The sequence below is a fragment of the Pseudarthrobacter raffinosi genome, assembly GCF_023913735.1.
In the GTDB taxonomy this organism is placed as follows: Bacteria; Actinomycetota; Actinomycetes; order Actinomycetales; family Micrococcaceae; genus Arthrobacter; species Arthrobacter raffinosi.
In genome coordinates this window covers 56,289-104,373 of record NZ_JAMXBH010000017.1, presented here as the reverse complement: position 1 = coordinate 104,373, position 48,085 = coordinate 56,289, and the positions used below count along the sequence as shown (strand labels likewise).

Sequence of the window (48,085 nt, the reverse complement as noted above, 5' to 3'; positions counted from 1 at the left end):
GGCGGACCACATCCTCGCCTGGGACAAGGGCGGAACCACCGGCGTATCGAATTTGGGTCAACCCTGCCCTAAACATCACCGCATGAGACACACCAGCGCCTGGCGGCCCACACCAGCCACAAAGAACGAACCACCCGGCTGGATCTCGCCCACTGGCCGGCACTACAAGAGTGAACACCAGGACTGGGAACCACCACACTGGCCAAAAGGACTGAAACCGGAGCTGACATCAAACGGGCGCGCGCCCTACTCCGCCCCGTGTGATGCCCCCGGCTGCCAGCCGGACATTGTGCACCTCGGGATATCCCTCGGTGAGGGCCGATTGGAACGGTTCCTCCACGCCCGCGCCTGAGCGCCTGACTGGCTGCCCGACACACAGACAAGACGGACAGACAGACAGCACCACGCAGAATCCACCCGGCGGTCGACTCTGCGGCGGCACTGTCAGGTCTGCGGCGGCACTGCCAGGCGCGGAGGAGCCGTTGCTAGGCCTCTTCGACCAGCAGGCCCTTGGCCTTGAGTACCTCGGTGAGGTTGCACAGCTCGATGGTGGTGCCGCCGGCCTTGTACAGGCCGATAAGTTCGCGCTCGGCGTCGTCCCGTTCCTGGGAGAGCCGGATGACATCTTCCACTTCGTCCTTGCGCACCACAACCACGCCGTCGGCGTCGCCGCGCAGGATGTCACCGGGGTAGATGATCTCGTCGCCAAAAACCACAGGGTGGTTGATGGGGCCGATGGTTTCCTTGACCGTTCCCTTGATGCTGACGCTGCCGGAGAACACCGGCAGACCCAGTTCGATCAGGTCCTGGGTGTCCCGGACCCCTGAGTCGGTCACCATGGCGGCAAGACCCTTGGCCTTCATGGCGTTGCCCAGGACGTCGCCAAACGTCCCGGCCTCTTCGAACTCGCCCGCGGCAACCAGGACAACGTCGCCCGGCTCCGCATAATGGATGGCAACCTGCAGCATCAGGTTGTCGCGGGGTGCGCAGCGGACCGTTGTGGCGGGTCCACAGAAGGACATGCTGCGGTCAATCGGCTTGATCTTCGAACTGAGCGCACCCTTCCTGCCCTGGGCTTCGTGGATGGTCGCAGAGGAGAACTTGGACAGCCTGAGGACGGCGTCCGCCGTCGGCCTGTCAACGTTTGTCTTGACGTGGATCATGTTGTGTCCTTCGGTTTGGGGATTGATCAGCTGAGGGCCTGGACTGCTTTGTCGATGGCGGCGGCAGCCTCTTCGATGACGGCCAGGCTGGTTGCATACGAGATCCGGAAGTAGGGCCCGAGCCCATAGGCGGAGCCCGGAATGGCAGCGACGGATGCGTGGTCGAGGAGGTAGAGCACAAAGTCCTGGTCATCTCGGATGACGCTGCCGTCCGGCGTCGTCTTCCCAAGTACCCCGCCGCAGTTCACGTACGCGTAGAAGGCCCCCTCCGGCGTCGAGCATGACAGCCCGGAGATCGCGTTCAAGCCTGCGACGGCGGCGTCCCGGCGGCTACGGTACACCTCGCCGCTGGTGCGGATGAAGGACTGGTCTCCCGTGAGGGCGGCCGCGGCCGCCGCCTGGCTGACCGACGACGGGCACGAGGAAATCTGTGACTGCAGCTTGTTGATGGCCCCGATCAGGCCGGCCGGACCCGCGCCGTAGCCGAGCCTCCAGCCCGTCATCGCGTACGCCTTGGAGACGCCGTTGATTACCAGGACGCGGTCCTTCAGTTCGGGAGCCGCTTCCACGAGGCCTGTCAGCTTGCCTGCACCGAAGTAGATCTGGTCATAAATTTCGTCGGTCAGGACAAAGACGTGGGGAAAGCCGGCCAGGACGTCCGTGAGCGCGCGCAGTTCGGTGCGTGAGTAGACGGCCCCTGTGGGGTTGGAGGGTGTGTTCAGGATCAGCCACTTGGTCCGGTCGGTGATGGCAGCGCGCAGGGCGTCGGGGGTGAGCTTGAACCCCGAGTCCTCGCCGCAGGGGACGATCACGGGCCGGCCGTCGTTGGCCAGGACCATGTCCGGATAGGAGACCCAGTAGGGGGCGGGAATGATGACCTCGTCGCCGTCGTCCAGGGAGGCCATAAACGCGGTGAAGATGACCTGCTTGGCCCCGCCGCCGATGGTTATTTCGTTGGCGGAGTAGTGCAGGCCGGTGTTCAGCTCCAGGGTCTGCAGGATGGCCTTCTGCAGTGCGGGCGTCCCGGTCACGGAGGTGTATTTGGTTTCGCCGTCGGCGATTGCCTGCACGGCGGCGGCCTTGATGTGTTCCGGCGTATCGAAGTCCGGCTCCCCCACGGTGAGGTCAAGAATGCTGCGGCCCTCTGCTTTGAGCTCCCGGACGCGGGCGGCAGCGGCCACGCTTGGAGACGATTTGATGCGTGAAACACGCGATGCAGGCACGAATTCAGACATGTTCTCTTCCAATGGTTCATCAGTGAGGGGACTTGTGTCATTCGAGCCTATGGACTGCAGGCGGCTGTGGATAAGACGTATTCTGCGTGGACAGATAAGGAAGCCTTATGGCCCCGACCCCACACGATTCACTTATTGCCGCACCGGATTTAGGTATTTCCCGGGAGCCGCGGACACGCCTAGCGTTGTGCGTACTGTTCAAGGGAGAGGAACCGATGGCCCGCCATCAACCAGCAACGGCAAGGGACGGCGGGGCACTCCGGAGCCCGGTGCGATCCCCAGCCCGGGGAGGCTACCGCTATCGAGGCGAGCAACGCCGGCAAGCGGCGGATCAGCAACGGGCAGAGCTCAGCCGGCTGCTCACGGACAAGCAGGGCGCCATCCGCTTCCGGTCGAGCCGGATCCGGGCTCTCGGGGCAAGCCTCAACCAATTTGTGGCGCAGGCCATCCGGGACGGTACTCCCGTCGCGGACCTGGCCCGGATCACCCACCTGTCCGCCCTGGCGGTGCGGCGGACCGGCCGCGCCTTCGACGACCTGCAGCCGATAGGACTCGCGGCGGCCGAGCACCTCAGCGCGATCACACGATTGCTCCGGGAACTGACCGCCTTGGAGGACTCGAAGGCAGCAGTCGAAATGGAGCGCCTGCACCTGCTTGCCGAGGCCAGCAGGCAGCAGATTCTGGACGAATTCGAGCTGGCATCCCTGACGGGGCTCAGGCCTGAACAGATCAAGAAAATGACCCGCGGTGTCGCGGCGCAGCCCCGAAGGAATTTCGCGGACCACCTCGCAACCGGCTAACCGGCTGACCGGCTAGCTGGCGGTGATCACAAGGGCAACGCTGTGTCCGCCGAAGCCAAAAGCGTTCACCAGGCCGGCGGGGGCCGAGCCGGGCGCCAGCGTGTGGGCATTTTCAGTGACGATGTTCAGGTTCACTTCGGGGTCCAGCGCTTCGACGTTCGCGGTTCCGGGGAGCTGTCCGGTCTGCAGGGCCTGGACCACCACAACCGCCGCGAGCGCACCGGCGCCGCCCAGGAGGTGGCCGGTGTGGCCTTTGGTGGAGGTCACGGGCACGTCGGCACCGAAAATGGCGTTGATGGCCTGGGCTTCAAGCCGGTCCCCTACCGGGGTGGAGGTGGCGTGCGCATGGACGAAGCCGATCTCCGAAGCCTGCATTCCGGCCGACTCCAGGGCCTTCTGCATGACCCGCCGCTGCATGGCCGGGTCCGCGGCCACGATGTCGTTGGCGTCGGAGGTTACCGCCCCGCCGGCCACTGCGCCGAGGATGGCGGCGCCGCGCGCCAGGGCGTGGGCTTCACTCTCAAGCACCACAATGCCGGCGCCTTCCGCGAGGACAAAGCCGTCGCGGCCGCCGTCGAACGGGCGCGACGCGAGATGGGGTTCGCCGTTGCGCGTGGAGAGTGCCCGGATCTGGGAGAAACCGGTGATCACCAGGTCGTTGACGGAGGCGTCCACGCCGCCGGCAATCACGACGTCGGCCGCGCCGGAGCGGATCATTTCGGCGCCTTGGACAATTGCTTCCGCGCCGGACGCGCAGGCGCTGACCGGGGTCCGGGCTCCGCCGCGGGCGCCGAGGTCAATGGAGACCCAGGCCGCGGGGCCGTTGACCATAAGCCGGGTGAGGGTGTGCGGCGAGACCCGGCGCGGGCCGCCGCTGGCGAGCGCACGGTCCTGTTCTAGAATGGAGCCCAGGCCGCCATAGGCGGAGCCGATCACCACGGCGAACCGTTCGGGGTCGACGTCGGGCGCCCCGGCCTGCTGCCAGGCTTCCCGGGCAGCCACCAGCGCCAGTTGCCCGCACCGGTCCATGCGCTTCAGCTCGCGCGTGGTGAGGTGCTCCGAGAGATCCGCGGTGACCTGTCCGGCGATGCGCACGGGCAGTTGTTCCGCCCAGTCCTCGTCCAGTGCGGCGATGCCGGACTGTCCCGCCAGCAGGCCGGTCCAGGTTTCCGCCACGGAGGAGCCGAGCGGGTTGATGGTGCCGGCGCCGGTGATCAGCGCGCGGGGTTGGTCTGCAGGCATTGGTCGCTACTTTGCTGGGTTGTGGGTGCCGATGGGCACGAGGGTCAGATCGGGGTGGTTCTTCTCGATCCGGCGCAGGGCCCAGACGTCGTTGAACAAGGCGAGGTATTCGCCGTCGGACCTCAACAGCACCTCGGCGCCGGGCACGTTGGCCAGCGCGGGCATGGCGTCCGCCGTCGAAATCCTGGCGATGGAGTACGGCAGGCGTTCGAGCCGCATGGGGGCGCTGAAGTCATGCGCCATGCGGTCCTCCACCACCTCGAACTGCATGGGGCCGACGGCGGCAAGCACCGGCGCCTGGTCGCCGCGGACGTCGGAGCGGAGCACCTGGATGACGCCCTCGTGCTCGAGCTGCTCGATGCCGCGGCGGAACTGCTTGAACTTGCTGGGGTCCTTGGACCGGGCCACCTGGAAGTGTTCCGGGGCGAACAGCGGGATGGCCGGGTACTCCACGGCGCCTTCGAGGAAGAGGCTGTCGCCCACGCGAAGTGTGGAGGCGTTGACCAGGCCCACGACGTCGCCGGGGTAGGCCTCGTCGATGACCTCGCGTTCGCGGCCGAACACCTGCTGGGCGTACTTGGTGGCGAAGGACTTTCCGGTGCGGGTCTGCGTGACCACCATGCCGCGCTCAAAGATGCCGGAGCAGACGCGGATGAAGGCGACGTGGTCGCGGTGGGCCTTGTTCATGCCGGCTTGGACCTTGAAGACAAAGCCGGAGAAGGATGATTCAACCGGGCGCGGGCTGCCCTCAACGTCGGGCCGGGGTGCGGCGTGCGGCGCGAAATCGACCAGGGCGTCGAGCAGTTCCTTCACGCCGAAGTTCAGGGCGGCGGAGCTGAACAGGATGGGGGTGGCGGTGCCCGCATGGAAGGCTTCGACGTCGAATTCGAGGTTGGACTCGATGACCAGGCCGGCCTCGTCCACGGCGTCGGTCCAGTTGCTGCCCTGCGTCTCGGCGGCCTCTTCGGGCGTGAAGTACTCGGTCAGCGCGATGTTGGCGCCGGAATTGTTGCGCTGGAAGCGGGCGAAGCGGTCCTGGCGGAGGTCCCAGACACCGCGGAAGTCACCGGAGATGCCCACGGCCCAGGTCAGCGGCATGGGCTGCAGGCCGGTGCGCTCGGTGAGCTCGTCCATCAGCGCCAGCGCGTCCAGGCCGGGCCGGTCCCACTTGTTGATCACGGTGATGATGGGCAGGTTGCGCTGCTTGCAGACCTCAAACAGCTTCATGGTCTGCGTTTCCAGGCCCTTGGCGGCGTCCACGAGCATCACTGCGCAGTCGACGGCGGCCAGGACGCGGTAGGTGTCCTCGGAGAAGTCCGCGTGGCCGGGGGTGTCCAGCAGGTTGATGACGGTGTCCCGGTAGGAGAACTGCAGGGCGGCGGAGCTGATGGAGATGCCGCGGTCCTTCTCCATCTGCATCCAGTCCGAGACCGTTTCCTTGCGGTTGGCCTTCCCGCTGGAGGCCCCGGCGGTGCCGATCACCTTCGCGTGCAGCGCCAGTGCCTCGGTGAGGGTGGACTTGCCGGCGTCGGGGTGCGAAATGACAGCAAAGGTCCGACGCCGGGCCGCCTGTTTGTGAATCTCGTTGACCCGGGCGGGGCTAAGGACATCTTGGGACACGGTGCTACTTTCGCTGCGGTGGGGTTACCCCAAGGCGCTCGGCAGGCCTCAAGGGGAAGCATGGCTCTGTGACAGCCAAGTTCCAAGTTTATCGCAGCGGCGGGCCCGCACCGAAGGTGGCAGCCTATCGCCCCGGAAACCAGCACTTCAGACTGCGGACAAGCGCAGAAAACGAGAAGCCATAACAATGGATAAGTGAATAAGCATTGGTAAACTCGATCCATGTCCACGTTTGAGGAGAGGTCGTCCTGGCCACCGCTTGGCTATGAGGAACGGCTCTGGCACAGCGTCCAGGACGAGTATGGCTCACGAACGCAGAAGCGTCTGGCCGCGGGTCCGTACTTGGCGGCGGTGCCCGCATTCATCGCCGACCAGTCGATCTCGCTCGATAGCGAGCTGCACGCGCTGACTGAAGAGGCCGCGAGCGAGCTGGCCCGCTTCGATGCGGAAGTAGGTCAAATCGCGGCACCATTCGCGTCCATTTTCCTGCGCACCGAGAGCGCCTCCAGCTCGGAAATCGAGAACCTCACGAGCGGCGCACGGCAGATCGCCTTGGCGGAGCTCGGTGAGCACGCCTCGAAGAATGCGCAGCTCATCTTCGGCAACGTCCGAGCCATGCAAGCAGCTCTTTCGCTGTCCGAGTCCATCGACGGCCACGCCATCCTGGAAATGCATCGCGCACTGCTCGAGCAAAGCAATCCCGAAATCGTCGGCCATTGGCGCTACCAGCAGGTCTGGATCGGTGGCGGGGGCCTCGGACCGCACACCGCACAGTTTGTCCCTCCCCATCAGGATCGGGTCCCCGCGCTCATGGACGACCTCTGCACCTTCGCCAATCGCGCCGACCTTCCCGTGCTTGTTCACACCGCGATCGCTCACGCCCAATTCGAGACAATCCACCCGTTCCCCGATGGCAACGGAAGGGTCGGTCGCGCTCTCATCCAGTCGATGCTGCGCGGCGGACAGCTCACTCGAAACGTTGCCGTTCCTGTCTCCGCAGGTTTGCTCCACAACACCAGCCATTACTTTGATTCCCTGAGTGCGTACCGGTCCGGAGACATCGCCCCGATTGTTCGTTCACTCGCCGAGGCATCCTTCGCGGCGGTGCACAACGGCCGTATCCTCATCAACGACCTGGAAATCGTGCAAGTCGAATGGCGAGGGCGCATCAGCGCAAGACGAGACTCGGCAGCCCACCGGCTCGTAGACGTTCTCCTTCGCCAACCCGTGATTGGCGCAGCCGCAGCCGCAGCTCAGCTTGGCATATCGGCTGTCAACGCTCAGGTCGCCATCGACCGCCTCGTTGACGCCAACATTCTGACCCAAATCACAGACGGAAGACGAAACCGAATTTGGCTTGCGAAGGACGTCGTTCAGATCCTTGACGATTTCGCCGCCCGAGCAAAGCGGCGCCGATAGTCTGACGGTGAACGGACACACTCAGAGCGGACCGAGCGCTGCCCGATTTGGCGTCCAGCTCCTGCCCGCAACGGAACCCTCTACGGGACATCGATGAAGATATGGCTAGCGAGTGGTCCTATTGAGTGGCCACGAGCTCTATTTCGAAGCCGTCTGAATTCTCGAGGTAGGCGGCGTAATGCCCGCTGCCTCCTGCATGTGGATACTTCTCCCGGAACAACTGCGTCCAGCCGTACTCAGCACCGTCGTTAGCCAGCGTGTCCACACGTAGCCGGCTAGCCACTATGAATGCCAGATGATTCAAACCAGGCGCTGTTCGTTGATGATGCAGGCCACTCAAGTCCGGCGATTCTTCTAGAACTATGTAAGTAGGGCCTTTCAGCCAACTGATTCCCTGGGGCCAAGTCTGGTAGGTCGCGTACCCCAAGGCAGACAAGATCCAGCCCCACTCAATCGTGGCCCTAGTAAGATCCGGCACCCACAGTTCGATATGGTGCAAGGCACCTTCTGACTCGTCATTCACCGTGCGAGTCTTTCACGCTGATTTGTCTGAGGCTCTCAGTTTATGGGGCGCACCATTCAATCGCGGGCGCCCACGTCGGAGTCCCGCTTGGGGAGCCTTCGCCGGGACAGGATGTAGCGGCGTTCCAGCCGGCCCGCCGAGTTGCGGACCTTGGTCTCGGACGTCGGAATCCAACCGGCACTTTCGTAGGAGGAGATTGCTCTCTTGTTGTCGGCGATAACCCAGAGCTCCATAGGAGTCTGTGCCTCAACCGAGTGGTGTCGGAGGTGGTCAAGGAGTTGCCGCGCATGACCCTTGCCCCAAGCTTCCGGGTCAACTGCGAGGTAGAGCACTTCCAAGACATCCACATGAGGGACGACGATCGAGAACGCCATCGCGCGATCGCCTATGCGCATCATCAGTAGTAACGCCCCGTCCAAGGCAAGCGCCGATTTAATACCTGGCAGCTTGTCGTCGAGCGGTGGAATGACGGGGAGCTGATCCCGCAGAGCGGTAGCACGAGCCCAGATTCCGGCCGCGTCCCGGGTGGGGCACTTCCCTGCTCCGCACGAACGTCTGGAAGTCGTGATGAGTTCATCCGTCGATCGTGCGGCCCAGGGCGAACTCGCGTTGTTCCGGATCCTCCAACGCCAGCCGTCACAGCGAGAGCGGCCGATAACGGCGCAGTTACGCCGGTTCTTCGGGGGACGCAGCGGCAACAAGGTCCGATACGCGCGTCTGCTCGTCGACGCATTGCCGGCCGGACATGCGCCTCCGCCGCTCGACCGCCTCGTTTCATCATTCTGATGTGACCACCCCGTCCGGCGGGCTGTTTCGGTGAAACGCCACAAAATGCTTATCAGACAGCCGCCGTCGTACGCGTTCCCGAGGCACTTCGCGGCACCCACTAAAGGGGCACTTTGGGGCTTGTCCGTGCGGTTGTTGCCGCTTCTTACCTCTATCATTGAGCTTGCGGGAAACTGAGTACTTTTGATCCTGCCGGCTGAGTGTAAAAAACCGGCGTACCTGCGGGCGGCAGTCTGCACCTTTGAAGGGAACACCTATGGCTCGGAGCCCCGAAGAATCGCTCAAGGCGACTCTGGGCAGAGTGGCTCCAGGCACGCCGTTGCGCGATGGGCTGGAACGCATCCTCCGGGGGCGGACCGGTGCGCTGATTGTGCTGGGCTCGGACCGGACCATCGATTCCATCTGCTCCGGCGGTTTCGACATCGGCATCGACTTCTCCCCCACAAGGCTCCGTGAACTGGCCAAGATGGACGGCGCCATCATCTGCGACAAGGACGCCGGCAACATTCTGCGCGCCGCGGTCCAGCTGGTCCCGGACTCAAGCATCGAAACCCAGGAATCCGGCACCCGGCACCGCACGGCGGAGCGTGTGGCCATCCAGACCGGCGTTCCCGTGATTTCCGTCAGCCAGTCCATGCAGATCATCGCCCTGTACGTGAACGGGCTCCGGCACGTGCTGGAGGGATCCGAAAAAGTCCTGGCCCGCGCCAACCAGGCCCTCGCCACGCTGGAACGGTACCGTTCGCGGCTGGACCAGGTGACCAGTTCCCTGTCCGCCCTGGAGATCGAGGCCATGGTGACCGTCCGCGACGTCGCGGTCACCCTGCAGCGCCAGGAAATGGTCCGCCGGATCTCCGAGGAAATCTCGCAGTACGTCCTGGAACTTGGCGAGGACGGGCGCCTGCTTTCCCTCCAGCTCGATGAGCTGACAGTGGGCCGCGGTCCCGGCAGCGACGTCATCATCCGCGACTACGCCGGACCGGACGCGTCCGCGGAGGACATCGAACGGGCCGTCAGCGCGCTGGTGAACCTCGGCCCCACGGAGCTGATCGACCTGGGCAAGATCTCCGGGATCGTGGGTTTTGCCGGCGGCGAGGCCAACCTCGACGCCGTGGTTCAGCCCCGCGGTTACCGGCTGCTGTCCGGCCTCAAGGCAGTCCCCAAGGCTGTTGCCGACCGCCTGGTGGACCACTTCGGCGGCCTGCAGTTCCTGATGGCGGCCACCATCGACGACCTCATGACCGTTGACGGCATCGGCGACCAGCGCGCCCGGACCGTCCGCGAAGGCCTGAGCCGCATGGCCGAAGCCAGCCTGCTGGACCGCTTCCTCTAGATTCCCCGCCGGCGTGGGCCCAAGGTAGGGCGGATCAGCTGAGCTGGAACACTGCCTTGGGGCTGGCCCTCGAGCCGAGCTTGGCCGTGAAGATGTAGTACGCCCCGCCGGCCCCTGGCCTGGCCTCGATGGGGCTGCAGCCTTCCAGCGTGCGGTTCCGGCTCCACGGGAAGTTCGCCGTTTCGCTGGCGCCCGGGGCAATCGTCTTTACGAGGTCTTCGCTTTTGGCCTGGCAGTCCTTGGACGAGAAGATCCTGTCCGCGCCGCTGGTCACCAGGAACTCCATCTGGGACGTTCCGATGTTCACCTCGCACGGCATGGTTCCGCCGTTGGTCACCTTCAGGGTAAGCAGCGGGTTCTCCTCGGGGCCATAGGCGGCTTTGTCGGTCGAAGCGGAAACCGTCACCAGGTTTTGGTTGCAGGAAGGCGTGGGTGTGGGAGTGGGTTCGCTGCCCGCAGTTTCCGACGGCGATGCGCCGGGGGCGGGGGCCGTTTCAGTGGCGCCGTCGGTCGAGGATGCCTGCTCGGTGCCGCTGAAGGCGCCGGCCACCGCAAAGCCACCGAACGTGAGCGCCACCGCCATCAGCAGGGCGGTTCCCACAAAAAGCCGACGACGGCGGTAGACAGCTGCGCTCGGCTGCCGGGTAGCGCCGGACCCGCCCCGGGAACCGGATGCGGATGCCGTCTTGCGCGGTGATGAATTGCCTTGCCTGCCCATCCTTCTAGGCTAGAGAACCCACCGGATTCTGCCGTCCCACCACGCCGGTCCCCCGGCCAACGCTAGGTCACAGTTGTCCGCGGCATCTTCGCGCGGGCGCCCGGGAATCCACTACAGTGTTGGGATCGACGCTACAACCCTTTCCCCAGCCATGCCCGCGGACGGCGCCCCCGCTACGGCCCCGTTCGGCACCGATGACCTCCGCCCCGGCCAGCTCGCGGCACTGCACGGCAGGATCACCGGCTGGTTCGCTGAGACGGCGAGGGACTTGCCGTGGCGCGAACGCCACTGCTCACCGTGGGGAGTCCTGGTCAGCGAGATCATGCTGCAGCAGACCCCAGTGGTGCGGGTGCTGCCTGTCTGGCGGGAATGGCTCAAGCGCTGGCCCACCCCCGCCGCCCTCGCCGGCGAGCCTGCAGGGGAAGCCGTACGCTCCTGGGGCAGGCTCGGCTACCCCCGCCGGGCACTCCGCCTGCAAGCAGCCGCCGCTGCCATCGTCCGCGACCACGGCGGCAAGGTCCCCGGCAACTACACGGAGCTGCTGGCCCTGCCCGGGGTGGGCAGCTACACGGCCGCGGCCGTTGCCGCCTTTGCCTTCGGACTCCGGGAGACTGTGGTGGACACGAACATCCGGCGTGTGCACGCGCGCCTGGTATCCGGCGTCGCGCTCCCCTCGCCATCGCTGAACGCTGCGGAGATGCGGCTCGCGGCGGAACTGCTGCCGGACGACGTCGGGACCTCCGTGCACTGGAATGCTGCGGTAATGGAACTGGGGGCGCTGGTCTGCACGGCGCGGGCGCCCAAGTGCGCGGACTGCCCGGTGCGGGACTCCTGTGCGTGGCTGGCAGCCGGCGAGCCGCCGCCGTCGTACGTTCCCAAAGGTCAGGCGTGGCACGGAACTGACCGGCAGGTCCGGGGTGCCGTGATGGCTGTGCTCCGGCGTGCGGACGCACCCGTGCCGGCGGAAATGTTCCAGCGGGAGCCTGCTGACCTGGGCTTCGCCGCGGACGGAATCGGCGTGCCCCTGTCCGCACTGCACCGCCTGAACTCCGCGCCGGAACAGCTCGAACGTGCCATTGCCGGCCTCCTTGGCGACGGGCTGGCCGAGCTGCACCAGGGCGGTTACCGGCTGCCAGCCTGAGGCCCCTTTAAGGTGGCCCGCGCCCGGATGGCATACTTTCTGGTGACTCAAACCGGGGGAAATTCATGAGAATCGTGTTGTACGTCATCTGGGCACTGTTTGTTGCGGGCGTTATTTTTGCGCTGGTCCGTTCGCTGCGGAAGACCAAGCGGCAGGAAAAACTGATCGCCGGCTGGCCAAAGGTCCAGGCGACCGTCACCGGCAACGTCGCGGGCTGGACACATGGCGGAGGCGGCTCAACGCGGAGCCGGCGCTTCTACCCCACGTACCAGTTCGCCGACCCCAACGGGACCCTGTATGCCGGCGAATCCGAGGTCTCGTACGCCAACCGGCAGGCACCGGGATCGCCCCTGGCAGTGGCCTACAACCCGGCGAATCCCAACCAGTCGTTCCAGGTGGCGTCCGAATCGAAAATGGTGATCGGGTGCCTGATGCCGGTCTTCGCATTTTTCGCCCTGCTGCTTTTCTGGGTCGCCGGCGCTTTCCCGGTGGGCTGAACCGTGGAGTCCCTGAAACTGCTGTTCATCGTGCTGCCCGGGCTTTTCGTTGCCGCAGGCCAGATCCTGATGGGGCTGTCCCTGGCCGCGTCCTTCCGCCGGAAACGTTCCATGGCGGGGTGGCAGGAGGCTTCGGCCACCGTCACGGGAAACCTGCACGGCACGGACGGACCCGCGAGCAACGGCCGGAACCGGTTTGCGCCGTCGTACGAATTCGCGGACGCCGGGGGCAAACGCTGGCTGGGGCAGGCCGATATCTACAGCCAGGACCAGGCGATCATCGGCACGCACATACCCGTGGTCTACAACCCGGCAAATCCCGCCGAATCCACGCTGCCGGTCTTCGCTGTTGCCAAAGGCCGGCTGGCCACAGGTCTCATTATGGTGATCTTTGGGGCCACAGCCATAACAATGTTTGCATCACTTTCCTGGTAGCAATGCGGGCCTCCGGCTCCGGATTTACGCTGAAGTATGGGCAAGCCCGGGGTACTTCTGGCACTGATGACGACGGCGGTTCTCACCTCCGGCTGCCACTACTACTACCCCGTGCCGGAGCCGTGCCCTGCCATCGCCCAGGCCACTGCCGTCTCCGTTACCGTGGCGCGGGAGTACGTGGCGCACATGGGATCGTTGCGCCTGAAGGCCTGCCAGGACGGCGTCTGCAAGGAAGCCCCCGTCGAGCTGTTTCACGGAACGGCATCCATCGACCAAGGCTGCACACCGGACGGCGTCTGCTCTGCCACGGCTTCCCCGGACGGGACCATGATCGGGATGCTGATGCTGGAGTCCCTCACGGAGGCACCGATGGCGCTGACTGCCACGGGTACTTCTCCGGGCGGATCGGCCCTCCCTGCGCGCACCCTGGATTTCCGGCCCCGCGGGGCCTATCCCTACGGTGAGCATTGCGGGAGGTTCGTCACGGCTTCGGTGATTCTCGACGCCGAGGGACTGCGACAAGCCGTTTGACGGCCCTCGCTGGCGACAAATAAGCCCCGCCAAACCCTGCCCTTGACTTCCACTCAGGACACTTCTACGGTCTGTATTACCAGCATCGGCAACGTTGGATTTAGCACAGGTTCCCCGCCGGGAAGGGGTAAGGATGCCACTTTCAGATAGGGAGCGGAAACAGCTCGAGGAGCTGGAATCTGGCCTGGCCGCAGAGGATCCGAGGCTCGCCGAGGAACTCTCGACCGGCTCCGTGGGCCTCAGGTTTGGGCGCCGTATCTACCTCGGTGCCATCGCATGCCTGTTCGGGCTGGTGTTGCTTATTGTCGGGGTCAGCACGCAGATCATCGCGGTCGGCGTCGGCGGCTTCCTGCTGATGGGAGCCGGCACGTACCTGCTCGTGGACAAGCGGTCCTTTAGTCTGGGCCGAAGCAGCCAGGTCAAATAGACAACTCAGGCCATGGCCTACGGCTCGCCGAAGCCTGCCTGCACCAAGCCGCCGACGTAGTTCAGGGCACGCTCGGCATCGGGGCCCCAAGCCTCGATATGGAGCAAGGATCCCTTGGCTGCCGCCAGGGTCATCAGGGATGTCATTGACGCGCCATCCACCCCGTTGACCGTGACTTCGGCGTTGAGGGACGCCAGACCGCCCGCGATCTTGGCGGCCGGACGGGCGTGCATGCCGGCCTCATTCACCAGTTCGAAGTCGCCGGTGAAGTCCGGCCCTGAACCGGTGACGGACCCTTCAGCCACGGTGCTTTCGGCGAGCACCCGCGAAGCAGCCGCCACCTCCGGTCCCAATCCGTACACGGCTTCGGCGGCACGTTTGACTGCCTTCACGTCGGCGCCGCCCTGTGCGGCCACGGCGGCAGCCACGAGGCCTTCCACCAGGGGCGCGTCCGCCAGGAGCACGCCGGCCGGCTCCTCCACGAGCTCCAGCGCCGATTCCGCCGTCATCACTGCAGATCCGAGGTCCGTCAGGACCACCACACCATCGCCGCCGGCCGCCTTGTCCAGGGCAGACATGACTTTCTCCAGGCTCGTTCCGATCCTGCCGTCGGCGGTGCCCCCGGCGGCGAGGATGACGACGTCGGGCGCCATCTGGGCGGCGAGCTCCACGGCGCCGTCGGCAATTTTCTCGCTATGGGACACCACCACCAGGCGCACCGTCACGCTGCGGCCCCAACGGCGGCCCGCAGAATGAGGGCGCTGGAGGCGGCGCCCGGATCGCGGTGCCCCGCGCTCCGCTCCCCCAGATAACTGGCGCGGCCCTTGCGGGCGACCAGGGGCTCGGTGGCCACGGCGCCAGCCTCAGCCGCCTCAGCGGCTGCGACCAGCACTCCAAGGACGGTGCCTGCGCCGTCCGCCGCAGCGGCCTGCGCTGCCTCCGCGGCGGGGGTCCAGGCATCCACCATGGTCTTGTCGCCGGACTCGGCCTTGCCCCTGGCCACGATCCCATCGCGGGCAGCCACAAGCGCGTCGGCGAGCCGCCCCGGATCAATCTCGGCGGCATCGCCCAAAGCAGTGGAAGCGCGCAGGAACGCGGTTCCGTACAAGGGACCTGCGGCGCCGCCCACCTTGGACATCAGGGTCATGGCAGTCAGCTTCAGGGCCGCGCCGGGCGTCTCAGGCTGCGCTTCAGCCAGTTTCTCCAGCACCGCCTGGAACCCGCGGTCCATGTTCTCGCCGTGGTCCGAGTCCCCGATCGCACGGTCAAGTTCGATGAGCCACACCCGGTTTTCCGCCATGGCCTGGGCGCAGAGAGTCAGCCATCTGACGGCCCATTTCACGTCCAGCACCACGGTTACACGCCCCAACGCAGGGCTGCGGTGTGCACCGGAGCGTCCCACAGGTGCGTCAGTTCATCGTCGAGCCGGAGCACCGAGATGGAGCAGCCCTGCATTTCCAGGGACGTGATGTAGTTCCCTACCAGCGAGCGTTCGACGGCGGCTCCACGTTCTGCGATCACCTGGGCAGCGCGGCGGTAAACAATGTACAGCTCGCTCAGCGGGGTCCCGCCCATGCCATTGACAAACAGCAGGACTTTCTCTCCCCCGGTGATGCCCAGGTCGCTGAGGACCGGGTCCAGCAGGCGGTCCGTGATGCCGTCAGCGTTCTCCATCGGGATTTTGTGCCGGCCGGGCTCGCCATGGATGCCGATGCCGATCTCGATCTCATCATCCGCCAGGTCGAAACTGGGCGTTCCCGCATGCGGTACTGTGCACGCGGACAGCGCAACCCCCATGGTGCGGACGTTGCTGTTGACGCGGTCACCGATCGCGGCCACGGCATCGAGGCTGTCACCACGTTCAGCCGCGGCGCCGGCGATTTTCTCGACCAGAACGGTGCCGCCCACTCCGCGGCGGCCTGCCGTATACAGGGAGTCCTCCACCGCGACGTCGTCATTGACCAGGACCGTGCGGATGTCCACGCCTTCGGCCTGCGCCAGCTCCGCTGCGGTCTCAAAGTTCAGGACGTCGCCGGTGTAGTTCTTCACGATATGGACGACGCCGGCACCCGAGTTAACGGCGAGCGTCGCCGGAAGAATCTGGTCCGGCGTCGGCGAGGTGAACACCGCCCCCGGCACGGCGGCGTCGAGCATTCCCAGCCCGACAAACCCGGCGTGGAGCGGCTCGTGGCCGCTTCCCCCGCCGGAAACTAGTCCGACCTTCCCTGCCACCGGCGCGTCTTTGCGCGTGACGTACTTCGGATCGGCAGTGACGGTGACCAGTCCAGCGTGGGCCAGACCGAATCCCTCGACGGATTCGTCAACCACGGAACGGGGATCATTGATGAGCTTTTTCATGGCAGAACTCCTGGGGTGTGGGTGCGTCCTGGAGGATGCACTTTGACCCTACTACCGGCGCCTGAAGTCCGGTAGCCTGCGACGATGCGGCGGAAGCGGTAAGGGACAGCCCCCCAATGGCTGTCCCTTACGGCAGGCCCCACACTGCAACCCTGTCAGTTTATCCATCAATTCGACATAAAGCTATTTATGTCACAGGGTGACTTCTTGCCGCTATCGTCGGCGGCAGGGTGATTGGGGGTGTCTAGAGGGTCTTGATCATGCGGGTGTTGCCCAGGGTGTTGGGCTTGACCCGCGCCAGGTCCAGGAACTCGGCAACGCCTTCGTCATGGGAACGCAGCAGCTCGGAGTAGACCACCGGGTCCACGGCCGTCTGGTCGGCCATGACCTCGAAGCCATGGCGTTTGAAAAAATCCACCTCGAACGTGAGGCAGAAGACTCGGGCCACGCCCAGTTCACGGGCCTCGGCCAGCAGGCTTTCCACCAGCACGTGACCTACACCCTTGCCGCGCCACGCGTCCGATGCGGCCAGCGTGCGGACTTCGGCGAGATCCTCCCACATAACGTGCAGGGCGCCGCAGCCGATGACTTCGCCGTCGTCGGCTTCTGCGATCCGGAACTCCTGGAGGCTTTCGTAATAGGCAACGGTCTCTTTCGCCATGAGAATCCGCTGCTCAGCCAACGGCGCCACAAGGCGCTTGATGGCGGCCACGTCACTGGTACGTGCAGAACGGATATGGAAGGAGTCAGTCACAGGGTCCATCCTACGATGGCAGCCCGGCGTCCTCGGCGCTCCCGGAGGACGCAGTCAGCCTTGTTTGGCGGCCCAGTCGGCGACGCGCTGGGTGCTTTCCTCTTCGGAGAGGTCCTCCACGCGAGTCATGACGGACCAGCGCACACCGTAGGGGTCCCGGATGCTGGCGAATCTGTCTCCCGAGACAAATGTGGACAGCGGATCCCGAACGGTAGCCCCCATCCGCTCGGCCCGCGCAATAAGAGCGTCCGCGTCGGCGCAGTAGAAGCCGATCGAGTAGCAATCATCGTCGCCGTTCGGCGCCGGAACGAGGTGGTAGTCCGGGTTGGGCTCTCCAATCTGGAGTCGCCCCTGACCGAAGTCAAGTTCGGCGTGGACGACGATTCCGCCGATCTCGGTGACATTTACTGTGCGCGCGCCGAAGACGTCCTGGTAGAAGGTGATCGCCTCCTTGGCAGAAGGGATCGCAAGGAACGGCGTGAGGCTCGTGAAGCCGTGCGGGATGCCGGATTTCGTGTGCTTGCCATCGGCGGCGTTGGTCAGTTCGGGGCTTGTAGTATCAGTCATAGATCTCACGGTACGCACAGGCCGGCTCAGCGGCTTGGAGAATTGCGACAGCCTGGATAAGGAGTGTCCCCCCATGGTGGGTTCGTACAAGGGAATCCTCTACCCGGCCCGGCTCCCCACATTTCACCGTGTGCCGGCGTCTGAGTCCGTCACGAACCTGGTGCAGTGGTTTTGGATCCCCGAGTGGGACATTGAGCCAGGGCACACGTCCCGCCAGCACGTGATCGCGTTCCCGACGTCCAATCTTGTGGTCCAAAAGGATCTCGTTGAGTTCGCAGGCCCAACAACCCGTCGATCGCATCGCGATCTCACGGGCCGGGGCTGGGCGGTTGGGGCCCTCCTGCGTCCCGCGCTGGTTCCACGTTTCACGGATGACCCGGGGAGCCTGCGGGATTCCCAGCTGCCACTACCGCTCGCGGATCTGCATGCCTCGGTGTCGGAGGCGATGAGGGGAACCGATCCAGGGGAACGTCGACAACGCGCGGTGGAGGCTTTCACCGGCTGGCTAGTAGCGCAGAGTCCAGAGGTGTCCGAGGAAGGCATCCTTGCCAACGCGATGATGGACATGATCGGAACATGCGCCGACGTGACCCGCATTGAAGACGTTGCCGCGCGTCTATTTGTTTCGCCGAGAACCCTGCAACGGGCAGCGCGGAAGTACATCGGCCTGAGCCCGTCCGCGCTTATCCGAAGGCGCCGCCTGCAAGAGGCCGCTGACCGGTCACGGACCGACCCGGCGACAGACCTCGCGGCGATAGCTGCCGAACTCGGCTACACCGACCATGCCCATCTGACGAACGACTTTCAAAAGTTCCTAGGATTCACGCCAAGCACGTATCGACGATCAGTCCTCCAGGACCAGGCCGAGAATCATGACGGCGGTGGATAGCTGAGGGCCCGGTGTCTTGCGCAGACCGCGTCGGGGTCATGGCATGGACGAGGACCCGGACAACGCAAAGGCCCCGCCTGCTCCTCTGGGGCGCGGGCGGGGCCTTGGCTGTCTTGCCTTAGACGCTGGGGGCGATCTCCGGGATGCGCGGCTTGGCGTTGCCGGCGAACGTGAACTTGGCGTCGTCGCCTTCGCCGTCCACGTCCACTACAACGATGTCGCCGGCGTGGAGCTCGCCGAACAGGATCTTCTCGGAGAGCTGGTCCTCGATCTCGCGCTGGATGGTGCGGCGCAGCGGCCGGGCACCCATGGCGGGATCGTAGCCGCGGGTCGCCAGGAGCACCTTGGCCGCGGTGGTGAGCTCGATGCCCATGTCCTTGTCCTTGAGGCGCTTCTCCAGGCGGCCAACGAACATGTCCACGATCTCGATGATCTCGTCCTGGGTGAGCTGCGGGAACACCACAACGTCATCCACACGGTTCAGGAACTCCGGACGGAAGTGCTGCTTGAGCTCTTCCGTCACACGGGCGCGCATCCGGTTGTAGCCGGTCTGCGTGTCTGTGCCGGACTGGAAGCCGGTGGCCACGCTCTTGGAGATGTCCCGGGTGCCCAGGTTTGTGGTCATGATGATCACGGTGTTCTTGAAGTCCACCACGCGGCCCTGGGAGTCGGTCAGGCGGCCGTCTTCCAGGATCTGCAGGAGTGAGTTGAAGAGGTCAGCGTGCGCCTTCTCCACTTCGTCGAACAGGACCACGGAGAACGGACGACGGCGGACCTTCTCGGTGAGCTGGCCACCCTCTTCGTAGCCGACATAGCCCGGAGGGGCACCGAAGAGCCGTGAAACGGTGTGCTTCTCCGAGTACTCGGACATGTCCAGCGTGATGAGGGCGTCCTCGTCACCGAACAGGAATTCGGCCAGGGCCTTGGCGAGCTCGGTCTTGCCGACGCCGGTGGGGCCGGCGAAGATGAACGAGCCGCCCGGACGCTTGGGGTCCTTCAGGCCTGCACGGGTACGGCGGATTGCCTGGGACAGGGACCTGATGGCCTCGTTCTGGCCCACCACACGCTTGTGCAGTTCGTCTTCCATCTTCAGCAGGCGCGTGGACTCTTCCTCGGTCAGCTTGAAGACCGGGATGCCGGTGGAGTTGGCCAATACCTCGGCGATGAGATCCTCATCCACCTCGGAAATGTCATCCATGCCGCCGGACTTCCAGTGGCGTTCCTTCTCGGAGCGCTCGGTAATGAGCTTCTGCTCCTTGTCCCGGAGCGAAGCGGCGCCTTCGAAGTCCTGCGCGTCGATGGCGGATTCCTTCTCCATCTTCAGCTTGGCGATCCGCTCATCCATGGCCTTCAGCTCCGGCGGGGCGGTCATCCGGCGGATGCGCAACCGGGCACCGGCCTCATCGATCAGGTCGATGGCCTTGTCCGGCAGGAAGCGGTCCGAGATGTAGCGCTCGGAGAGGTTCGCGGCCGACGCGAGGGCGCCGTCGGTGATGGTGACGCGGTGGTGCGCCTCGTAGCGGTCACGCAGGCCCTTGAGGATCTCGATCGCGTGCGCGACGGAGGGCTCCTTGACCTGGATCGGCTGGAAGCGGCGCTCGAGTGCGGCATCCTTCTCGATGTGCTTGCGGTACTCATCCAAGGTGGTGGCACCGATGGTCTGCAGTTCACCGCGGGCCAGCATGGGCTTCAGGATGGACGCAGCATCGATCGCACCCTCGGCCGCACCGGCACCGACAAGCGTGTGGATCTCGTCGATGAAGAGGATGATGTCGCCGCGGGTGCGGATTTCCTTCAGGACCTTCTTCAGGCGCTCTTCGAAGTCACCGCGGTACCGGGAGCCGGCCACGAGTGAACCGAGGTCCAGGGTGTACAGCTGCTTGTCCTTGATGGTTTCCGGGACGTCGCCGCGGACAATCGCCTGGGCGAGGCCTTCGACAACGGCGGTCTTGCCGACGCCGGGCTCACCGATCAGGACAGGGTTGTTCTTGGTGCGCCGGGACAGGACCTGCATAACGCGTTCCATCTCGGACTCGCGACCGATCACCGGGTCAAGTTTGTTCTCGCGCGCAGCCTGGGTGAGGTTGCGGCCGAACTGGTCCAGGACCACGGAACCGGCGGGAGTGCCCTCGGGCTGGCCGGGACCGACGCCGGCGCCGGTAGTCTCCTTGCCCTGGTAGCCGGAGAGGAGCTGAATGACCTGCTGGCGGACGCGGTTAAGGTCTGCGCCGAGCTTGACCAGCACCTGGGCGGCAACACCTTCACCCTCGCGGATGAGGCCCAGCAGGATGTGCTCCGTGCCGATGTAGTTATGGCCCAGCTGCAAGGCTTCCCGCAGCGAGAGTTCCAGCACCTTCTTGGCGCGCGGGGTGAAGGGGATGTGGCCGGATGGGGCCTGCTGGCCCTGGCCGATGATCTCCTGTACCTGTTCGCGCACGCCGTCGAGCGAAATGCTCAAGGACTCAAGAGCTTTGGCGGCAACGCCTTCACCTTCATGGATCAGACCCAAGAGGATGTGTTCGGTACCAATGTAATTGTGGTTCAGCATGCGTGCCTCTTCTTGGGCAAGCACAACTACGCGACGGGCACGGTCCGTAAATCGCTCAAACATTTTCGCCACACTCCTAGCTACGACGTACTTTGATGCTACGTGGCGGACCCCCACTTGGGGAGCGTGTTCGCCACAGGGGAAACATGACGTGTTCAACCTCCCGTCACCCTGCACCGCTTGGATCAATGCAAGAACCTCAAGCAAGGAGAAACGTCATGGAAGTCATCACCCTGCTCATGACCGCCGCGACCGTAGCCCTCGCCGGGATCGGCGGGCTCTACTACTCCTACGCCTGCTCGGTGATGCCGGGGCTGCGCGCCACCGATGAGGCGACATTTGTCAGTGCCATGTCCGGGATCAATACCGCCATCCAGAATCCGGTGTTCGCGCTGAGCTTCGTCGGCGCCTTCCTCGCATTGGCGGGCTCGGCAGCCTTTTCGTGGGCCGACGGGCTTGCCAGCGCACTCCCCCTCTCTGTTTCCCTGGCCTGCTACACGGCCACGCTGGTCATCACCTTCGCCGCGAACATCCCCTTGAATAACGCTCTGGACCTGGCGGCCGCGTCTGGAGATGCCGCGGCCGCCAGAAAATCGTTCGAACGCCGGTGGACCCGGTGGAACATCCACCGCACCTGGCTGTCGCTGGCCGCACTGGTCGCGCTCAGCGTTGCCTGGGCAGCGTTGGGTCAGCCGTGAGACTGCAACAGCGCGCTACTTCCGGAAGTCGAACAGCGCCGTGTGTGTTGTCCCGTCGTTCAGTCCCAGTGTGAATTGCCGGCACCTCCCTGCCCAGTCTTTCTGGGTTTTCCACACGTAGGTGTAGGTATCGGAGCCGGCCGCGTAGCTCAGCGAACTGCCTCCCGCGGCGACAGTCTGCTCCACTTCGTCCGGCGCGGTGCCGCCGGGGCACGCTATAACGGACGACGACGGTGCTCCCGCCGCCAGGATGTCCAGCCCCCGGTTCCCGCCGACCCCGAACTTGATGGGCACGGCAGCGCCTGCCTTCATGGCGTTCAGGGTGCCGCCGTTATCCGGCCCTTCGTCTCTAAGCGTGGTTGGTTCCGCTGAGTTTTCGGTTTGGGGTGGGTCCGGCGTGGCGGCGGGAGAGATGCGTCAGGGCCTCTTTGAATTGGTAGCGACCAAGCTTCCAATTTCAAATGAGACCCCGACTTGTCCCACTCTACTTCCTGCTCCGGTGGGCGGTGGTGTGAACGTGCCGATACCCTTCTGGGTGTCCCCGGCGTGCATATCACCTCCGTCACCGAGGCCGACACCGGCCTGATCGTCCACGTCGAAACCGACCAAACCATCAATGGTTGCCCTGTCTGTGGTGTCGTCGCTGTGGGCCACGGCCGGCGGCAGATCCGTCTTCATGACATCCCGTGTTTCGGGCGGCCCGTCCGGCGCGCGTGGGCCAAGCGGCTGTGGCGTTGCCCCGACGAACACTGCCCCAGGAAAGTCTTCAGCGAAGAACATCCCTTGGCCGGGAAGCGGGCGATCCTGACCAGCCGGGCCGTCCGCTGGGCCGTCGATGCACTGGAGAAATACGACACGTCCGTCTCCGCCCTCGCCCACCAACTCGGCGTCTCCTGGCGGGCCCTCTGGAAGGGCGTCGAGGCCGAAGCAACCCGCCGGCTTGGAAAGCCCGAACGCCTCGCTGGCATTGACGCCCTCGGCGTGGACGAGCACGTCTGGACACACACCGGGTTCCCCGGCACCGGCATGGTCACCGGCATCATCGACCACACCCGCGACGCCGACGGCAACGTCCACGCAAGGCTGCTGGATCTGGTTCCGGGCCGTTCCGGGAAGGCCTACGGCGACTGGCTCAAAGAACAAGGCCCCGGCTTCACCAACGGCATCAAGGTCGCCACCTTGGACCCGTACCCCGGCTACGCCAACGCCATCCGCGACGAACTACCCGAGGCCATCACCGTTGTTGACGCGTTCCACATAGTGAAGCTTGGAACCGGCATGGTTGACGACGTGCGCCGACGCGTCCAGCAGGACACTCTCGGTCACCGCGGGCGGAAGGACGACCCGCTCTACGGCATCCGCAGAACCCTGCAACAAGGCATCGAATCCCTCACCGAGAAGCAAGTCGCCAGGCTCGAAAGGAAGCTCGAGGCCGGCGACCCGAACAGCGAGGTGACCATCGCCTGGCACTCCTATCAAAAGCTCCGGGCCGTCTACCACGCCCGGCCCGAGAAGGGACGCGAGCTTGTCACCGAGATCCTCGCGAGCTTCCCCAGCTGCCCGATCCCGGAGATTGCCAAGCTCGGGCGCAGCCTGCGGGCGTGGAAGGCGGCGATCCTGGCGTACTTCGATACCGGCGGAGCATCGAACGGCCCTACCGAAGCTGCTAACGGAGTCATCGAAACCACCCGCCGCGTTGCACGCGGATTCCGTAACTTCGAAAACTACAGAATCAGAAACCTACTCGCAGCAGGAGGCCACCGCCCCTACCGGAAGAAATCACCCAACCACGCTTAGGGACGAAGGGCCCGTTATCCACCGGCTGCAGGAACCCGCGGAACGGCCAACGCGGCTGGCCCACGGCGAACTGTCCTGGTAGCCAAGCAATTCCGCGAAAGCGCCGTCATCGCGGCCTGAAGATGCTGTGTACCAGCTTTCAAGGAATCCTGCGGCGGTGGTCCTGATCTTGTATGTTCCATTCGTCAGATCGAACGACGTGCTTGCCACGCCCGAACTTGCCGTTTGCGGGATCGCAAGCACAAGGCCGCCATCAATGGCGTTGAAGACCTCAAAGGTGACGTCGGTGGCAATTGCGGGGCCCGGACTCGCATTGATGCTGGCCAGGAGTTCCGTCGAATCCAGGACGACGCTTAAGCGCACTTCATCATCCGCGAATGCCGGAGCGCCGAGAGGCACAGCCAGCAGGAGAATCAGCGTCGCCAGGACTGCCGTAAATCGCCGAGACCCGCTAATTCCAGCATTCCAGGCTCCCGCCGCGTATACATTCGAGTGGGCGAATTCGAGCGGGCGTCCCAGACCGAAGGCTCAAACCGAATCGCCGGCTCATCCCAAGGAAATTGCGCGACGATTAGCCCAACGGTACGCCCGGAGGCCGTTAGTCAGCAAGGATTTTGCGCATACCCAAGCCTGTCTTTGCGCATTCAAAATTGGCATCAAAAAACCCTGCCCCCACCCGAAGGTGAAGACAGGGCCTAATACGCCGTCGGAGAGGCGTAGGTCAGGAATTTGCCTTTTGGTAGGCTTCCTGGATTTCAGCCTGAATCCGGCCGCGGCTGTTAACCGTGTAGCCGTTATCCCGCGCCCATTGACGGATCTGCGCGGAGTCGTTGGTACGGGGACCTACCACCGCTTTGGTGCGGGTGGCTCTGCCGGCCGAGGTCTTGCGCCCGGCAGCAACAAAGCGCTCCAGGGCAGAACGGAGCTCGGCCGCGTTGGCCGAGGACAGATCGATTTCGTAGCTGACCCCATCGAGGCCAAAACGGACGTTCTCGTCCGCAGATCCCCCATCCAGATCATCGACGAGGATGATGTTTACTTTCTGTGCCATTAAATATGTCTTCCTCTTGGAAAGGTTCGGTTGTCAGAAAATGAGGATGTTCCTATTAAAAGTATGAACCTCTTTATGGCAACGCGTCAAAGCGTCGGATGGTTCCTGTGGAAATCCACAGGAACCCGCAGAATGCTCTTTCGAGCTATTTGTCCGTTTCCGGGTTCTGTTCGTTCAATGGCGCTGCGGAACGCGATTCCGCTTCGGCCTTGGCCCGCGCTTCGGCCTTACGCTCGGACTTATCGGCATTGAAGATGGATTTCATGGCGAACCAGAAAAGCAGGCCAACCACGAGCGACGGCAGCAGTACGGCTACATATTCCATGATTAGTGGCCTTCGGGCTTCAGAAGCGGGAAAAGGATGGTTTCGCGGATACCGGCGCCGGTGAACAACATAACCAGCCGGTCAATACCCAGACCGATGCCGCCCATGGGCGGCGCGCCGTATTCGAGGGCCCGCAGGAAGTCCTCGTCCAGCTGCATGGCCTCGACATCGCCCGCAGCAGCGTGCCGCGACTGTTCGGTCAGCCGCTCACGCTGGATGACGGGGTCGATCAGCTCGGAGAAGGCCGTGCCGCGTTCCATGCCGCCGATGATGAGGTCCCAGGCTTCGATCAGCCGGCCGTCCTCCCGGTGCGGGCGGGCCAGCGGCTGGGCAGACGGCGGGTAGTCGTACACAAACGTGGGGTTCAGCAGTGTGGGCTCCACAATTTCGCCGAACAGTTCCACGGCCAGTTTCTCGGCGTCCCACTTCGGGTCCACCTTGACCTCGTGCTTTTGGGCGATTTCGCGCAGCACCTCAAGCGACGTATCAGGTGTGACTTCCTGGCCAACGGCGTCGGACAGTCCCGGGTAGACCGAAACCCAGGCCCAGTCGCCGTCGAGGTTGATTTCCCCGGCTTCGGTCTGGAGGGTGCGGCCCACACCCACGGCGTCAGCGGCGTCGAGGATGATCTCCTTGATGCGCTCGGCCATGACGAACTGGTCAGCCCAGGCTTCATAGCACTCAAGGGTGGTGAATTCGGGGCTGTGGGTGGAGTCCACACCCTCGTTGCGGAAGACGCGGCCCATGTCGTAGACGCGGTCGATCCCGCCCACGACAGCACGCTTGAGGTAAAGCTCGGTGGCAATGCGAAGGGTCATCTTCTGGTCGAACGCGTTCATGTGCGTCTCGAACGGGCGGGCCAGGGCGCCGCCGTGGACCAGCTGCAGGATGGGGGTTTCCACCTCGACATAGCTGTGGCGGTGCAGGCTCTCGCGGATGGAACGGGTAATCGCGGCGCGGGTGTAAACCATTTCCCGGGCTTCGTCGCGCACCATCAGGTCAACGTAGCGCTGGCGGACGCGGGTTTCCTCGTTCAGTTCCGCGTGCAACACCGGCAACGGACGGAGTGCTTTGGAGGCCATGGACCAGGACTCGGCCATCACGGACAGCTCGCCGCGGCGGGAGGAAATCACTTCGCCCTTGATGAACACGTGGTCGCCGAGGTCCACCAGCGCCTTCCAGTCAGCGAGCGCTTCCTCGCCCACGTTGGCCAGGCTGAGCATCGCCTGCAGCCGGGTGCCCTTGCCGTCAACGCCGCCTTCCTGGAGCGTGGCGAAGCAGAGCTTGCCGGTATTGCGCACAAAAACCACGCGGCCCGTGACGCCTACAACGTCGCCCGTGGTGTCGTCAGCCTCAAGGTGCGCGTACTTTTCGCGGATCTCCGTGAGGGAATGCGTGCGTTCCACACCCACCGGATATGCCTCGGTGCCCCGCTCGATCAGCTTTGCACGCTTGTCCATGCGGATGCGCATCTGCTCGCTGGCGTCGAGCGGCTCTGGGGCATTTTTTGGGGTGGGGGTGTTTTGGGAAGTCACAATCCCCAAGTTTACCGGGAGTTCGCGCCGCCGGCTCCCGGCGGACGCCCAGGCATAGACTCGGGCTGTGGAGACGTGGAAAGTTGAAGCGGAGGACGGCGGGCGCCTCGACGTGCACTCCTTCCGCACCCCCGCGGGGCTGGACCCGACGACGGCGGGACCTCCCGGCGTCGTACTCATCCACGGCACTTTGGTCACCGACGCCCTCTACCGGCCCTTTGCCCGGAATCTCAGCGTCCTGCTGGGCCGGCCGGTGCACTGCTACAATCGGCGCGGCAGGGCGGGGTCAGCCCCGCAGCCGGAGGACTATTCCGTGAAGACCGAAGTCAGTGACCTTGCCGCGGTCATGCGCCAGACCGGCGCGACGGATGTGGTGGCCCACAGCTACGGCGGCTTCGTGGCGCTGCAGGCGGCCCGGACCCTGCCCGTGGGCCGGCTGGTGACCTATGACGCCGCGGTGTCGCTGTCCGGAAACCTGAGCCACCGCTGGCGGCCGGAGCTTGAGGATGCCGTCACTGCGGGCCAGCTCAACCACGCCTGGGCGCACCTGGTCCAGGGCCTGGCCACGGCGGGCCCGCTGTCCTACCTCCCGCTCGGCGCGCTGCGAATGCTGAGCATCCTCTCGGCCAGGACCAACCTGGGCGCGGAGATGCGCCAGCTGCTGCCCACGGCCGTCACCGAAATGCGTGCCGTACTCGACGCCGAAGCCGAACTGGACCATTTCACCGCCCTCACCACCCCCGTCCTGATGCTCAGCGGCGGCTGGAGTCCGGCGTATTTTGCCGAGACGGGGCGGCAACTGGCGGCCGCCGTGCCGTCCATCACCTTCCAGGTGGTCCCCGGCCAGCTGCACGAGGGGCCCATCCGTCCCGGCAAGGGGCTCGCCGTACGGATTGCCCGGTTCATCAGCGGCAGCGACGGCCAGGCCCGGAAGCTGGGGAGGCGCCGGTAGGTCGCTTCGCCGATGGGGAGCTTTGCCGCGCGCCTAGGATGAGGAGCGTGAAAGAACAGGAAGTCCCCACGCACGACGGCGGCAGGCTGGCTTTGTACAGCTACGGAACCGAGGATGCGCCGGGAGAGCGCCGGGTAGTGGTCATCGGCGGTGCATTCCTCACCGCCCTGATCTACCGGCCGTTCTCGATGGCATTGGCCGACGGGCTGGGCGACGGGTGGGCCGTGGATGTCTATGACCGGCGCGGCAGGGGCAACTCCACCGAGCAGCCGGCCGACTACTCCATGGCCACGGAGATCGCCGATGTCCGCACGGTCATGGATGCCACGGGCGCCCGCAACATCCTGGGCCACAGCCTCGGCGGATCGGTTGCCCTGAACGCCGTCCAGGAGTTCGCGGGCACCCCGCACGAACCGGACAAGCTGGCGGTCTACGACGCGGCCGTCAACATCGACGGCAGCGTCGACATGTCCTGGCTGGACGATTTCGAGGCTGCGGTGAACGCCGGCAAGGTGGGGCATGCCATGGCCCGGATGAAAAAAGGCATGCAGCCGGGCACTGCGCTTTCAAAGATCCCCGAGCCGGTCCTTGCGGGGCTGATGGCCGTGGTGTCCCGCACGAAGGTGAACAAGATGCTCCGGGAGCTGATGCCCACGGGCGTGGGCGAACTGCGCGCCGCGTATGACGAAGCCGAGCATGCCAGGAACTTCGCCGTCCTGCCCGCCAACACGCACTTTATGGTGGGCGGCAAGAGCCCGAGCTACTACAAGGTCACGGCCCAGCGCCTTCATGCTGCCGTCCCGGGGAGCACGTTCGAGCTCTCACCCAAGGGCTTCCACGGCTCCATTCCCGCCGCGGTGAAGGAACTTGTCACTGACATCGCGGAATACTTCAGGGGCTAAGGCTTTCCGCAGGTTGCTCGGCTAGGCTCGGATCATGACGAGCGAGAACATCAAGACCCCCGACGGCGGCACGCTGGAGCTCTACTCCACGGGTGCTGAACTGGCGTCCGCCGGCTCCGGCGTGGTTGTGGTCCCGGCCTCCATGGTGACCGCCGCCGACTACACAAAGTTCGCCCAGAAGCTCAGCGCCGCCTTGGGCCGCCCGGTCCACACGTTCAACCGCAGGGGCCGGGGTTCGTCGTCGCCGCAGGCCGAGGATTACACGCTGGACGCGGACATCCGGGACCTGGACGCCGTTATGAAACACACGTCCAGCACGGACGTCTTTGGCCACAGCTTCGGCGGCGCGGTGGCCCTGCACGCGGCCCGGACCCTTCCGGTGGAGCGGCTGGCCGTGTATGACCCGGCTGTGTCCGTGAACCACAGTGTGAAGGCCGACTGGACCACTGAATACGAACGCGCCACGGCTGCCGGGGACGACGACCGCGCCCTGGCCGTGCTCACCAAGGGCCTGGAGACCGGCGCCTTCTCACGGATGCCGCTGTCCATGCTCACCATCGCCAACAAGCTCACCGCCGGCACCCACGTAGGCAAGCAGCAGCGTGAACTGATGCGCACCGGCGTCCGGGAAATCAAAGCGATCATCGCCGCGGACATGCCAGCCGAGCCCTTCCTGGAACTGCCCCTGGAAACGCTGATTATTGTGGGCGAGAAGAGCCCCGCGTACTTCGGTGTTGCCTGCGGCCAGATCCACGACATCCTGACCGGCTCCAGCTACACCATCCTGCAGGGGGCCGGCCACGACGGCGTCCTCCGCGCCCCGGACAAGCTCATCACCGAGCTGAGCGACTTCTTCGCCGGCTAGCCTCCATCACTCCAACGCGGGTCACTTATCGCCCCATCCGGCGGTCCGGAAGGGCGCAATGTGACCCCGCGTTGGATTGGCGGTGTCCGCTAGTGGACGCCGTGGCCCGGGGCGGCGCCTTCTGTTTTGCGCATCATCGCGGAAAGTACGACGGCGGCGAGGGCTATGACGGTTGCCGTCAGGAACGCTGCGCTCATGCCGGCAACGAGGCCGGACGCGGCCGAGACGACGGCGAAAATGGATACCAGCAGCGCCGTGCCGGCGGCGCCGGCTACCTGCTGGGCGGTGCTCATGATCGCCGAGCCGTGCGAGTAGAGATGCGGCGGCAGCGGGTTCAGGCCGGTGGTAAATGCCGGGGTGAACAGCAGCGCCAGGCCGAAACTCAGCCCCACGTGGAGGGTGACGATCCACCAGACCGGAGTGCCGGCGTCGAGCGTTGTAAATTGCCACAGCGCCAGCACCATGAGTATGGAACCGGTGACGGTGAGCGGCAGCGGGCCCACTTTGTCGAACAGCCGGCCGATGAACGGGCCCAGCAGGCCCATCGCCAGCCCGCCCGGAAGCAGCGCGAGCCCGGTCTCCAGCGAACCCAGGCCGCGGATTTCCTGCAGGTAGAGCGGCAGCAGGATCACGCCGCCGAAGAGCGCCATCATGGCCACCACCATCAGCAGCACGGAGACCGTGAACATCCTGAAGTTGAAGGCGCGGAGGTCCAGCAGCGGGGCTTCGGCCTTCTGCAGCCGGAGCTGGCGGAGCACAAAGACCGTCAGGCTGGCGACTCCGATGACCAGCGCGGCGATGGCCACGGCGCTCGGACCGCTTTGGCCGCCGCCGATCTGGCTGAGACCGTACACCAGGCCACCGAAGGCAGGAACCGTCAGAAGTACGGAGAGGAAGTCGAGCTTGGTCTTCTCGGTTTCGCCCACGTTCGTCAGGTACTTGGCGCCGATGGCCAGCGCGGCCAAGGCGACCGGCAGGACAAAGACGAACATAAAGCGCCAGGTGAAGTGCTCCAGGATCAGCCCGGAGACTGTCGGCCCCATGGCCGGTGCCACGGAGATGGCGATACTGACGTTGCCCATCACAGCGCCGCGCTTGGCCAGTGGGACGAGGGTAAGGATGGTGGTCATCAGCAACGGAAGCATGATGGCCGTGCCGCCGGCCTGGACGATGCGGGCCAGGAGCAGGATCTCAAAACCTGGAGCCACTGCGGCCAGGGCGGTGCCGCCGGCGAAAAGTCCCATGGCCAGCATAAAGACGGCCCGCGTGGACAGGCTTTGGAGGATGAACCCGGTGGTGGGGATGACCACGGCCATGGTGAGCATAAAGCCGGTGGAGAGCCACTGAACGGTGGGCGCGTCCACGCCAAGGTCAACCATCAGCCGCTGCAGGGCAACATTCATGATGGTCTCGTTCAGGATCACCACAAAGGTCGCCACGAGCAAGGTGGCGATGATGGTCACCGATTCGCGGGACATCTTCTCCGGCACGGAGGACTTCGGCGCCGCAACCGGCCCGGGCCGCCCGGAGGCGTTCGAAGAGACTTCTATAGACATGGGTGTTCCCCCAGGGAGTAAGAATGAAGTGGCTCGCGAGCATCGTCGCTGCAGGTTCAAACACTCTACCGGCCGGAGTAATTCCGGCGAACAGGATTTTCTTCGGCACGGGCTTTTTCTGAGCGGTCGTTTTGGCTGGCCGGTGTGGTTTAATCAGCGCACTTAGTTATGAGTCGGGGCTGGGGCCTCTAGTGATGTTCGACCGCGCAAGCGGTCAGGCAGGAGCCCCAGTTGGACGCGTACTCCTCCGCATATCCGGCAGGCCGCCACTACCACGGCGCTGGCCGAAGCCCGTTGTCCCTGGTTCTTTCGGTGGCTGCCGCTTTGATGGTTTTGCTGGCTGCCGTCACTTCGGCCGTGGTCCGCTCTGAGGGCGTCACCGGAACCGTGAATGCCCCCTTCGCCGGGACCGGGCCGGTTGGCGCCATGGCCGCGGTTGGTGCAGGCGCCGAGGACGGGAGCATCGCGAGGATTATCAGCAGGGTCTCCGGCTTCCGCGTTGGCGTGGCCGTCGCGGATACAGCGGGCGGACCGGTCCGCACTTTTGGCGACACGGCGGCCTATCCTGCGGCCAGCACTGCCAAGCTCATCACCGCAGCGGCCTATCTCAAGCTTGTAGAGGCCGGTGAAGTGCGCCTCGATGAGACGCTGGGGAACTTCACTGCCGCGTTCCAGCTCAAGTCCATGATCAACAGCAGCAACAATGATTCCTGGCTTCTGTTGATGGACAGGCTCGGCTACCAGCGGCTGATCCAGTATGCCGCCTCGATTGGCATAGCCTACGATCCCGAAGACAACCGGCTGACTCCCGGGGAAGTGGCCCAGGTCCTGACGAAGCTGTACGCCGGACGGCTGCTTAACCCCATCAATACCGCACAGTTGCTGGGGTACATGCAGGAAACCAACAACGAGGAACTAATCCCCGCCGCCTCGGGGCCCGGCATTACCGTCTATCACAAATACGGCCAGCTTGGAGGAAACCTCCATGACGCAGCCCTTTTGGAACATGGCGGGACAACGTATGCGCCGGTGATCTTCACCGAAGGCGCCGATAGCACCGACGAGGCCGAACGGACCGAAATGATCCACGATCTGACGCGGGCAGTCGTCGGGACGCTCTTTCCGGCGGGATAGGCAAGGTGCTGTTGACTCCGTGCAATCCGGCGCTCGGCATTGAGGGAACGGAGCATTCGTGGGCAGGTGGCTTAAGTGTCCGCTCGCGCCGGGGCTTAAGTGACTGTGAGGCCGGGTGGTCAGCTGCGGTGGTGCTCAATCAGCCAGCTGGCCATCTGCTGGGCCCGCTTGGCCGCTTGGGTGTCCCCTTCGGTGGCTGAGACGATGGACCCCTTCATCAGGATGTGCCACGACCGGGCGAAATCCTCGGGGCGGTCCAGCCCGGCCTGCTCCGCGAGGGCCTGCACATGGCCCCTGATCCTGGCCAGGTAGTCAATGCTGGCCTGGCCCAGCGGATGGGCCGGGCCCATTTCCAGCAGGATGTTGATGAAGGAGCAGGCCTCGAAGTCGTCGCGCAGGAACCAGTCGCCGAAGACGTCGAAGATGGCAAGGAGCTGTTCAGTGGGGGTAGTGCCGCGCAGTTTGGCCTGGCCAACGATGGCATCAACTGTCCATACCTGGTCCCGCTGCTCCAGGAACGCCAAGACCAGTGCATCCTTGGACGGGAAGTGCCGGTAAAAAGTTGCCTTTGCCACGCCGGAACGTTCGATCAGTTCGTTAACCCCCACGTCCCGCACACCGCGGCGGGAAAACAGTTCGTAGGCTACTGCAAGGATCCGGCCCCGGGAATCGGCAGGAAGAAATGGCGCCTCGGCGGCTAACTCCGCAGGAGACAGCGCGGGTTCTGCAGTGTGGTCTGCATCGGAAATCATCGTACGAATAGTTTACTCCAAGGCGCAGACAGACCGGTCTTACTCGCTGTAGTGTTTTTCCCAGACGCAGTGCGATGACGCCGGCGGGACCCTCTAAAGCCCGTCGGCCTGGCGCAAGGAGGCCCCGATGTCAGCAGAGCGAACGTTCGATTTTATCCCGTGTGGCGACACTGACCCCTGGATAGAAAGCACCGATGCGTCCGCCGAGGTCCGGCACTTCGCGCGGGAATCCTTGCGGTGGCAGGCGCAGGAAATCATTGATGAAGTGCTCCGTGGAACGGCTCCCGGCGAGGAGCTGGCCCGGGCCAGGTTGCGCCGCTGCGTCGCCCAGAACCCGGGCAAGCCCGAACGTGCACTCCTTGAACAGCTGATGCTCAACCGCGACCTGCAGGGTGAATCAACGCAGTAACAGCCTGCCTTACAACGTGAGGCTGCGGTCCACAATGCGCCCGGCGGTCATGTGCAGGCTCTGGCTGTTGGCGCGGGCATGGTTCCGCAGCAGGTTGAATGCCGCGTCCATGTCCACCCCGGCGGTATGGGCAATGACGCCCTTGGCCTGCTCAATCAGCACCCGGGTGTTCAATGCCAGCTGCAGCTGCTCGTTGACCAGTACCGCTTCCCTGATGGTGCGTTCCTGCATAAGGCTGATAGTGGCGACGTCGGCAAGGGCCTGGCCGATCGCGGCATCCTCTGCAGTCAGGAAACCCTCCCGGGCCCCGAACAGACCCATGGCCCCGATAATCCTGCCGTGAACGCGCATGGGCACAGCATGCACGGAGCGGAAGCCCTGCGACAGCGCGGCTTGGCGAAAACCCAGCCACTTGGTAAGCCCGGCAATGTCGTCCACTGAGACTGCCGACCCTGTCACGTAGCACTCAACGCAGGGACCGGCTCCGGCTTGAAGCTGGAGCACCTCGACGAGTTGGCTCTGCTCGCTGGTGGATGCGACAACCTGCAGTTCTCCGCTGGGATCGGCAAGCAACAGACCCGCGGCTGCGACGTCAAGGAGACCCACGGATTCCTCCACCAGGATATGCAGAAGATCCACGACGTCGTAGTCGGCCACCAGCGTGTCAGTGAGCTTGACGAACGCCGCACTGGCGCGCTCGGCGCGGGTACTGGTTACCATGGCCCTATTTTACTGCAGGGCAGATCCGCTGGCCCCACCCTTGTCGGTGTCGAAGCTGAGCCTTCTTTCGAGCACAGCGGCGGCCGTCTCCCCCAACGTGAGGTCATTGGCAAAAGCGTAGGCACGCAACAAAAGCAAGGATTCCGCTGCCGTAGCACCAGACTGCGCCAGTACCATCCCGGTGGCCTGGTGGATCTCGCGGCGCGACATAAGCGCCGGCTCCAGGGCTGGATCCGTATCCGTTGAGCTGAGGCTCAGGATCTTGCGCAGGAGGTACCAGGAAGTCTGCCCGGCAAGTACGGCCGCCATCGACTGGTCCGACCGGTTCAGGTTTCCACGAACGGCGTGATACAGCTCAACAACACCGAGGTCCATCGCGCCTACTGTGAGTGGAAAAACGAACAGCGCGGCTGCGTCCGTCCCGGCGATCGCCTGCCGGAACATGGGCCATTCGTCGTCGGCTGTGGACTGTGCGTCGGGGATCAGCACGGGCAAGCGGGTCTTGTGGGCCCGCCACCGCGGGCCTTCGCCGAGGTTGAACTGCAGTTCGTCCAGGCGGGCGGCGAGTTCGTCGCTGGCGGAGACCAGGGTCTCCGCGGCAGAGCCGCCGAAGAGGGACACCGCGGCACCCGTTATGGGCAGCTTCTCCAGATATGGAGCACACACGTTCTGGTCACCGGCAACCATATCGGGTGCAATGTCCATGGTGAGCCTCTGATCCCTGAATCATCCCGCAGTGAAAGATCCGGCGGCAGGCTGAACCGGAACGGCGGAGTTGTCACTTCAAGGATACAGATTGCGGCGAACCCGCCCGTCGTCGCCGACCGGGCCTCAGTCCGGCCCTTCCTGTCCGTTGGCATTGGCCATCTCTGAGGTGACCATCAGGTGGTCACGCAACGCCCGTTCCGGTGCGCCCGGGTGGGCGGCCACACACCTGCGAAGGCGCCATTTGACGTCAGCCAGATCCGGTGCCGGGTCCTCCAAGATCGAGTAGATAATTTCGTAGGCCTGCCATCCGATCGGCGTGAATCCGTCAGCTGCGACGTGGTTGGCCATCGCCCCCTCCACCTTAGGGATCGTGGCGCTCACGGGTCTCGCCGAAAAGTACGGCCTCGCTGACCATAACGGTATAGGTGTCGTGTGCGTGGCGGGTTACCAGAATCCCGCACAGGCCAGTGCTGGAGGCAAACTGGCGGGCCATGTCAACGGCCGAATTCAAATAGTCGTCCAGGACGGACGCGTGATTCACTTTGACGAGATAGGACAGCCCGTCATCGATTGTGCGGATCATTGGATTCGCTCCTGACTTGAGCGTGGCCGGTAGGCCACGGGGATAGGGAATACACGCGAGCATCCCGCTTGCCGTGTATGCGGCTGCGCCGGGCAGACAGGAGCCGGGCAACACAAAAGGCCGAGGATAACTGCGGAAGAAGTTTGGGGTGCCCTGCGTGAAATTTGTCCTCCTGGAGTACGCCGACATAAGGCGATGCCAGGGTCTGGGGCAACAAGTTCAGCATAGCCCATGCCGAGACAGACGGACAGGAATCCGAGGCCTTGCGCGCCCCGGAAGCGGACCCTACATGTCAGCTGCTCAGCGGCACGTTGTCGATCAGCCGGACCGGCCCCACCTTGGCGGCGATGAGAGCCAGGCCTTCGCCGCGGAACGGGACTTTCCGGCAGTTCTCGGCCAGCGGCTCAAGGGTGAGCGGATCCACGACGTCGAAGTAGTCCAGTCCCACCAACGACTGCGATTCAACCATGGCCCGGGCCGATTCCAGATCAAGCGGCTGGTGGGCAGTTGCCCGCTCCGCCAGGAGCCGCAGCGCCCGTGACAACACCAGGGCGGCCTCGCGCTCCTCTGCGGAGAGGAACCGGTTGCGGCTGGAAAGGGCCAGCCCGTCCGCGGACCGGACGGTGGGCACGGCAACAATTTCGACGGGGAAATTCAGGTCCGCCACCATACGGCGCACCAGCGCCAGCTGCTGGGCGTCCTTTTGCCCGAAATAGGCCCGATAGGCCGGCAGTCCCCCGCCGCCTGAGGCAAAAGCACCGGCCGGTGGAAGCCCTGCGCCGGGGATGCCGTAGTGCAGCAGCTTGGCAACCACGGTGAGGGCCCCGTCGAAATGGCCCGGCCGTGTGGCGCCTTCCCACTTTTCCCCCAGGGTGCCGGCGGTCACGCGGACCAGCGGCTCGCCGCCGGGATAGACCTCTTCCACCGGAGGCGCAAACACGAGGTCCACGCCCTGTTCCTCAAGCAGGGCAAGATCGGCGTCGAGCGTGCGCGGGTACCGGTCCAGATCCACCGCATCGCCGAACTGGAGCGGGTTCACAAAGATGGACGCCACCACTACGTCGTTCTGTTCGACGGCGGTGCGCGCCAGCCGGGCGTGGCCTTCATGCAGCGCGCCCATGGTGGGCACCAGGCCCTGGGACCTGCCCGCCTTCTGTGCGAGCAGCCGGGCACTCGCCTCCCTGAGCTCTGCGGCCGTTGTCACCAGTTGCGTGGCCATGTCAGTTTCCCTCTTCCAGGGCCGCGCGGAGGGCCCCCACTTGATCCTCTTTGAGCAGCCCCCGGCTGCTGGCCCGCCGTGCCGTGGCACGGGCCATGGCGACGTAAGCCTCCAGCACATCGCCGTGAGCACCGGCGTCGTACTCCCTTAACGCCTCGGCGTGGGCCGCCACTGTCCCCACATCGCCGCGGGCCACCGGCCCGGTCAGCGCCGATTCGCCGGAAGCGAGCGCGTTCTCCAGCGTGGCCCGCAGCAAAGGCCCCAGCATCCGCTCCGGCGCGTCGACGCCAACGTCGCGGAGCAGCTGCGAAGCCTGCGCCACCAGGGTGACCATATGGTTCGAGCCATGGGCGAGGGCCGTGTGATAAAGCGCCCGGTCCCCCTCCGCGATGGCCACGGGTTCGGCACCCATCTCCACCACTAGCGCCTGGGCAATGGGCAGCATCGCGGCATCAGCGGTCACGCCAAAGGTGCAATCCAGCAGTCGTGTCAGGTCCAGGCTCATCCCCGTGAACGTCATGGCGGGGTGCAGTGCAAGGGGGATGGCTCCGGCGGCGCGCACCGGGCGAAGCACCCCCACGCCGAACCTGCCCGAGGTGTGCGCCACAATCTGTCCGGGCTGCCACGCCCCGAGTTTGGCGAGTCCGTCCACCAGTCCGGCCAAGGCGTCGTCGGGCACGGCCAGAAGCACCAGTTCAGACCGTTCCACAATCTCCTGGATCTCCAGGATGGGCACGCCGGGCAGCAGCGTCTCCGCCCGTTCACGGCTGGCCTCGGACACCGCAGAAACCCCGACGACGGCGTGCTCGGCTGAGCGCAACGCCGCACCAAGGACGGCGCCCACTTTCCCGGCACCGATGATTCCGACGCCAAGGCGCCCGGGCTTAGCCACGTTGCGGGCCTTCCTGTGGGGGTCTGGTTTCGGCAGGCCCAACCACCGGACTAGCGGGTTCGACAGGCTCAATCACCGGAGCTGGCTCAGCCACCGGAGCGGGCGCCACCGTTGCCAGCCATTGTTCACTGGTCTGCCGCTTGCGGGCGAGCCGGGCGCGGGCGGACTGGGCATCAAAAAGGCCCCGGGCCTCGTCAAGTCCGGCCTGGGTGAGCCGTGGCGAGACCGGCCCCGCCGTGGTGTGCAGGACAAGGTCCGCCACACGGAACCGCCGGGCGAGCGGACCCTGGTGCAGTGCCATTGACTGGGTGCGCTGGTGCGGGACCACCACCAGTTCCCGCCACCACCGGCCCGAGCGGATCAGCAGGGCGGTGTCAGTGGTGGCGAAGCCATTGCGGCGCCAGCCCAGCGGCGCGAGGAACCTGCCGCGGTGCGGCGTGGTGACAAATCCGCCGTCGGAATCCAGCCCCGTGAGCCCGGCAGCGAAGGTCCGGCCGGGCTCTGGTGTGCCGGGATCCGGCAGCACGAGCGCGAGCATGGACATCACGTCGGGCAGCTTGCCTACGGGCAGCAGTGTGGTCCGGGACGCTGTCTCGCCGTTGCTCCCGACTGCGCCGTACCCGGCCACGTTGACCTGGATCCGGTACCAGCCGAACATCCGCCATAGTGGGGACTGTGCCACTTTCAGCGCCTGGACCCTGCCCGGGGGCAGCGTCTGCGCCTGCGTGTCCAAGAGCCCGTAGCGGAGCCGGATCCCGTCCGGCGAAATGGCGGCGGTGAAGTTGTAGCCCTTGTTAAAGAAGCCCCAGTAGCTGGCTGCGAGGCCCAGCACCGCCGGGATCAGGTAGAAAAAGAAGCTCCGGTTGTCCGTCACGGCGGACAGGATCACGGCGGCGATGCCGCCCACCACCACAAAAAAGCTCTGCTCACTGAGCAGCAGGGAACCGATAAGGCGCGACGGCGGCACGGAGAGCACCGGATATTCGGGCGCCTCGGGCGCGGCCCCCTGCGGCCGGGACGGGTCCGGGACCACGCCTGCGGCCCGTGCCAGGATGGTGGCCCGGAGCTGGCGGGCATCGTCCATCCGCAGGTACGCCAGTTTGACGGCCGATTCACCGGCGTCGGCCACCTCGAACTTGAGTTCGGCGAGGCCGAAGATCCTGGCCAGGAGGGGCTGCACGATGTCGATGGCCTGGACGCGGTCCAGCCGGGCCTGGCGCTGCTGGCGGAAGAGGAAGCCGGAGTTGACCCGGACGTACCCTTCGGCGACCTGGTACTTGGTGAAGTACCAGGTCAAGATGAAGCCCAGCACGGTCACCACAAGGACGATGCCGCCGCCGGCCACCAGCCAGGGTGCCCGGCCGGCGAAGTCCTCCTCGAACAGAGGACGGCCTTGCAGCAACCGTTCGAAAAAGTCCCGCCCGAAGAAGAAACCGATGGCCGCCAGGGCCACCCAGCCGCGCACAAATGGGGACGCCGGGTGCACACGCAGCCACTCGCCGTCGGGCGCCACCGGAACCGCAGTCGGTGCGCCGGCCTCCGGAACGTTTGACGTCACAGCCCTGCCAGCCTCGCTTCACCGCGGGCGGCGAGCTGCTCGCGCAGGCGTGCCCCTTCCGCAGCGGGCAGGCCGGGGATGGTGGCGTTGGTTCCGGGCGAGGCGGTGTGGAGTTTGAGCGTGCAGAGTCCCAGCCCGCGTTCCACCGGGCCTACGCCGATGTCCACGTATTGCATGCGGCCGTAGGGAACCGTCATGGTCCGTTGGAAAAAGATGCCGCCCCGGATCAGCAGGTCATCGTCGCGCTCGGCGTAACCGATGGCGCGCACCTGGCGCGGAATCAGCAGCAGCCGCCAGATGGCCAGAACCAGAGTCACCGCCGGGACGGTGATAGCCAGCCACAGCGGGGGCCAGCGCCACCAGCCGAGCAGGACAAGAACGAGGGGCAGGCTCAGGACGACCACCGTGACCAGATTCCCTATGGCCCACTGCACCAGCCGCACCGTGACGTATTTCGGGGATACCCGCTGCCAGGTAATGCCCGGCGGATCAATCGCCTCTGTACGCATATTCGCCTTCCCCTGCGGCTTCGCCGCGTACCCCGCGGCCGGGTTTCCCCTCACCGGGCGTTGCATCGGTGTCTTCGGGCGGGATCTTGCAGAACCGCTCCACCAGCAGGCCGACGACGATCATCACCAGACCGCCGGCAGCGATCGCGATTGCCACCCAGGTGATGTCCTGGTCGCTGCGCAGGTTCCAGATGCGCAGCTGGTCCAGGAAGATCCCCGCGTGCCAGCCCAACAGGACGGTGCCCGCGTAGGCGCACGCCTGGGCGAGCACCAGGGTCCTGGCGGCAAGGATCGGGTCCAGCGCCTTCTTGCGTTTGGTGCTGTTGCGCCACCGGAGCACGCGGATGCCAAGAACCAGTGTGATGGCAACAATCACGCCCATGGTGGCCAGCGCGGTGGCCGGAAGAACCGGCGTGGCCATGCTGTAGCGCGTGGTCACCACGGTGGCCGACCAGCCGGCCACGGTCAGGACCAGGCCGATCAGCAGCAGGCGGACAGGGTTGATGGGCTTCACTGGTTACTCGACCGCCCCGGCTGTGGGGACGCCGTCGTAATCGCCGAAACCGTCGAACGGGGCGAGGTCGCCAAAATCGGGGGCGCGGGTGGCCAGCTCGCTGATGCGTTCCCCGCCCAGGGTTGCCGCCGGCTCGATGAGGGACCACGGATACAGCACAAAGGCGCGTCCGGCGGCACGCGGGTGCGGCAGGGTCAGCACCGGGTCGTCACTGGTGAGGTCGCCGTAGGTGATGATGTCGACGTCGAGTGTCCGGGGTCCCCAGCGCACTTCACGAACGCGGAGGTGCTTGTTTTCCACCGCCTGGCAGTGCTTCAGCAGCTCCGCCGGGGACAACGTGGTTTCCACGGTGATGATCATGTTCAGGAAGTCTGGCTGGCCGGCCGGGCCGCCAACGGCTTTGGTCTGCACCACCGGGGAAACGGCCTGCAGGCGCACCTCCGGCGGGTCCACCAGGTCAGCAACGGCCTCGGACAGGGTGTCGTTCCGCTCGCCCAGGTTGCTGCCGAGGGCAAGGACGGCTTTGGTGTACCCGGAGCTCATGACCGCTGCCCGTCCTGCCGCGCTTCTTGCCAGGCACTGTGTGTCCTGTTCCGGTGCACGCTGACAGCCACATCGCCGAAGGGCACCTCGATGGGCGCCTTGGGCTTGTGGACGGTGATGTCCACGGCCTGGATGCTGAATTCTGCGAGCAGGCCATCGGCGATCCGGACGGCCAGGGCCTCGATCAGGTTCAGCGGCTCCCCGGTGATCCAGTCCTTGATCCGCTCAGCCACTTCGCCGTAGTGGGCAGTGTCCCGGACGTCGTCGGATACTGCGGCTTTGGCGAAGTCCAGGTGCAGCACGGCGTCCACCACAAACGGCTGGCCCTCGCGGCGCTCGAAATCGAAGACGCCGTGATGGCCGACGGCGGTGACGCCGCTCAGCGTGATCTTGTCCATGGGTGCCCGGCCTAGGTGGTGGTAGGGGCGGCGGCCATCCGCGCGGCCACCTTGACGGCGTCAAGGCTTGGACCGACGTCGTGCACACGGACGGCCCAGGCCCCCCGGAACGCGCTGATCGCGGTGATGGCGGCCGTGGCGGACTCGCGTTCCTCCGGTGCGGCGGACTTGCCGGCGACTGTGAGGAGTGTGCCCAGGAAGCGCTTGCGGGAGGCGGCCACCAGGACCTTGTGCCCCAGGCTGTCCAGCTGGTCCAGGTGCTGCAGGAGCTCCCAGTTCTGGGCGTCGTTCTTGGCGAAGCCCAGGCCCGGGTCAACGATGATCTGCTCTTTGCTCACCCCGGCTGCGTAGAGCTTGTCGCGGACGCCGGCCAGTTCAGCCACCACTTCGCCGGCCACATCCTGGTATTCGGCCAGCGAGTTCATGGTGCGGGCGTCGCCGCGGCGGTGCGTGAGGACATACGGCACTTTGGACGCGGCTACGAGCTCGGCCATCTCCGGCTCGATGGTCAGCCCGGAAACGTCGTTGATGATGGCGGCGCCGGCCTTCAGGGCAGCAGCTGCCGTGGCGGCGTGGGTGGTGTCGATGCTGACCAGGGCGCCCGCTTTGACCAGGGCTTCGATGACGGGGATCACCCGGCGCTGTTCTTCCTCCGGGCTGACGTCCTCCGCGTCGGGGCGCGTCGATTCGCCGCCGACGTCGATGATGTCCGCTCCGGCGTAGAACATCCGCAGGCCCGCCGCGATGGCGGTGTCCGCCGTCGCATGCTTTCCGCCGTCGCTGAAGGAGTCCGGGGTGACGTTCAGGATGCCCATGACCAGGGTGCGGCCGGTGGGCAGGTCCGCGAATTTCGCGGCCGGGCGCGGTTTGCGCAGGATGGGCAGCGGAGATGTTGCGGGCCCGGTTCCCGGGGCTGCAGCGAGTGAGTCCATGGTCTGTTACTTACCTTCCGAGGATGAGGCTCATGGCTTCGGCACGGGTGGCCGGGTCATGAAGCTGCCCGCGGACCGCGCTGGTGACGGTCTTTGCTCCGGGCTTGCGGACACCGCGCATGGACATGCACATGTGTTCGCATTCGACAACGACAATCGCGCCACGCGGCTTGAGGTGGCTGACCATTGCTTCGACGATCTGCGTGGTGAGGCGCTCCTGCACCTGGGGGCGCCGGGCGTAGATATCCACGAGGCGCGCCAGCTTGCTGAGTCCGGTCACTTTGCCCTCGTGGGAGGGAATGTAGCCGACGTGGGCAACCCCGTGGAACGGCACCAGGTGGTGCTCGCACGTTGAGTAGAACGGGATGTCCTTGACCAGGACCAGTTCTTCGTGGTCCAGGTCGAAGGTGGTGGAAAGGACGTCCGCAGGATCAAGGTGCAACCCTGAGAACACCTCAGCGTAGGCCTTGGCCACCCGCCTGGGGGTGTCCACAAGGCCGCCGCGGTCCGGGTCCTCCCCGATGGCCAGGAGGATTTCACGGACGGCCGCCTCAATCCGGGGCCGGTCCACTTTCTCGTGCTTTTTGTGGTGGGATCCGTCCTCCGCCGGGTGTCCGGCGGAGGCGGGAGCGTCGTCGTCGTCGAAGTGAGTCACAGAAGAAAGCTTAGCCGTGCGTGGCGTCAGGCCCCGAGTCGGGGATGCCGCCCTGGAACGAGGCGTCATCCGGGACACCCTGCGGGTGCAGCGGCAGCGCGTCCAGCGGTTCCTCGAGACGGGCCTGCTTGGCTTCCTCCTGGGCTTCGCGCTCAGATTTCTCCAGGCGGGATTCCACGGGGCCGGCCTGCTGGACCGGACGGGTCTCCTTGGACAGCCACACCTCGCGGAAGTCACGCTTGCGGATGTCCGTGAAGATGTGCGCGATCTCAGCCTGGTTGAGGGTCTCCCGTTCCAGGAGTTCCAGGGCCAGCTGGTCCAGGACGTCCCGGTTTTCGGTGAGGATGGCGTAGGCCTCGTCATGCGCCTGGTCGATCAGGCGGCGCACTTCCTCATCCACCACGTAGGCGATCTGGTCCGAGTAGTTGCGCTCGTGCCCTGCGTCGCGGCCCAGGAAGGGTTCGCCGCCGCCCTGGCCCAGGCGTACCGCGCCGACTCGTTCGCTCATGCCGTACTCGGTGACCATCTTGCGGGCCGTGGAGGTGGCCTTTTCGATGTCGTTGGAGGCTCCCGTGGAGGGATCGTGGAAGACGATCTCTTCCGCCACGCGGCCGCCCATCGCGTAGGCCATCTGGTCCAGCAGTTCGTTGCGGGTGATGGAGTACTTGTCGTTCTCCGGGACCACCATGGTGTAGCCCAGGGCGCGGCCGCGGGGCAGGATGGTGATCTTGGTGACCGGCGCCGAGTTCCGCAGGGCTGCCGCCACCAGGGCGTGTCCGCCTTCGTGGTACGCGGTGATCTTGCGTTCGTGTTCCTTCATCACGCGGCTGCGCTTCTGCGGGCCTGCCATGACGCGGTCGATGGCCTCGTCCAGGGCGCGGTCATCGATGAGGTTGGCGTTGGAGCGTGCGGTCAGCAGGGCGGCCTCGTTCAGGACATTCGCGAGATCCGCGCCGGTGTAGCCGGGGGTTTTCTTCGCGACCGCCTTGAGGTCAACGCCCGGGGCCATCGGCTTGCCCTTGGCGTGCACCTGTAGGATCTGGTCGCGGCCGATCAGGTCCGGGGCGTCCACCGAGATCTGGCGGTCAAAACGGCCCGGACGCAGCAGGGCCGGGTCCAGGACGTCGGGGCGGTTGGTGGCCGCAATCAGGATGACGTTGGTTTTAACGTCGAAGCCGTCCATTTCAACCAGCAACTGGTTGAGGGTCTGCTCACGTTCGTCATTGCCGCCGCCGATGCCGGCACCGCGGTGACGGCCGACGGCGTCGATCTCGTCGACAAAGATAATGGCCGGAGAGTTGGCTTTGGCCTGTTCAAAGAGGTCGCGGACACGGGACGCGCCCACGCCGACAAACATTTCCACGAAGTCCGAGCCGGAGATGGAGAAGAACGGCACGCCGGCCTCACCGGCGACGGCACGGGCCAGGAGGGTCTTGCCGGTTCCCGGAGCGCCGTAGAGCAGCACGCCCTTGGGGATCTTGGCGCCCACGGCCTGGAACTTGGCCGGTTCCTGCAGGAACTCCTTGATTTCCTGGAGCTCCTCCACAGCCTCGTCCGCGCCGGCAACGTCAACGAAGGTCACCTGCGGCATGTCCTTGTTGACCATCTTGGCCTTGGACTTGCCGAACTGCATGATCTTCGAGCCGCCGCCCTGCATCCGGGTCATCAGGAACCAGAACAGTGCACCAAGCAGGATGACGGGGATCAGCAGCGAGAGCAGGCCGGAGAACCAGTTGCTTTCAATCGGCTGGTCCGTGTAGCCATTGGCGGGCTTGGCGGCTGTGACGGCCTTGACGACGTCGATGGCGCGGGCGTCGACGAAGTAGAACTGGACGCTCTTGCCCTTGTCCTGACCGTCGACCTGCAGGGTGTCTTTCAGGACCAGGTCAACGCGGTTTTCGCCGTCGAAGATCTTTGCCTGCTCCACCTTGCCGCTGTCGGCGAGGAGCTCGAGGCCCTTGTCCGTGTCGATCCGTGCCGCACCACCGGGAGCCAGTGTTGCAAAGGCCACGAGAAGCATGGCGATCACAACAACGATCCAGATGCCCGGGCCCTTGAAGAAACTCTTAGCTTTCATCTGTTCGGGGGCTGGCCCCGTCCCTCCTGGTAGTGCTGCACGGCGAATGGTCTGCGCGCGTGTGATGCTGCATCAGCTACTAGCTATACACCGTTCGGAGTAATTCACGCACGGTGCTGCGCAAAAGTTCCCTCTGGGCGTAGCGGGATGTGGGAGGCAAACGGGACTCCCCAGATCAGCCAACGGATCAGCGCGCGGGCGCCGCCACCGAATCGCGCAGTACCGGCGGGCAGTCCAGGATGGTCGGGTGGAGCGCCATGAGGGCCAGGTCCGTCTTGCCCTCGATGGCGTCGATCAGGTTCTCGGCCGCCCAGGCACCCATTTCGTAGTGCGGCAGGGCCACCGTAGTCAGGCCCGGGTACAGGTTTGCCGCGATGAGTTCCTGGTCATCGAAGCCCACCACAGACAAGTCCCCGGGGATGGACAGCTCCAGCTCCGCAGCGGCCCGGTAGGCGCCCATGGCCATCCGGTCGTTGTAGCAGAACAGCCCGGTGGGCCTGTCTTCACGCCCCAACATCCGGCGGACCGCCGCATAGCCTCCCTGCACTTCGGAGAGCTCCGACTCGACAGGTGCCGCGTCGCCGTCGAGGCCAGGAGGATTCCGACGGCGGTGCGGGCACCGCCCTCCTCGTCGGGCACCACGGCCGTGATGCCGCCGCCGGTGCTGACGGAGTCCACCAGCACCGCCGGTACGCTGCCAAGGTTGACGGGCAGCTGCACGTGGCGGTGGTACATGGTGGCGTAAAGGATGCCATCAACCCGGCGCTCCAGGAAGGCCTCGACGTCGGCATCCCTGGATTCGGGGCTCGCGGATCCGGACGTATTGATGATCATCAGGTTGTAGCCGCGGGCACGGGCGGCCTCGTCCGCGCCCAGGATGATGCGACCTGCATGGAGTGTGGTGGCGATATCCTCGCTGACCAGGCCCAGCATTCCGGTCCGCCGGGTGCGGAGCGCCTGGGCCAGGCGGTTAGGGCCGTAGCCGAGCTGCTCAGCGGCGGACTTCACCTTGTCCCTGGTTTCCGGGCTGATCCGTGCGTACGACACGTCATTCAGGACATGGGAGACCGTGGTAACAGACACCCCGGCGGCGACTGCTACGTCCTTGATCCCAATGTTCTTGTTGCTCAACGGTCTCCCACGTCCTCTGCAATGCAGCGAGATGGCATTTCACGGCAGCGTCCGTTGGTGCGACTGCCGTGAAATGCCATCTCGGCGAGAGTGGCTACTCGTAAACGTGCGGGGCGAGAGTGGCTACTCGTAAACGTGCGGGGCGAGCGTGCCCACGAAGTCCAGGTTGCGGTACTTCTCGGCGTAGTCCAGGCCGTAGCCCACCACGAACTCGTTGGGGATGTCGTAGCCGACGTACTTGACGTCGATCTCCACCTTGGCGGCCGTGGGCTTGCGGAAGGCGGTGCAGATCTCCACGGAAGCGGTGCCGCGGGATTCCAGGTTGGTCTTGAGCCAGGACAGGGTCAGGCCGGAGTCAATGATGTCCTCGACGATCAGGACGTCCTTGCCCATCAGGTCCGTGTCCAGGTCCTTGAGGATCCGGACAACACCCGAGGACTGGGTGCCGGAGCCGTAGGAGGACACTGCCATCCAGTCCATCGAAACGTGGCTGTGGAGCGCGCGGGCGAGGTCGGCCATAACCATCACAGCGCCCTTGAGTACACCGACCAGAAGGATTTCGCGGCCTTCGTAGTCCTTGTCGATCTGCGCAGCGAGCTCAGCGATCCGCTGTTGGATCTGTTCCTTGGTGTAGAGAACGTGCTTGAGGTCTGCCTGGACGTCGTTTGAATCCACCAATGGCTCCTGTGTAGATGCGGGGTGCGACTATTCTTGGGGCGGTTTTTGAGGCCGGAATACTAGCTTCCCACAGCGGGCCGCTTCACGGGGAACGGGGGCGCCGCCGTCGGGACCGTCGGGCCGCGTTTCCGCAGCGTCCCGCTGGGCCAGCTCGGCGAGGGACAGCCGGTACACGCTCACACCGCCAGGCAGCTCCACGGGACCGGCGGAACCCTGCCGGCGCAGCAGCGCTTCCGCTGCCAGAAGGCGCTGGTAGCTGGGCTGTTGGCCCCCGACGTCGGCCGCTGCCTTGGCGATGACCCGGAACCTGATGGCCGGGGAAAGTTCCCCCAGAGCCTCCTCCGGGAGGCTGACCTCCGGTCCGGACCGCTCGGCCAAGGCTGCAAATGTGCGATCTGCCACGTCCTCCAGATAGTCGGCGTCCAACTGCAGGATGGACGCGGTCCGGGCCAGGGATTCAGCCACGCCGGGCCCGAGTTTTTCCTCGAGCATCGGCAGCACTTCCACCCGGGTCCGGGAGCGGGCAAACGACGGGTCTGCATTGCTGGGATCGTGCCAGGGCTCGAGGTCTTCGACATCGCAGATCTCCAGGGTCTCTGCGCGGCGCAGGCCGAGGAAGGGCCTGAGCAACAGGCCGCGGGCTGGCCGCATTCCAGCCAGCGAGCGCGTGCCGGAGCCGCGGGCAAGACCCAGCAGGACCTGTTCGGCCTGGTCGTCCAGCGTGTGGCCGAGCAGGATGGCCGCGGCTCGGTGCTCGTGGGCCGCAGCCTCCAACGCTGCATGGCGGGCATCCCGGGCGGCGGCCTCCGGGCCCATCCCGGTGCTGGCGACGGTGACGGTCCGGAGGTCCACCGGGGAAAGACCCAGTTCCTTCAGTGTCTGGACTGTGGCCGCAGCCACCTGGGCCGAGCCCTCCTGCAGCTGGTGGTCAACCACGACGGCGCCGACCGTCAGTGGGTACCCGTCAACGTGGCCGCGGCGGGCAAAATAGGCTGCCACCGCCGCGAGGGCCAGCGAATCCGGTCCACCACTGCAGGCCACCAGCACGTGGGCCGGATAGCCGGCGTCCGCCAGGGCGTTCTGGACCATTTTGCGCGCCTTGCCGACGACGGGCGCAAGCCGGCCGGGCCGTCGTCGTCCGCTTGAAGCCGTGCGGGCGTCCGGCACCTTTGGGGCGTGCGGCACCTATAGGCCCATCCGGTCAACCCACAGCTTGGGATCGTGGATTTCAGGCTCGGTGGGAAGGTTATCCGCGGATTCCCACACCCTGTTGAAGCCCTCCATGCCAACCAGCTCCACTACGGCGCGGACAAACTTGGCGCCGTCGGAATACTGGCGCATCTTGGCGTCCAGGCCAAGGAGGCTGCGGATGAATTTCTCCATCACGCCGCGGTCTTTGCCACGGTCGGTGAAGCGCTGCCGGATGGTCCTGACCGAGGGGACGATGCTGGCGTCGACGGCGTCCATCACCACGTTGGCGTGGCCCTCCAGCAGGCTCATCACTGCCGTCAGGTGCGACAGGGACGCCTTCTCCTCGGGGTTCTGCAGCAGGTCCAGGATGGCGCCGCGGCCGGGCGTATTGCCGGTGGCGGTCCGGTCCTTGAGGGAACGCGCGGCGGCGGAGGCACGCTCCATCAGCGAATCAACGTTGCCCAGCAGGTGCCCGCTGAGGTTGTCGATCTCGGAAAGCATGTGGTGGCGGAGCCAGGGCGCAGCCGCGAACTGCACCCGGTGCGTCTGCTCGTGCAAGCAGACCCAGAGCCTGAAATCCTCCGGCGTGACGTTGAGCTCGCGCTCCACAGCCACGATGTTTGGCGCCACAAGCAGCAGCCGGCCAGCCGCGGGCGCGTTGGAACCTTCGGCGAGCGCGGCGAACGGATCGTACTGGCCCAGGACTTTGCTGGACAGGAACGCCAGGACAGCGCCGAGCTGGCTGCCCGTGATGGCGCCGCTGACGCTGGCCGCCGCCGGGCTGACGTTGCCGCGGCGGCTTTCGAGCATTTTAT

General features: G+C 65.3%; 53 protein-coding genes and 2 pseudogenes (1 of these 55 running past the window's edge). 17 read left to right on the top strand and 38 right to left on the bottom strand.

The annotated features are described in order from the left end of the window. Positions 1-352, top strand: a pseudogene (locus NG698_RS16060) (HNH endonuclease signature motif containing protein); the annotation flags it as partial. A 133-nt stretch (positions 353-485) separates the two neighbouring features. On the opposite strand, the gene NG698_RS16055 reads toward NG698_RS16060, so the two are convergent. Further along, entirely contained in the window at positions 486-1,163 is a 678-nt protein-coding gene (locus NG698_RS16055) for a 4-carboxy-4-hydroxy-2-oxoadipate aldolase/oxaloacetate decarboxylase (RefSeq protein WP_252601669.1), read from the bottom strand. Positions 1,164-1,189: 26 nt separating this feature from the next. Further along, a complete protein-coding gene (locus NG698_RS16050; RefSeq protein WP_252610963.1) occupies positions 1,190-2,398 on the bottom strand; it encodes an aspartate transaminase in 1,209 nt (402 codons plus the stop codon). Positions 2,399-2,667: 269 nt separating this feature from the next. Here NG698_RS16050 and NG698_RS16045 point away from each other — a divergent pair, with 269 nt between their 5' ends. Continuing rightward, positions 2,668-3,198 carry a hypothetical protein gene (locus tag NG698_RS16045; RefSeq protein WP_252610961.1) on the top strand — a complete coding sequence of 177 codons (531 nt, stop codon included), beginning with the start codon at positions 2,668-2,670 and terminating at the stop codon, positions 3,196-3,198. A gap of 12 nt (positions 3,199-3,210) precedes the next feature. Here NG698_RS16045 and NG698_RS16040 read toward each other — a convergent pair whose 3' ends face one another. Together NG698_RS16040 and NG698_RS16035 are read right to left on the bottom strand one after the other, a co-directional pair. Then, positions 3,211-4,440, bottom strand: coding sequence for a beta-ketoacyl-[acyl-carrier-protein] synthase family protein (locus NG698_RS16040; RefSeq protein WP_252610958.1), 1,230 nt, complete (start codon positions 4,438-4,440; stop codon positions 3,211-3,213). 6 nt (positions 4,441-4,446) lie between these two features. Next, positions 4,447-6,060: a peptide chain release factor 3 gene (locus tag NG698_RS16035; RefSeq protein ID WP_252601675.1), complete on the bottom strand. Its 1,614-nt coding sequence runs from the start codon at positions 6,058-6,060 to the stop codon at positions 4,447-4,449. Positions 6,061-6,282: 222 nt separating this feature from the next. Between NG698_RS16035 and NG698_RS16030 the strand changes: the two genes are divergently transcribed. Next, positions 6,283-7,479 carry a Fic family protein gene (locus tag NG698_RS16030; protein ID WP_252610956.1) on the top strand — a complete coding sequence of 399 codons (1,197 nt, stop codon included), beginning with the start codon at positions 6,283-6,285 and terminating at the stop codon, positions 7,477-7,479. Between the two features lie 118 nt (positions 7,480-7,597). On the opposite strand, the gene NG698_RS16025 is transcribed toward NG698_RS16030, so the two are convergent. Both NG698_RS16025 and NG698_RS16020 read right to left on the bottom strand, forming a co-directional pair. Continuing rightward, complete coding sequence (locus tag NG698_RS16025; RefSeq protein WP_252610954.1) at positions 7,598-8,002, bottom strand: VOC family protein; 405 nt, start codon at positions 8,000-8,002, stop codon at positions 7,598-7,600. Positions 8,003-8,058: 56 nt separating this feature from the next. Further along, positions 8,059-8,397, bottom strand: a complete 339-nt coding sequence (locus tag NG698_RS16020; RefSeq protein WP_374210099.1) for a GNAT family N-acetyltransferase — start codon at positions 8,395-8,397, stop codon at positions 8,059-8,061. A 647-nt stretch (positions 8,398-9,044) separates the two neighbouring features. On the opposite strand from NG698_RS16020, the gene disA reads away from it, so the two are divergent. Beyond that, entirely contained in the window at positions 9,045-10,121 is a 1,077-nt protein-coding gene (disA, locus tag NG698_RS16015) for a DNA integrity scanning diadenylate cyclase DisA (RefSeq protein WP_104060140.1), read from the top strand. 34 nt (positions 10,122-10,155) lie between these two features. On the opposite strand, the gene NG698_RS16010 is transcribed toward disA, so the two are convergent. Next, a complete protein-coding gene (locus NG698_RS16010) occupies positions 10,156-10,839 on the bottom strand; it encodes a hypothetical protein (RefSeq protein ID WP_252610950.1) in 684 nt (227 codons plus the stop codon). Positions 10,840-10,990: 151 nt separating this feature from the next. Here NG698_RS16010 and NG698_RS16005 point away from each other — a divergent pair, with 151 nt between their 5' ends. The 5 genes from NG698_RS16005 (at position 10,991) to NG698_RS15985 (ending at position 13,870) form a co-directional block, all read left to right on the top strand. After that, positions 10,991-11,980 (top strand): iron-sulfur binding domain-containing protein, encoded by a 990-nt coding sequence (locus NG698_RS16005; RefSeq protein ID WP_252601688.1) that lies wholly within the window; start codon positions 10,991-10,993, stop codon positions 11,978-11,980. A 65-nt stretch (positions 11,981-12,045) separates the two neighbouring features. Beyond that, entirely contained in the window at positions 12,046-12,477 is a 432-nt protein-coding gene (locus tag NG698_RS16000; RefSeq protein WP_252610948.1) for a DUF3592 domain-containing protein, read from the top strand. Positions 12,478-12,480: 3 nt separating this feature from the next. Then, positions 12,481-12,912, top strand: a complete 432-nt coding sequence (locus tag NG698_RS15995) for a DUF3592 domain-containing protein (RefSeq protein ID WP_252610946.1) — start codon at positions 12,481-12,483, stop codon at positions 12,910-12,912. Between the two features lie 36 nt (positions 12,913-12,948). After that, a complete protein-coding gene (locus NG698_RS15990; RefSeq protein ID WP_252610944.1) occupies positions 12,949-13,443 on the top strand; it encodes a hypothetical protein in 495 nt (164 codons plus the stop codon). A gap of 133 nt (positions 13,444-13,576) precedes the next feature. Then, on the top strand, positions 13,577-13,870 hold the full coding sequence (locus tag NG698_RS15985) for a DUF3040 domain-containing protein (RefSeq protein WP_056347786.1): 294 nt from the start codon (positions 13,577-13,579) through the stop codon (positions 13,868-13,870). Between the two features lie 17 nt (positions 13,871-13,887). Here the strand turns inward: NG698_RS15985 and dhaM are convergent, their stop codons facing one another. From dhaM to NG698_RS15960, 5 genes are all read right to left on the bottom strand, one after another. After that, entirely contained in the window at positions 13,888-14,595 is a 708-nt protein-coding gene (gene dhaM, locus NG698_RS15980; RefSeq protein ID WP_252610942.1) for a dihydroxyacetone kinase phosphoryl donor subunit DhaM, read from the bottom strand. Further along, complete coding sequence (gene dhaL, locus NG698_RS15975; protein ID WP_058930378.1) at positions 14,592-15,224, bottom strand: dihydroxyacetone kinase subunit DhaL; 633 nt, start codon at positions 15,222-15,224, stop codon at positions 14,592-14,594. Before dhaL ends, dhaM begins: the two co-directional genes overlap by 4 nt. A gap of 2 nt (positions 15,225-15,226) precedes the next feature. After that, on the bottom strand, positions 15,227-16,228 hold the full coding sequence (dhaK, locus tag NG698_RS15970; RefSeq protein WP_252601706.1) for a dihydroxyacetone kinase subunit DhaK: 1,002 nt from the start codon (positions 16,226-16,228) through the stop codon (positions 15,227-15,229). A 244-nt stretch (positions 16,229-16,472) separates the two neighbouring features. Further along, entirely contained in the window at positions 16,473-16,991 is a 519-nt protein-coding gene (locus NG698_RS15965; RefSeq protein WP_256471136.1) for an amino-acid N-acetyltransferase, read from the bottom strand. Positions 16,992-17,036: 45 nt separating this feature from the next. Then, complete coding sequence (locus NG698_RS15960) at positions 17,037-17,549, bottom strand: VOC family protein (protein ID WP_252601712.1); 513 nt, start codon at positions 17,547-17,549, stop codon at positions 17,037-17,039. Positions 17,550-17,622: 73 nt separating this feature from the next. Here NG698_RS15960 and NG698_RS15955 point away from each other — a divergent pair, with 73 nt between their 5' ends. Further along, complete coding sequence (locus tag NG698_RS15955) at positions 17,623-18,438, top strand: helix-turn-helix transcriptional regulator (RefSeq protein ID WP_252601714.1); 816 nt, start codon at positions 17,623-17,625, stop codon at positions 18,436-18,438. A gap of 118 nt (positions 18,439-18,556) precedes the next feature. Here the strand turns inward: NG698_RS15955 and NG698_RS15950 are convergent, their stop codons facing one another. Then, positions 18,557-21,049 (bottom strand): ATP-dependent Clp protease ATP-binding subunit, encoded by a 2,493-nt coding sequence (locus NG698_RS15950; RefSeq protein ID WP_252601716.1) that lies wholly within the window; start codon positions 21,047-21,049, stop codon positions 18,557-18,559. Between the two features lie 155 nt (positions 21,050-21,204). On the opposite strand from NG698_RS15950, the gene NG698_RS15945 reads away from it, so the two are divergent. Next, on the top strand, positions 21,205-21,684 hold the full coding sequence (locus NG698_RS15945) for an anthrone oxygenase family protein (protein WP_252610940.1): 480 nt from the start codon (positions 21,205-21,207) through the stop codon (positions 21,682-21,684). 15 nt (positions 21,685-21,699) lie between these two features. Here the strand turns inward: NG698_RS15945 and NG698_RS15940 are convergent, their stop codons facing one another. Beyond that, positions 21,700-22,098, bottom strand: a complete 399-nt coding sequence (locus NG698_RS15940) for a PxKF domain-containing protein (RefSeq protein WP_308293044.1) — start codon at positions 22,096-22,098, stop codon at positions 21,700-21,702. Between the two features lie 60 nt (positions 22,099-22,158). Between NG698_RS15940 and NG698_RS15935 the strand changes: the two genes are divergently transcribed. Beyond that, positions 22,159-23,481: an ISL3 family transposase gene (locus NG698_RS15935; protein ID WP_445260441.1), complete on the top strand. Its 1,323-nt coding sequence runs from the start codon at positions 22,159-22,161 to the stop codon at positions 23,479-23,481. Here NG698_RS15935 and NG698_RS15930 read toward each other — a convergent pair. The 4 genes from NG698_RS15930 to lysS all read right to left on the bottom strand — a co-directional run bounded on the left by NG698_RS15930 (position 23,464) and on the right by lysS (position 26,392). Beyond that, positions 23,464-23,844 carry a hypothetical protein gene (locus NG698_RS15930; protein ID WP_252610934.1) on the bottom strand — a complete coding sequence of 127 codons (381 nt, stop codon included), beginning with the start codon at positions 23,842-23,844 and terminating at the stop codon, positions 23,464-23,466. The genes NG698_RS15935 and NG698_RS15930 overlap by 18 nt on opposite strands. Before the next feature lie 358 nt (positions 23,845-24,202). After that, on the bottom strand, positions 24,203-24,532 hold the full coding sequence (locus tag NG698_RS15925; RefSeq protein WP_104060154.1) for a histone-like nucleoid-structuring protein Lsr2: 330 nt from the start codon (positions 24,530-24,532) through the stop codon (positions 24,203-24,205). A gap of 145 nt (positions 24,533-24,677) precedes the next feature. After that, positions 24,678-24,857 (bottom strand): hypothetical protein, encoded by a 180-nt coding sequence (locus NG698_RS15920; RefSeq protein ID WP_141139155.1) that lies wholly within the window; start codon positions 24,855-24,857, stop codon positions 24,678-24,680. Between the two features lie 2 nt (positions 24,858-24,859). Continuing rightward, positions 24,860-26,392 (bottom strand): lysine--tRNA ligase, encoded by a 1,533-nt coding sequence (gene lysS / locus NG698_RS15915; RefSeq protein WP_252610933.1) that lies wholly within the window; start codon positions 26,390-26,392, stop codon positions 24,860-24,862. A 67-nt stretch (positions 26,393-26,459) separates the two neighbouring features. Between lysS and NG698_RS15910 the strand changes: the two genes are divergently transcribed. From NG698_RS15910 to NG698_RS15900, 3 genes are read left to right on the top strand one after another with little or no spacing between them, the layout of a single operon-like run. Continuing rightward, positions 26,460-27,344, top strand: coding sequence for an alpha/beta fold hydrolase (locus NG698_RS15910; RefSeq protein WP_252610931.1), 885 nt, complete (start codon positions 26,460-26,462; stop codon positions 27,342-27,344). Positions 27,345-27,382: 38 nt separating this feature from the next. Continuing rightward, a complete protein-coding gene (locus tag NG698_RS15905) occupies positions 27,383-28,246 on the top strand; it encodes an alpha/beta fold hydrolase (RefSeq protein WP_256471135.1) in 864 nt (287 codons plus the stop codon). A gap of 34 nt (positions 28,247-28,280) precedes the next feature. Continuing rightward, on the top strand, positions 28,281-29,111 hold the full coding sequence (locus tag NG698_RS15900) for an alpha/beta fold hydrolase (RefSeq protein ID WP_252610929.1): 831 nt from the start codon (positions 28,281-28,283) through the stop codon (positions 29,109-29,111). 89 nt (positions 29,112-29,200) lie between these two features. Here NG698_RS15900 and NG698_RS15895 read toward each other — a convergent pair whose 3' ends face one another. Further along, positions 29,201-30,667 (bottom strand): DHA2 family efflux MFS transporter permease subunit, encoded by a 1,467-nt coding sequence (locus NG698_RS15895; RefSeq protein WP_252601736.1) that lies wholly within the window; start codon positions 30,665-30,667, stop codon positions 29,201-29,203. A gap of 231 nt (positions 30,668-30,898) precedes the next feature. On the opposite strand from NG698_RS15895, the gene NG698_RS15890 reads away from it, so the two are divergent. Next, positions 30,899-31,801 (top strand): serine hydrolase, encoded by a 903-nt coding sequence (locus NG698_RS15890; RefSeq protein ID WP_252610927.1) that lies wholly within the window; start codon positions 30,899-30,901, stop codon positions 31,799-31,801. Between the two features lie 119 nt (positions 31,802-31,920). On the opposite strand, the gene NG698_RS15885 is transcribed toward NG698_RS15890, so the two are convergent. Beyond that, the gene (locus NG698_RS15885; RefSeq protein WP_252601742.1) at positions 31,921-32,553 is read right to left on the bottom strand and encodes a TetR/AcrR family transcriptional regulator; all 633 of its coding nucleotides are present in this window, start codon (positions 32,551-32,553) and stop codon (positions 31,921-31,923) included. Between the two features lie 127 nt (positions 32,554-32,680). Between NG698_RS15885 and NG698_RS15880 the strand changes: the two genes are divergently transcribed. Beyond that, complete coding sequence (locus tag NG698_RS15880; protein WP_252610925.1) at positions 32,681-32,962, top strand: hypothetical protein; 282 nt, start codon at positions 32,681-32,683, stop codon at positions 32,960-32,962. A 9-nt stretch (positions 32,963-32,971) separates the two neighbouring features. Here NG698_RS15880 and NG698_RS15875 read toward each other — a convergent pair whose 3' ends face one another. The 18 genes and pseudogenes from NG698_RS15875 to NG698_RS15790 all read right to left on the bottom strand — a co-directional run. Further along, entirely contained in the window at positions 32,972-33,682 is a 711-nt protein-coding gene (locus NG698_RS15875) for a GAF and ANTAR domain-containing protein (RefSeq protein WP_252601747.1), read from the bottom strand. A 9-nt stretch (positions 33,683-33,691) separates the two neighbouring features. Next, positions 33,692-34,387, bottom strand: a complete 696-nt coding sequence (locus NG698_RS15870; protein ID WP_252610923.1) for a GAF and ANTAR domain-containing protein — start codon at positions 34,385-34,387, stop codon at positions 33,692-33,694. 126 nt (positions 34,388-34,513) lie between these two features. Then, positions 34,514-34,771: a hypothetical protein gene (locus NG698_RS15865; protein ID WP_252601751.1), complete on the bottom strand. Its 258-nt coding sequence runs from the start codon at positions 34,769-34,771 to the stop codon at positions 34,514-34,516. Next, positions 34,752-34,973: a hypothetical protein gene (locus tag NG698_RS15860; protein WP_252610921.1), complete on the bottom strand. Its 222-nt coding sequence runs from the start codon at positions 34,971-34,973 to the stop codon at positions 34,752-34,754. The genes NG698_RS15865 and NG698_RS15860 overlap by 20 nt, the downstream gene beginning before the upstream one ends. A gap of 292 nt (positions 34,974-35,265) precedes the next feature. Further along, positions 35,266-36,192: a 4-phosphopantoate--beta-alanine ligase gene (locus NG698_RS15855; RefSeq protein WP_252610919.1), complete on the bottom strand. Its 927-nt coding sequence runs from the start codon at positions 36,190-36,192 to the stop codon at positions 35,266-35,268. 1 nt (position 36,193) lies between these two features. Further along, positions 36,194-37,084: a Rossmann-like and DUF2520 domain-containing protein gene (locus NG698_RS15850; RefSeq protein ID WP_252610917.1), complete on the bottom strand. Its 891-nt coding sequence runs from the start codon at positions 37,082-37,084 to the stop codon at positions 36,194-36,196. Continuing rightward, complete coding sequence (locus NG698_RS15845; RefSeq protein ID WP_252610913.1) at positions 37,077-38,642, bottom strand: PH domain-containing protein; 1,566 nt, start codon at positions 38,640-38,642, stop codon at positions 37,077-37,079. The genes NG698_RS15850 and NG698_RS15845 overlap by 8 nt, the downstream gene beginning before the upstream one ends. Continuing rightward, the gene (locus NG698_RS15840) at positions 38,639-39,151 is read right to left on the bottom strand and encodes a PH domain-containing protein (protein ID WP_104060168.1); all 513 of its coding nucleotides are present in this window, start codon (positions 39,149-39,151) and stop codon (positions 38,639-38,641) included. The genes NG698_RS15845 and NG698_RS15840 overlap by 4 nt, the downstream gene beginning before the upstream one ends. Beyond that, positions 39,132-39,665, bottom strand: coding sequence for a DUF3180 domain-containing protein (locus NG698_RS15835; RefSeq protein WP_252601763.1), 534 nt, complete (start codon positions 39,663-39,665; stop codon positions 39,132-39,134). Before NG698_RS15835 ends, NG698_RS15840 begins: the two co-directional genes overlap by 20 nt. 3 nt (positions 39,666-39,668) lie before the next feature. After that, positions 39,669-40,208 carry a 2-amino-4-hydroxy-6-hydroxymethyldihydropteridine diphosphokinase gene (gene folK, locus NG698_RS15830; RefSeq protein ID WP_252601766.1) on the bottom strand — a complete coding sequence of 180 codons (540 nt, stop codon included), beginning with the start codon at positions 40,206-40,208 and terminating at the stop codon, positions 39,669-39,671. Beyond that, entirely contained in the window at positions 40,205-40,606 is a 402-nt protein-coding gene (gene folB / locus NG698_RS15825) for a dihydroneopterin aldolase (protein ID WP_252601769.1), read from the bottom strand. Before folB ends, folK begins: the two co-directional genes overlap by 4 nt. An 11-nt stretch (positions 40,607-40,617) precedes the next feature. Beyond that, positions 40,618-41,538 carry a dihydropteroate synthase gene (gene folP, locus NG698_RS15820; protein ID WP_252610910.1) on the bottom strand — a complete coding sequence of 307 codons (921 nt, stop codon included), beginning with the start codon at positions 41,536-41,538 and terminating at the stop codon, positions 40,618-40,620. 10 nt (positions 41,539-41,548) lie between these two features. Continuing rightward, the gene (gene folE / locus NG698_RS15815) at positions 41,549-42,193 is read right to left on the bottom strand and encodes a GTP cyclohydrolase I FolE (protein ID WP_252601775.1); all 645 of its coding nucleotides are present in this window, start codon (positions 42,191-42,193) and stop codon (positions 41,549-41,551) included. Positions 42,194-42,203: 10 nt separating this feature from the next. After that, entirely contained in the window at positions 42,204-44,270 is a 2,067-nt protein-coding gene (gene ftsH / locus NG698_RS15810; protein WP_252601778.1) for an ATP-dependent zinc metalloprotease FtsH, read from the bottom strand. Positions 44,271-44,457: 187 nt separating this feature from the next. Then, a pseudogene (locus NG698_RS15805) lies at positions 44,458-45,401 on the bottom strand (LacI family DNA-binding transcriptional regulator). Between the two features lie 123 nt (positions 45,402-45,524). Continuing rightward, on the bottom strand, positions 45,525-46,076 hold the full coding sequence (gene hpt, locus NG698_RS15800; RefSeq protein WP_056347981.1) for a hypoxanthine phosphoribosyltransferase: 552 nt from the start codon (positions 46,074-46,076) through the stop codon (positions 45,525-45,527). Positions 46,077-46,106: 30 nt separating this feature from the next. Next, on the bottom strand, positions 46,107-47,168 hold the full coding sequence (gene tilS, locus NG698_RS15795) for a tRNA lysidine(34) synthetase TilS (RefSeq protein WP_252601781.1): 1,062 nt from the start codon (positions 47,166-47,168) through the stop codon (positions 46,107-46,109). 96 nt (positions 47,169-47,264) lie between these two features. Continuing rightward, positions 47,265-48,085 carry the 3' portion of an Rv3626c family coenzyme F420 biosynthesis-associated protein gene (locus NG698_RS15790; RefSeq protein WP_252601783.1) on the bottom strand. The gene runs 313 nt beyond the window's last position, so only the last 821 of its 1,134 coding nucleotides appear in the window; the start codon falls outside the window, past its right edge; its stop codon occupies positions 47,265-47,267.

Coding starts and splice junctions, on each gene's coding strand:
- NG698_RS16055 (WP_252601669.1), bottom strand. CDS start 1,163: ATGATCCACGTCAAGACAAACGTTGACAGGCCGACGGCGGACGCCGTC.
- NG698_RS16050 (WP_252610963.1), bottom strand. CDS start 2,398: ATGTCTGAATTCGTGCCTGCATCGCGTGTTTCACGCATCAAATCGTCT.
- NG698_RS16040 (WP_252610958.1), bottom strand. CDS start 4,440: ATGCCTGCAGACCAACCCCGCGCGCTGATCACCGGCGCCGGCACCATC.
- NG698_RS16030 (WP_252610956.1), top strand. CDS start 6,283: ATGTCCACGTTTGAGGAGAGGTCGTCCTGGCCACCGCTTGGCTATGAG.
- NG698_RS16020 (WP_374210099.1), bottom strand. CDS start 8,397: ATGCGCATAGGCGATCGCGCGATGGCGTTCTCGATCGTCGTCCCTCAT.
- disA (WP_104060140.1), top strand. CDS start 9,045: ATGGCTCGGAGCCCCGAAGAATCGCTCAAGGCGACTCTGGGCAGAGTG.
- NG698_RS16010 (WP_252610950.1), bottom strand. CDS start 10,839: ATGGGCAGGCAAGGCAATTCATCACCGCGCAAGACGGCATCCGCATCC.
- NG698_RS16005 (WP_252601688.1), top strand. CDS start 10,991: ATGCCCGCGGACGGCGCCCCCGCTACGGCCCCGTTCGGCACCGATGAC.
- NG698_RS16000 (WP_252610948.1), top strand. CDS start 12,046: ATGAGAATCGTGTTGTACGTCATCTGGGCACTGTTTGTTGCGGGCGTT.
- NG698_RS15990 (WP_252610944.1), top strand. CDS start 12,949: ATGGGCAAGCCCGGGGTACTTCTGGCACTGATGACGACGGCGGTTCTC.
- NG698_RS15985 (WP_056347786.1), top strand. CDS start 13,577: ATGCCACTTTCAGATAGGGAGCGGAAACAGCTCGAGGAGCTGGAATCT.
- dhaK (WP_252601706.1), bottom strand. CDS start 16,228: ATGAAAAAGCTCATCAATGATCCCCGTTCCGTGGTTGACGAATCCGTC.
- NG698_RS15965 (WP_256471136.1), bottom strand. CDS start 16,991: ATGGACCCTGTGACTGACTCCTTCCATATCCGTTCTGCACGTACCAGT.
- NG698_RS15960 (WP_252601712.1), bottom strand. CDS start 17,549: ATGACTGATACTACAAGCCCCGAACTGACCAACGCCGCCGATGGCAAG.
- NG698_RS15955 (WP_252601714.1), top strand. CDS start 17,623: ATGGTGGGTTCGTACAAGGGAATCCTCTACCCGGCCCGGCTCCCCACA.
- NG698_RS15950 (WP_252601716.1), bottom strand. CDS start 21,049: ATGTTTGAGCGATTTACGGACCGTGCCCGTCGCGTAGTTGTGCTTGCC.
- NG698_RS15945 (WP_252610940.1), top strand. CDS start 21,205: ATGGAAGTCATCACCCTGCTCATGACCGCCGCGACCGTAGCCCTCGCC.
- NG698_RS15925 (WP_104060154.1), bottom strand. CDS start 24,532: ATGGCACAGAAAGTAAACATCATCCTCGTCGATGATCTGGATGGGGGA.
- NG698_RS15920 (WP_141139155.1), bottom strand. CDS start 24,857: ATGGAATATGTAGCCGTACTGCTGCCGTCGCTCGTGGTTGGCCTGCTT.
- NG698_RS15905 (WP_256471135.1), top strand. CDS start 27,383: ATGAGGAGCGTGAAAGAACAGGAAGTCCCCACGCACGACGGCGGCAGG.
- NG698_RS15900 (WP_252610929.1), top strand. CDS start 28,281: ATGACGAGCGAGAACATCAAGACCCCCGACGGCGGCACGCTGGAGCTC.
- NG698_RS15895 (WP_252601736.1), bottom strand. CDS start 30,667: ATGTCTATAGAAGTCTCTTCGAACGCCTCCGGGCGGCCCGGGCCGGTT.
- NG698_RS15885 (WP_252601742.1), bottom strand. CDS start 32,553: ATGATTTCCGATGCAGACCACACTGCAGAACCCGCGCTGTCTCCTGCG.
- NG698_RS15880 (WP_252610925.1), top strand. CDS start 32,681: ATGTCAGCAGAGCGAACGTTCGATTTTATCCCGTGTGGCGACACTGAC.
- NG698_RS15875 (WP_252601747.1), bottom strand. CDS start 33,682: ATGGTAACCAGTACCCGCGCCGAGCGCGCCAGTGCGGCGTTCGTCAAG.
- NG698_RS15870 (WP_252610923.1), bottom strand. CDS start 34,387: ATGGACATTGCACCCGATATGGTTGCCGGTGACCAGAACGTGTGTGCT.
- NG698_RS15860 (WP_252610921.1), bottom strand. CDS start 34,973: ATGATCCGCACAATCGATGACGGGCTGTCCTATCTCGTCAAAGTGAAT.
- NG698_RS15855 (WP_252610919.1), bottom strand. CDS start 36,192: ATGGCCACGCAACTGGTGACAACGGCCGCAGAGCTCAGGGAGGCGAGT.
- NG698_RS15840 (WP_104060168.1), bottom strand. CDS start 39,151: ATGCGTACAGAGGCGATTGATCCGCCGGGCATTACCTGGCAGCGGGTA.
- folK (WP_252601766.1), bottom strand. CDS start 40,208: ATGAGCTCCGGGTACACCAAAGCCGTCCTTGCCCTCGGCAGCAACCTG.
- folB (WP_252601769.1), bottom strand. CDS start 40,606: ATGGACAAGATCACGCTGAGCGGCGTCACCGCCGTCGGCCATCACGGC.
- folP (WP_252610910.1), bottom strand. CDS start 41,538: ATGGACTCACTCGCTGCAGCCCCGGGAACCGGGCCCGCAACATCTCCG.
- ftsH (WP_252601778.1), bottom strand. CDS start 44,270: ATGAAAGCTAAGAGTTTCTTCAAGGGCCCGGGCATCTGGATCGTTGTT.
- tilS (WP_252601781.1), bottom strand. CDS start 47,168: ATGGTCCAGAACGCCCTGGCGGACGCCGGCTATCCGGCCCACGTGCTG.